The 53,766-nt window shown below is 42.9% G+C and carries 53 protein-coding genes (1 of these 53 cut by a window edge); 26 read left to right on the forward strand and 27 right to left on the reverse strand.

Going from position 1 to position 53,766, the window contains the following annotated elements; all coding sequences use genetic code 11:
• Positions 1-391: the 3' portion of a type I methionyl aminopeptidase gene (gene map / locus N6H18_RS18355; protein WP_262309740.1), read on the forward strand. It extends 374 nt beyond the left edge of the window; only the last 391 of its 765 coding nucleotides appear in the window; the start codon falls outside the window, past its left edge; it ends in the stop codon at positions 389-391.
• Between the two features lie 234 nt (positions 392-625).
• Here map and N6H18_RS18360 read toward each other — a convergent pair whose 3' ends face one another.
• Both N6H18_RS18360 and N6H18_RS18365 read right to left on the reverse strand, forming a co-directional pair.
• Complete coding sequence (locus tag N6H18_RS18360) at positions 626-1,087, reverse strand: RidA family protein (protein WP_262309741.1); 462 nt, start codon at positions 1,085-1,087, stop codon at positions 626-628.
• Between the two features lie 225 nt (positions 1,088-1,312).
• Positions 1,313-2,200, reverse strand: coding sequence for a LysR substrate-binding domain-containing protein (locus tag N6H18_RS18365; protein ID WP_262309742.1), 888 nt, complete (start codon positions 2,198-2,200; stop codon positions 1,313-1,315).
• A 136-nt stretch (positions 2,201-2,336) separates the two neighbouring features.
• On the opposite strand from N6H18_RS18365, the gene N6H18_RS18370 reads away from it, so the two are divergent.
• Complete coding sequence (locus N6H18_RS18370; RefSeq protein ID WP_262309743.1) at positions 2,337-2,960, forward strand: HPP family protein; 624 nt, start codon at positions 2,337-2,339, stop codon at positions 2,958-2,960.
• Positions 2,961-2,987: 27 nt separating this feature from the next.
• Here the strand turns inward: N6H18_RS18370 and N6H18_RS18375 are convergent, their stop codons facing one another.
• The 3 genes from N6H18_RS18375 to N6H18_RS18385 all read right to left on the reverse strand — a co-directional run bounded on the left by N6H18_RS18375 (position 2,988) and on the right by N6H18_RS18385 (position 8,129).
• On the reverse strand, positions 2,988-4,124 hold the full coding sequence (locus tag N6H18_RS18375) for a T9SS type A sorting domain-containing protein (RefSeq protein ID WP_262309744.1): 1,137 nt from the start codon (positions 4,122-4,124) through the stop codon (positions 2,988-2,990).
• A 253-nt stretch (positions 4,125-4,377) separates the two neighbouring features.
• Positions 4,378-5,271 (reverse strand): DMT family transporter, encoded by an 894-nt coding sequence (locus N6H18_RS18380; protein ID WP_262309745.1) that lies wholly within the window; start codon positions 5,269-5,271, stop codon positions 4,378-4,380.
• Between the two features lie 68 nt (positions 5,272-5,339).
• Positions 5,340-8,129 carry a FlgD immunoglobulin-like domain containing protein gene (locus N6H18_RS18385; protein WP_262309746.1) on the reverse strand — a complete coding sequence of 930 codons (2,790 nt, stop codon included), beginning with the start codon at positions 8,127-8,129 and terminating at the stop codon, positions 5,340-5,342.
• Positions 8,130-8,288: 159 nt separating this feature from the next.
• On the opposite strand from N6H18_RS18385, the gene N6H18_RS18390 reads away from it, so the two are divergent.
• The 4 genes from N6H18_RS18390 (at position 8,289) to N6H18_RS18405 (ending at position 12,683) form a co-directional block, all read left to right on the forward strand.
• Positions 8,289-9,224 (forward strand): glycerophosphodiester phosphodiesterase, encoded by a 936-nt coding sequence (locus N6H18_RS18390; protein WP_262309747.1) that lies wholly within the window; start codon positions 8,289-8,291, stop codon positions 9,222-9,224.
• A gap of 4 nt (positions 9,225-9,228) precedes the next feature.
• Entirely contained in the window at positions 9,229-9,729 is a 501-nt protein-coding gene (locus tag N6H18_RS18395) for a hypothetical protein (RefSeq protein ID WP_262309748.1), read from the forward strand.
• A 766-nt stretch (positions 9,730-10,495) separates the two neighbouring features.
• Positions 10,496-11,746, forward strand: coding sequence for a beta-ketoacyl-ACP synthase II (gene fabF, locus N6H18_RS18400; RefSeq protein WP_262309749.1), 1,251 nt, complete (start codon positions 10,496-10,498; stop codon positions 11,744-11,746).
• 136 nt (positions 11,747-11,882) lie between these two features.
• The gene (locus N6H18_RS18405) at positions 11,883-12,683 is read left to right on the forward strand and encodes a phosphopeptide-binding protein (RefSeq protein WP_262309750.1); all 801 of its coding nucleotides are present in this window, start codon (positions 11,883-11,885) and stop codon (positions 12,681-12,683) included.
• A gap of 115 nt (positions 12,684-12,798) precedes the next feature.
• Here the strand turns inward: N6H18_RS18405 and N6H18_RS18410 are convergent, their stop codons facing one another.
• The 5 genes from N6H18_RS18410 to N6H18_RS18430 all read right to left on the reverse strand — a co-directional run bounded on the left by N6H18_RS18410 (position 12,799) and on the right by N6H18_RS18430 (position 17,044).
• Positions 12,799-13,602, reverse strand: a complete 804-nt coding sequence (locus tag N6H18_RS18410) for a ThuA domain-containing protein (RefSeq protein WP_262309751.1) — start codon at positions 13,600-13,602, stop codon at positions 12,799-12,801.
• Positions 13,603-13,814: 212 nt separating this feature from the next.
• Positions 13,815-14,105: a hypothetical protein gene (locus tag N6H18_RS18415; protein WP_262309752.1), complete on the reverse strand. Its 291-nt coding sequence runs from the start codon at positions 14,103-14,105 to the stop codon at positions 13,815-13,817.
• A 149-nt stretch (positions 14,106-14,254) separates the two neighbouring features.
• Complete coding sequence (locus tag N6H18_RS18420) at positions 14,255-15,301, reverse strand: serine hydrolase domain-containing protein (protein WP_262309753.1); 1,047 nt, start codon at positions 15,299-15,301, stop codon at positions 14,255-14,257.
• 92 nt (positions 15,302-15,393) lie between these two features.
• The gene (locus N6H18_RS18425) at positions 15,394-16,437 is read right to left on the reverse strand and encodes an acyltransferase family protein (protein ID WP_262309754.1); all 1,044 of its coding nucleotides are present in this window, start codon (positions 16,435-16,437) and stop codon (positions 15,394-15,396) included.
• A gap of 10 nt (positions 16,438-16,447) precedes the next feature.
• Positions 16,448-17,044 (reverse strand): ankyrin repeat domain-containing protein, encoded by a 597-nt coding sequence (locus N6H18_RS18430; protein ID WP_262309755.1) that lies wholly within the window; start codon positions 17,042-17,044, stop codon positions 16,448-16,450.
• A gap of 234 nt (positions 17,045-17,278) precedes the next feature.
• On the opposite strand from N6H18_RS18430, the gene N6H18_RS18435 reads away from it, so the two are divergent.
• The 3 genes from N6H18_RS18435 (at position 17,279) to N6H18_RS18445 (ending at position 20,116) form a co-directional block, all read left to right on the forward strand.
• Positions 17,279-19,348: a helix-turn-helix domain-containing protein gene (locus N6H18_RS18435; protein ID WP_262309756.1), complete on the forward strand. Its 2,070-nt coding sequence runs from the start codon at positions 17,279-17,281 to the stop codon at positions 19,346-19,348.
• A 117-nt stretch (positions 19,349-19,465) separates the two neighbouring features.
• Complete coding sequence (locus tag N6H18_RS18440; RefSeq protein ID WP_262309757.1) at positions 19,466-19,717, forward strand: hypothetical protein; 252 nt, start codon at positions 19,466-19,468, stop codon at positions 19,715-19,717.
• A gap of 36 nt (positions 19,718-19,753) precedes the next feature.
• Complete coding sequence (locus N6H18_RS18445; RefSeq protein WP_262309758.1) at positions 19,754-20,116, forward strand: hypothetical protein; 363 nt, start codon at positions 19,754-19,756, stop codon at positions 20,114-20,116.
• Between the two features lie 524 nt (positions 20,117-20,640).
• Here the strand turns inward: N6H18_RS18445 and N6H18_RS18450 are convergent.
• From N6H18_RS18450 to N6H18_RS18470, 5 genes are all read right to left on the reverse strand, one after another.
• Entirely contained in the window at positions 20,641-21,507 is an 867-nt protein-coding gene (locus tag N6H18_RS18450; RefSeq protein ID WP_262309759.1) for a toll/interleukin-1 receptor domain-containing protein, read from the reverse strand.
• Between the two features lie 315 nt (positions 21,508-21,822).
• A complete protein-coding gene (locus tag N6H18_RS18455) occupies positions 21,823-22,173 on the reverse strand; it encodes a HepT-like ribonuclease domain-containing protein (RefSeq protein WP_262309760.1) in 351 nt (116 codons plus the stop codon).
• Positions 22,166-22,465 (reverse strand): nucleotidyltransferase family protein, encoded by a 300-nt coding sequence (locus N6H18_RS18460; RefSeq protein WP_262309761.1) that lies wholly within the window; start codon positions 22,463-22,465, stop codon positions 22,166-22,168. The genes N6H18_RS18455 and N6H18_RS18460 overlap by 8 nt, the downstream gene beginning before the upstream one ends.
• Positions 22,466-22,558: 93 nt before the next feature.
• Positions 22,559-23,209: a response regulator gene (locus tag N6H18_RS18465; RefSeq protein ID WP_262309762.1), complete on the reverse strand. Its 651-nt coding sequence runs from the start codon at positions 23,207-23,209 to the stop codon at positions 22,559-22,561.
• A 6-nt stretch (positions 23,210-23,215) separates the two neighbouring features.
• Positions 23,216-24,211 carry a sensor histidine kinase gene (locus N6H18_RS18470; RefSeq protein WP_262309763.1) on the reverse strand — a complete coding sequence of 332 codons (996 nt, stop codon included), beginning with the start codon at positions 24,209-24,211 and terminating at the stop codon, positions 23,216-23,218.
• Between the two features lie 197 nt (positions 24,212-24,408).
• On the opposite strand from N6H18_RS18470, the gene ppk2 reads away from it, so the two are divergent.
• Positions 24,409-25,158: a polyphosphate kinase 2 gene (gene ppk2, locus N6H18_RS18475; RefSeq protein ID WP_262309764.1), complete on the forward strand. Its 750-nt coding sequence runs from the start codon at positions 24,409-24,411 to the stop codon at positions 25,156-25,158.
• Here the strand turns inward: ppk2 and N6H18_RS18480 are convergent.
• Positions 25,155-25,619 carry a DUF2062 domain-containing protein gene (locus N6H18_RS18480; RefSeq protein WP_262309765.1) on the reverse strand — a complete coding sequence of 155 codons (465 nt, stop codon included), beginning with the start codon at positions 25,617-25,619 and terminating at the stop codon, positions 25,155-25,157. The two genes, ppk2 and N6H18_RS18480, sit on opposite strands and share 4 nt — an antisense overlap.
• A 165-nt stretch (positions 25,620-25,784) precedes the next feature.
• On the opposite strand from N6H18_RS18480, the gene N6H18_RS18485 reads away from it, so the two are divergent.
• Both N6H18_RS18485 and N6H18_RS18490 read left to right on the forward strand, forming a co-directional pair.
• Positions 25,785-26,645 (forward strand): universal stress protein, encoded by an 861-nt coding sequence (locus tag N6H18_RS18485; RefSeq protein ID WP_262309766.1) that lies wholly within the window; start codon positions 25,785-25,787, stop codon positions 26,643-26,645.
• Between the two features lie 86 nt (positions 26,646-26,731).
• Entirely contained in the window at positions 26,732-27,379 is a 648-nt protein-coding gene (locus tag N6H18_RS18490; protein ID WP_262309767.1) for a hypothetical protein, read from the forward strand.
• A 74-nt stretch (positions 27,380-27,453) separates the two neighbouring features.
• On the opposite strand, the gene N6H18_RS18495 is transcribed toward N6H18_RS18490, so the two are convergent.
• From N6H18_RS18495 to N6H18_RS18505, 3 genes are all read right to left on the reverse strand, one after another.
• The gene (locus N6H18_RS18495) at positions 27,454-28,074 is read right to left on the reverse strand and encodes a porin family protein (RefSeq protein ID WP_262309768.1); all 621 of its coding nucleotides are present in this window, start codon (positions 28,072-28,074) and stop codon (positions 27,454-27,456) included.
• Positions 28,075-28,165: 91 nt separating this feature from the next.
• Positions 28,166-28,687, reverse strand: a complete 522-nt coding sequence (locus tag N6H18_RS18500) for a PorT family protein (RefSeq protein WP_262309769.1) — start codon at positions 28,685-28,687, stop codon at positions 28,166-28,168.
• An 88-nt stretch (positions 28,688-28,775) separates the two neighbouring features.
• On the reverse strand, positions 28,776-29,732 hold the full coding sequence (locus N6H18_RS18505; protein ID WP_262309770.1) for a lipid A deacylase LpxR family protein: 957 nt from the start codon (positions 29,730-29,732) through the stop codon (positions 28,776-28,778).
• Positions 29,733-29,809: 77 nt separating this feature from the next.
• Between N6H18_RS18505 and N6H18_RS18510 the strand changes: the two genes are divergently transcribed.
• The 4 genes from N6H18_RS18510 to N6H18_RS18525 are packed head-to-tail and all read left to right on the forward strand — an operon-like array spanning position 29,810 to position 33,904.
• Entirely contained in the window at positions 29,810-30,946 is a 1,137-nt protein-coding gene (locus tag N6H18_RS18510; RefSeq protein ID WP_262309771.1) for an aminotransferase class I/II-fold pyridoxal phosphate-dependent enzyme, read from the forward strand.
• A complete protein-coding gene (gene bioD, locus N6H18_RS18515) occupies positions 30,943-31,554 on the forward strand; it encodes a dethiobiotin synthase (protein ID WP_262309772.1) in 612 nt (203 codons plus the stop codon). Before N6H18_RS18510 ends, bioD begins: the two co-directional genes overlap by 4 nt.
• Positions 31,551-32,843 (forward strand): adenosylmethionine--8-amino-7-oxononanoate transaminase, encoded by a 1,293-nt coding sequence (gene bioA / locus N6H18_RS18520; RefSeq protein WP_262309773.1) that lies wholly within the window; start codon positions 31,551-31,553, stop codon positions 32,841-32,843. Before bioD ends, bioA begins: the two co-directional genes overlap by 4 nt.
• Positions 32,840-33,904 (forward strand): endonuclease/exonuclease/phosphatase family protein, encoded by a 1,065-nt coding sequence (locus N6H18_RS18525; protein WP_262309774.1) that lies wholly within the window; start codon positions 32,840-32,842, stop codon positions 33,902-33,904. Before bioA ends, N6H18_RS18525 begins: the two co-directional genes overlap by 4 nt.
• Positions 33,905-33,921: 17 nt before the next feature.
• Here N6H18_RS18525 and N6H18_RS18530 read toward each other — a convergent pair whose 3' ends face one another.
• Positions 33,922-34,392, reverse strand: coding sequence for a hypothetical protein (locus N6H18_RS18530; protein WP_262309775.1), 471 nt, complete (start codon positions 34,390-34,392; stop codon positions 33,922-33,924).
• A 239-nt stretch (positions 34,393-34,631) separates the two neighbouring features.
• Here N6H18_RS18530 and N6H18_RS18535 point away from each other — a divergent pair, with 239 nt between their 5' ends.
• The 8 genes from N6H18_RS18535 (at position 34,632) to N6H18_RS18570 (ending at position 43,387) form a co-directional block, all read left to right on the forward strand.
• Positions 34,632-36,986, forward strand: coding sequence for a TonB-dependent receptor (locus tag N6H18_RS18535; protein WP_262309776.1), 2,355 nt, complete (start codon positions 34,632-34,634; stop codon positions 36,984-36,986).
• Positions 36,987-37,000: 14 nt separating this feature from the next.
• Positions 37,001-38,236 (forward strand): DUF4374 domain-containing protein, encoded by a 1,236-nt coding sequence (locus N6H18_RS18540; protein WP_262309777.1) that lies wholly within the window; start codon positions 37,001-37,003, stop codon positions 38,234-38,236.
• 69 nt (positions 38,237-38,305) lie between these two features.
• Positions 38,306-39,025, forward strand: coding sequence for a DUF4198 domain-containing protein (locus tag N6H18_RS18545; protein ID WP_262309778.1), 720 nt, complete (start codon positions 38,306-38,308; stop codon positions 39,023-39,025).
• A 22-nt stretch (positions 39,026-39,047) separates the two neighbouring features.
• The gene (locus N6H18_RS18550; protein WP_262309779.1) at positions 39,048-39,380 is read left to right on the forward strand and encodes a hypothetical protein; all 333 of its coding nucleotides are present in this window, start codon (positions 39,048-39,050) and stop codon (positions 39,378-39,380) included.
• A gap of 3 nt (positions 39,381-39,383) precedes the next feature.
• Positions 39,384-39,683 (forward strand): hypothetical protein, encoded by a 300-nt coding sequence (locus N6H18_RS18555; protein ID WP_262309780.1) that lies wholly within the window; start codon positions 39,384-39,386, stop codon positions 39,681-39,683.
• A gap of 4 nt (positions 39,684-39,687) precedes the next feature.
• A complete protein-coding gene (locus tag N6H18_RS18560) occupies positions 39,688-41,247 on the forward strand; it encodes a PepSY-associated TM helix domain-containing protein (RefSeq protein WP_262309781.1) in 1,560 nt (519 codons plus the stop codon).
• A 130-nt stretch (positions 41,248-41,377) separates the two neighbouring features.
• Positions 41,378-42,706 carry a signal recognition particle protein gene (ffh, locus tag N6H18_RS18565; RefSeq protein ID WP_262309782.1) on the forward strand — a complete coding sequence of 443 codons (1,329 nt, stop codon included), beginning with the start codon at positions 41,378-41,380 and terminating at the stop codon, positions 42,704-42,706.
• Complete coding sequence (locus N6H18_RS18570; RefSeq protein ID WP_262309783.1) at positions 42,707-43,387, forward strand: class I SAM-dependent methyltransferase; 681 nt, start codon at positions 42,707-42,709, stop codon at positions 43,385-43,387.
• 73 nt (positions 43,388-43,460) lie between these two features.
• Here N6H18_RS18570 and N6H18_RS18575 read toward each other — a convergent pair whose 3' ends face one another.
• The 6 genes from N6H18_RS18575 to N6H18_RS18600 form a co-directional block, all read right to left on the reverse strand.
• Entirely contained in the window at positions 43,461-44,792 is a 1,332-nt protein-coding gene (locus N6H18_RS18575) for an MATE family efflux transporter (RefSeq protein ID WP_262309784.1), read from the reverse strand.
• A 281-nt stretch (positions 44,793-45,073) separates the two neighbouring features.
• Positions 45,074-45,847: a hypothetical protein gene (locus N6H18_RS18580; protein ID WP_262309785.1), complete on the reverse strand. Its 774-nt coding sequence runs from the start codon at positions 45,845-45,847 to the stop codon at positions 45,074-45,076.
• 206 nt (positions 45,848-46,053) lie between these two features.
• Positions 46,054-48,039 carry an FGGY family carbohydrate kinase gene (locus N6H18_RS18585; RefSeq protein ID WP_262309786.1) on the reverse strand — a complete coding sequence of 662 codons (1,986 nt, stop codon included), beginning with the start codon at positions 48,037-48,039 and terminating at the stop codon, positions 46,054-46,056.
• A gap of 186 nt (positions 48,040-48,225) precedes the next feature.
• Positions 48,226-49,122 carry an EamA family transporter gene (locus N6H18_RS18590; RefSeq protein WP_262309787.1) on the reverse strand — a complete coding sequence of 299 codons (897 nt, stop codon included), beginning with the start codon at positions 49,120-49,122 and terminating at the stop codon, positions 48,226-48,228.
• Between the two features lie 142 nt (positions 49,123-49,264).
• Entirely contained in the window at positions 49,265-49,432 is a 168-nt protein-coding gene (locus tag N6H18_RS18595; protein ID WP_262309788.1) for a hypothetical protein, read from the reverse strand.
• A 50-nt stretch (positions 49,433-49,482) separates the two neighbouring features.
• Positions 49,483-50,793, reverse strand: coding sequence for an ammonium transporter (locus N6H18_RS18600; protein ID WP_262309789.1), 1,311 nt, complete (start codon positions 50,791-50,793; stop codon positions 49,483-49,485).
• 598 nt (positions 50,794-51,391) lie between these two features.
• Between N6H18_RS18600 and N6H18_RS18605 the strand changes: the two genes are divergently transcribed.
• The gene (locus N6H18_RS18605; protein ID WP_262309790.1) at positions 51,392-51,787 is read left to right on the forward strand and encodes a hypothetical protein; all 396 of its coding nucleotides are present in this window, start codon (positions 51,392-51,394) and stop codon (positions 51,785-51,787) included.
• Entirely contained in the window at positions 51,777-53,315 is a 1,539-nt protein-coding gene (locus N6H18_RS18610; RefSeq protein WP_262309791.1) for a flavin-containing monooxygenase, read from the forward strand. The genes N6H18_RS18605 and N6H18_RS18610 overlap by 11 nt, the downstream gene beginning before the upstream one ends.
• A 49-nt stretch (positions 53,316-53,364) precedes the next feature.
• Here the strand turns inward: N6H18_RS18610 and N6H18_RS18615 are convergent, their stop codons facing one another.
• On the reverse strand, positions 53,365-53,739 hold the full coding sequence (locus tag N6H18_RS18615; RefSeq protein ID WP_262309792.1) for a VOC family protein: 375 nt from the start codon (positions 53,737-53,739) through the stop codon (positions 53,365-53,367).
• Positions 53,740-53,766: the final 27 nt, after the last annotated feature.

A 53,766-nucleotide genomic window follows, 5' to 3' on the forward strand; every position in this document is an offset into this window, starting at 1 on the left:
GTCCAAAAAAATCCTATTCAATGCCATCAACCGTATAAAAGATGGAGCCAAAATTTCCGAAATTGGTAGGCACATCGAATTAGAGGCTAACAAACACGGATTCAAAGTCATCAAAAACCTGGCTGGTCATGGAGTAGGCAAGAGTCTACACGAAAAACCAGAGAACATTCTCAACTACAGAGACAAAAACAACAAAGAGAAGTTTAGAAAAAATTCTGTTGTAGCCATAGAGACCTTCATCTCTACCAAGTCCAGCGAAGCAGTGGAACAACCGGATGGTTGGACATTGGTGGGCAACAGAGGTGGATTTGTCGCCCAGCACGAGCACACGATCATGGTGACCGAGAATCAACCCATCATACTCACAGAATCCAACGATATTTGGAAATAGCTGCGCTAAACCAAACAACGCGGAATTGTATTGTCAATTCGGCTCGATCGCTATGATCCTGTCCTAATTATTGGGGTATGATCACCATCCTTTTTCTGATACCATTTGTTCTTGTTAAGTTCAGATGCGATTTCAGTTGTTGTCATGGGTTGCTCATGTTGCAATGAGAAGTTTTTCTATGGCTGCATGTAAGGTCATGATGCAAGTAGGATATGCACTATACAAGTAGTTTTTTTATTCTTTTTCTATTGTGAAGGATGCTGTCAAACCAACACTAAAATTTCTAGGAAGCTTCTCTACTCCAAAAATGGCTCTTGAATGTTCACCTTTCTTTTCTAAGACTTTTACAAATAAGTCAGATGCCCCGTTCACAACTTGGGGTGAATCATCCCAATTTTCGCCTGACTGGAAATAAGCATCAATATGATTCAATCCAACAATTTTCTCAAATCCAACCTTTTTGTCAATCTGAGCCAAAACATTCAAGGCACAAAGTTCCATTGCTTTATATCCATCATCAGTATTAAGAGCATCTCCTAAACGTCCTTGATAGAGATATTTTTCATTATGGATTGGAAACTGGATTGCTATATATGCGATACTCTCTCGAATATTTACTGAAACATAACTTCCTCCCGGACTTGATACATTGGGTAATTTATATCCGTATTTGTCTAAGTTCTCTTTAGGTGTCATTGTCTCTTTTAATTACCCACAACATTTGAGCATGCGGAGCTTTTTTGTCCGCACACTTGCCTTATGGCATCATCAAAAGTAAGAGGTTTTTTCATTCAATTTCTTAAAAAGAGCTGAGACAGAATAATATTTCGTTACATAACTCCTGCAAAATATCATCCCTTGCGACCTCTGCACAAAGATGTAACTGGGCTGCACAAACCTCGCTGGCCTCTGTATATCACGCTATTCATTTTGGCACTCCTCAAACATGGATATGAAATCCTTGAAGTGCTTTTTGCTGCTGTCAGCATTGCGAATCACAATGAATATGCTGCGCTGCAACCCATTCATACTGATAGGTTTGAAAACCAAATCCTTCTGATTCTCAAAGGACTTGATAGCCCATTTGGGAATACACATCACGCCCATGTCAGCCTTGACCATCTCCAATGCCACTTCGGTAAGTGGGATGTCGGATATCCTACTTGGAAGGATATTGTTAGGTTTCAGAAAATGCTCATAGACAGATACTGTATCCAATGGATAGGAATGAATCAACAGGTGCAAGTCTGCAAAATCCGCCGCTTCAATATATGCCTTCTCGCTGAGTTGGTTTTCCTTGTGCATCAGCATGCATACCTCATCATGAAAGACCTCATAGCAGGACAAGGCTTGATTAGAAGACTTGGTCGTCACCAGTGCCAGGTCTATGTCGTAGGACAGCAATTTGGGGATCGGCTGATGTGTGGCATCATAGACAAACTCCACCTCAATATTGGGGTAGAGCAGGGACATGTCTTGAAGAAACGAGGGAAACAGCAAATAGAAAGAATAACACTCCGAACTAACTCTGATTTTGCCGCCAGAGTCATGTTTGATGTTTTTGATTTGATTGAGCTTTTCATCTATAGAGGCCAAGACATTGTTGGCAAGTTGATAGAGCTCCACCCCCTCCTCCGTCAGATCCCATTGATTTCTTTTCCGTGCAAAAATTTTGAACCCCAAACGCTCCTCAAATTCCTTTAGCTGATGACTGAGCGCTGACTGTGTCAAAAAAAGCTTTGCGGATGAATTAGCGATATTTCCTTCGTCCGCGATGGTTTTGACAAGTCTTAAGTGTTTTAACTCCATGTGCAAAACTACGTAATCGCATTCAACTGCTATTTGAAAAAATTCCATGCTCAAGTCAAAATTTAATCAACTAACAAACTACGTAGTAGGTCTGCTTACAACTTGCTTTGCACTTTGATTTTCATTGCACAACAACATGACTGGAAATAAGCAACACAGGAATATTAGAATCGTCCGTTATATTTTATACCGCGAGACTTTGGTAGATTTTAAAGAACATTTTTGGTCCTTTATCGGATCTTTTTTCGGGATAGGTGTGATAGGATATATCCAAAACAGCTACCTCAGTATTTCGGACAATATTTTCTTGATTGGCTCATTCGGAGCATCCAGTGTCTTGATTTATGGTGCGATTCAGAGTCCATTGGCACAGCCTCGCAACTTGATTGGAGGGCATTTGGTATCTGCTGTTACAGGCGTGACGATCAGTTATCTCTTGCCTCATTCTGTACTGGTCGCTGCACCATTGGCCGTATCACTATCCATCGTGTTGATGCAAATCACCAAGACACTACACCCACCAGGTGGAGCTACTGCCCTGATTGCAGTGATTGGATCTGAGAGCGTCAAAAGTCTCGGGTTTTGGTATGTACTGTATCCGGTGTTTTCTGGAGCCTTGATATTGCTACTGGTGGCACTGGTGGTCAACAACATGACCTCCAAACGCCAATACCCTACCAGCAAGCGACATACTCGCTTGATCAAAAGCAATCTTCCTTTGTCCAAACTGTTGAAGAAAAGGACTCAAAAATCTGTATGACTGCAGCTCAAGGTAAACTGTGCTGCATCAATTAACAACAAACTTCTTGGTTATAAGCTCGCCTTGTTCAGTCTGTGTTTTGACTAGGTAAACTCCATGAGCCAAATACCTGACATCCAATTGGTAGCTTGTCGAATTGACTGAACTAGATTGGATGAAATAGACTCTACCTCCATTCAAGGAAATAATTTGTATCTCTTGGATATTAAATGCATGATCAGCAACCAAATGAATTTGGCCATCTGTCACAACAGATGGATACAAACTAAACTCCTCTGAGGCAGAACCTCCATAGGTTGACAGTCTGACTTGATCGAAGTATTCAAACTCTCCATCAAAATCCACTTGCTTCAATCGATAATAGCTAGTTGAAGACTGGACAGTAAAATCGTGGTAGATGTATTCGATTTTGGTATTAGAGTTACCATGCCCAGCCACTCTAGCTATCTCATAATAATCTATCCCATCATCCGAACGCTCCACAGAGAAATAATCATTGAATATCTCGGTCGTAGTAGCCCAAGTCAGCGAGGCAGATTTTGAGCTTTGACTCCAACTTGCATTGAAATAGAGCAAATCAACTGGGAGAGTTCCAGCACCACCTCCGGCAACATACTCTTCTATTGTAGTAAATCCATCTGTACTCAAATCGTCTATAACATTGATAGCTGGCCCAGGACTTCCATTACTAGTCATACCTGTTGTTGTCCCATCTGTATAGACACTCCCTGCACCTGTAAAGAATCCATTATTACCTTCAGTAGAAATACTTCCTTTAACAACTAAAATTCCGCCAGCTTCGATATTAGCACCTGCATTGTTTTTGCCCATTTGGAGATTACCAAAAATGATCAAAACATTGTTTGGACCAATATTAATACCCGCGCCATTTTTACCTGAATTAAATAATACATCCCCCTGTACTATAAGAGTATCATTGACGGTCAGTATTCTGTTATTTGTATTCGAAAAAGAAATGCTTTGGTCAGAAATCACATAAGAGTTGATAGTAACATTTCCAAGGTTCGTATATCCAGGAGCAGTACCTCCATTCCAAGTAGCACCTGTTGCCCAATTGCCATCAGCCACTGAGGTCTGTGCAGAAGCATCCAATGCTACCAGATAAAATAAAATCACGAAAAAACAGTATATTATACTTTTCATAGGTTGTATAGATTTAAGACTACTTGTCGAGTCTGTCTTTATTCTAAATAAACTTTGGGGGCTGATTACTCAAGATTAGATGAGCAAAGTAAAGTGGAATTGTCGTCAGAATTGACTCAATTCCCTAGATTCTCTAAAAATTGGGCTTTTACACTTAGAGGCCAATAGGTAAAACAATTAATTATCACAAATTTTCCGTGACCTAGCCCTAGCGATAGTAGGAATAACTCCTAAAGGTGGATTTAAACGATAATTAAGCGGTTTTGATCCCCTTCCTCTTTCTCAAGGCAAAGAGATTGCCCAACACGATCAAGACTACGCCTCCAAAAGCAAACCAGGTCAATTGGTAATCTTCGAAGAGTGTAGAGAGGAAAATAGAAATGATGGGAATAACCACCAAGGCATAAGCAGCCTTGTCTGCGCCGATTCTCCCCACCAATGTCAGGTAAAAACCAAAGGCAGTAATCGACCCAAATATAGACAAGTACAGCAAAGACAATATGTAGGATTGCGTCCACTCAAAGGTAAACTCCTTGCCCAAAATCATCGCCAAGAGTGCCATCAACCCTGCACCATAGACCATCCCAAATGCATTGGCCTGAACCACGGGAATACCCGCAGCAGAGTTGCGTGCAGAAGCAAGATTGCCCAAGGAGGCCAACACGACTGACAACATCGCTATCCCAGAGCCCAACAGGATTTGTTCTGAATAGGCCATGAAGAAAAATTCCTTGCTGAAGATCAATGTCGTCCCTGTCAAACCCAAAATAGCACCGATCATTACTCCTTTGTTGATCCTTTTTCCCATCAGAAAATAACCCAATATCGAATTAGAAAAGACAATGGTTGAAAAAGCAACCGCCATCAATCCACTAGGGATATACTCCTCTGCTTTGTATGCCATCCAATAGTTGATCCCAAACAAAAAAGCACCCTGCAAAGCCATGAAGAAATGTTGCCTTGGGGTAAACCTCATCGGTACCTTTCTGATCAAACAATACAGCATCATGAGCGTACCCGCCACCAGGTAACGGTAAACTACAGAAATGAGCGGATCGACCTTGCCCAATTGAAAAGTAATGACGAACCAAGTAGAACCCCAAATCAATGCGGGGATAGCGTACAAGAGAAAATTAGATGGAGGCATGTATAATTTTTAGATCAAGGAAAGAAAGCTTATACGCAGACTCGACAAAAAGCAGATGAAAGTTCTGACTAATTCTTCAGATAAATTATTTTTCCAGACTTAAACTTGCCAGCGTAGTAAACTCGATAGAGATACAGCCCATCATCTAGTGGCACTCCCCCTGCATTCCTGCCATCCCAAACCACCGACACGGTTCCATCAAACTGCTCGTTATTGAGCAATGTCCGGATCAATTGTCCAGAGGGACTGAGAATCTCCACAACCACACGACCCTCTACTGGGATCTCCAGTTCGATTCTGACCTCATCCGCAAACGGATTGGGATAGGCATTGACCAACTGAAATTTTTCAACAGCGGTCTCTTGTGGCATCTTTTGCAGTTGGCCTTCTATATGAGTTACAAATACACCATTGCCATGCGTCGCTACGATCAGCTTGCCATCCGATGGTCTGTAATCTGTCATTCTGATCAGTGAGTTTCCTATGGTTTCATCGGCTTCTTTCGTCCATATTGTCTCAGCGCCATTCAATTCAGTAGCACTATATAACCCCACACTGGTAGAGATGAAATAAATAAAACTCCCATCTGCCATAGGTACAATTTGACTCCATCGGACACTAGGACCTCCTCCACTCCCATCAGGATTTTCCTCTAAGTTGCCACTGATATCCACGACAGTTTCGCCACCATCAGCTGTATAAAATAAACTCGGAAAATGATAATTAGAGTACGAGAAAATGACACGATCTGCATTTGTCGGGTCTATGGCTACATTGGACACATATCCGCTGACTGACTGCCCCTCATCGTTGGTAATAGTTTGTTTGAATAGCTGGGTTGTTTGTGCACTGTCTGTATTGGCGTAGATTGTCTTGTGCACGGATCCAGAAGTCATCCCGAAGTAGAGTACATTGGCAGGGTAGGTTGATACTGCCAATGTAGATATGGCAAGTGTAAATTGCTTAGTACTGTTGACTTCACTCCAATTCACCGAAGTAGGTTGCTGTATTCCAGCGGGGATTTGAGATAAATTGTCATTGCGCCAGATGACATCTCCTCCTGCCATATACATCCTGTTGTAGTTGTTGGGATCTAAGACGAACGGATTGACAAACAAATAGCCTTCTCCTCCTACTGGGTCTACCTCAGCAAAGGAAACCAACTGATGTTCATCATTGAGTGAAAGGCGAAAGGTTGTCCCCTCTTGGAAAGAGGCATACCAAAAACGATCGTCTGGCGTGGTAGATACATACGACCCATCCCCTCCTAGCAACTCTATCCAAGGCGCAGTGGGGTTGCCAAGTATTTTGAGATAGGTACCATTGTCTTGCATCCCTCCTAGTGCTTTGAAGCTACCTTCCTGCTTGCTCAATGCGATCGTATAAAACTGCGAAGTGATAAATCCATCATTCCTTTCATCCCATTGTGGAAGAGTCGCCATGTTGTTGGCAGTAAACCGCACACCGCCATCATTGGTGCTAAACATACTGTTGGGATCAGAAGGGAGGAAAACGATCTCGTGCTGATCAGGATGATGATTAGGGTACTTGGATGCGGTACCTGACTCAGGATCATACCCTCCTATCCATGCAGAATGATCGCTAGACCTAAAACCATCCGTTGATCGGTAGAGATTTGTCCCTCCGATGAAAACGATATTTTCATCGGAAGGATGTACCTTGACCAATAGATTGTAGGAATCCTGAGAATTGAGAGCTGGAAGCGTGTCATTCTTGCCTGGTAGATTCATCGAACGGTCAATCCATGTTTTGCCCTCACGTACTTTCAACGACAAGTCTATTCCATCAGTCAAAAAGTACAAGATGTCCTCATTGCTCGGTGCATAAGACATCACGGTACGGTTATAATTCAAATCAAAGTTGAAAGGCGTGATTTCTTCCCAAGCCACTTCTCCAGGCTCCAATACGAAAAAACCAGCATGATCTTGCTTGTGTCCCAAGGCAGTGAAAGTACTGAGCGTTGCATAGATTTTTCCCGAAGGGGTCTTCATCAAGTTGGTATAAAAAGGCGCTCCAGAATCATTCAAATCTTCGATGGGTGGATCGAGCGTATCAGGATGTAGCAAATCAGGGCCCAACACTACTTCCCAAGTGAGACCATCATCAGCTGACTTGACAATACACCCATAGAGCGCAGCGTAGATCACCCCCTGATCATCTACTACGATGCTCCATACATAGTTGAACGGGCTCTCAAAATCCGCTGGCCGACCGTTGGCAGTAGAAGGTATCACATCCCATGACAAACCACCATCGAGCGAACGGTAAATCCCATCACCACGATAGGGTGCACCCCCAGAGGTCGACGAATTGCCTCTCAGCTCTCCAGTACCATAGTACCAGACATGGTGAAATCCTGCTCGCTGATCCTGTGTCACACAAGTAGCATTGTTGAGTGTGGAAGGGTGACTGGTACGAGTCCAGTTGTTTCCTTTGTCCACAGAGCGATACATTCCTCCTGATACGCCACCAGCTATCAAGACATTTTCGTCATCCACATCCATGGCAAAAGCACGGGTTCTACCTCCTACATTATGAGGGCCACCCGATTCCCAATCCTGTGCCAGAGCTCGGGCGTTTGGTGCATAGCGCTGATTGAGAGCTCTCGCAAAGCTTACTTCTTGTTGATGGATCAATTCGGGTATGCGCTGTGTTGCAGGATCGACCAATTGCATGATCTCAAATTCTAATCTTTTGTTAGGATTCTCTTTGGTCCCAATCGCGCTAGGCGCATCGGCAATGCGTGAAATCTCTCGCGATGCAGGTTGTTCGCAAGCAGACAACCATGCGATACTGGTTATAAGTATGACAAAGGATTTTAGTAGGTGATTAATCATTGGCAGCAATTTGATTCTATCGCTCAATTTTTGAGCTTGGGCAAATTAATAAAAGCTAGTGAATCGATCAGGTTCTCAACAAGGCAATAAAGCATTTTTTAAGTTACATTACTTGTTGTAATTTTAAGCCCAAATAGTACAATCTACTTCTGAGAAGATATGAATAGTCGCAACTTTATCTGGTATGCCATCCCCATGATGTTATTTTTAGCTTTGATGTGGTTGTTTGAACCATGGTTTTATCAACGCTATGTAGTCAGTGATGACATTGAAGACATCAAAAAAAGAAATTTCGTTATCGTAGGTCACAAAGGAGCTTCTGGTGTAGCCCCAGAAAACACGCTTGCGGCTTTCCAAAAGGCAATCGACATGGGGGCCGACATGGTAGAGATCGATGTGCACTACACCAAAGATGGTGAAGTGGTAGTATTCCACGATGAAGACGTAGATCGTACTACCAACGGCACTGGAAAAGTCCACAAATTCACCCTTGCAGAACTCAAGGAACTCGACGCAGGATCATGGTTTGGCGATCATGAACAATACCGAGGTGAAAAAATCCCCACTTTGGCAGAAACACTTGATTTGATCCACGGCAAGGTAGAATGTGTGATTGACATCAAATCCAAAGGACACGAATACTATGATGGCTTTGCAGAAAGAGTCGTAGAAATCATCAATGAAAAAGGTGCAAAAGATTGGACTGTCGTACAAGCATATGACGAGAGCTATCTCGAAGAAGCCCTCGAAACTGACTCTACCATCCGTATGAAAAAAATCATGATGGGTGAAGACGAGACGCACCTCTTGGCCTTTTATATCAACGCCAAGACTTTTACCGATCACCGTGGCAAACATGAGTTTTTTGGCACACTCAATCCTCATTTTACCTCGCTATCACAGCGCAGGTTGTTTAGATTCAAGGCACGTGGATACAAAGTATTCACCTATGTAGTCAACGAACGTGATGATATGATCAAAATGCTCAACATGGGGGTAGATGGCATCATCACTGATTTCCCTGACCGAATGGTAGAGATCCGCAAGGAACTAGAGGCCATAGACAGAGAAAAAGCAGCAGAAGAGGAGGGCTAAACATTTGGCGATTCGATTCAAAAACGGTGAGGAGTACTACAACAAGATTTACACCCTGTTCAATCTCAGTGTAGCAGTGACTTTGCTGCCATTTGGTTATTTGGTATTAGAAAAGCACAGTGGATCGTTGGTCAGTATGCCTTTGGATTCTTGGTTGCTGTGGAGTATATCTTTGCCCTCGCTGGCAGCACTTGGCTACTTGGTATATTGGTCTCACCAATCCTTCATCGCAGACAAAGCATCTGCCAAGACCCAACCCAATCTCAGAGCTAAGCTTCAGGCATTTCACACGTTACTATTGAAGCGATTCCTTACCTACACAGGCATCAGTGGTGCTTGTACGCTACTGCTATTCATCACAGGCAGTGGTTTGTTTATCATGGCTTATGTGGTCACCATGATCTTGCTCTCACTGAGCAGACCTACGCTCAACTTGATCATCGAAGCACTCGATCTCGCCGAAGAAGAGGAAAAGATACTTATAGACAAATTGGATATACAATGAATATCCATGATCGATGATCGATAGACCATCGATGAAAACAAGTAGCTAGCTTTGTCAAATATAAGTCCATGCATCACAGTCGATGGATCATTGAAGAGGACAGATATTTGGATATACACACTTGTTTCAAGGTAGCCAAATCCATAACCCAATTTGTACTAATCCAAGGTGTAGAGCAGGTGACTTCAGAATTTACCCCCTTCTACTTCACGATGATCCTTTCAGTTCAAATTGGACTGATGAGTATTGACAAAAACCACGCATATGAGTCGTATAGCGCCTTTTTAATCCCTTTTTCAAACACCTGTGTTTGATCGATGAATCACCTGTGTTTGGTCGTCCAAACACCTGTGTTCAGACGACCAAACACAGGTGTTCATTTGAAGCAAGACGTGACATGCTTTGTTTCATCTACTTTTCGACCTTAAACCTGAGCCTTTTTCCCTCAGAAACACCTACTCATTCACCTCGCTATATTTGTACTATTCAAATAATTTGATTCTCATTACACGGGAGAGTAGGCTCATAATGTAATAGGAGACCTAACTATTCAGACAGACCGGAATCCAGCCAACAATAACTTTAATCATATAGATCCATCCTACCGTCGGCATGACAAGACCTTAACTAAACGGCATTGAACCATGGACTATCGACCATAGACTATCGTCTATTAAACCATTGACTGATATCAAAAGTGTCACTATGTTTGCGCCTTCGTTTTTTTTAAAAGAAGCAGTATCTATAGATCATAATTCATCAAAGCATGTCAGAGAGAAGAGTAGTTGTAACAGGTATGGGAGCCATCACTCCTATCGGAAATGATGTCAAAACCTTTTGGGACAATGCCGTCAAAGGCGTAAGTGGCGCATGCCGAATCACCCATTTCAATCCCGAAAAATTCAAAACCCAATTCGCTTGTGAGGTCAAAGGCTTTGACCCTACGCTCCGACTCGACCGCAACGAAATCAAACGAACCGACCTCTACTCACAATATGGTATGGATGCGGCGGTTCAGGCCATCGAAGATTCTGGGTTTGATTTTCAATCCATGGATCCGTTTGACATAGGTGTGATATGGGGAACGGGTCAAGGTGGTCTAGAGACGCTGGAGAAAGAAGTTCAGAATTATACAGCCAATGGGTTCGAGCCTCGTTTCAATCCCTTCCTCATCCCCAAAATGCTCGGCAACATGGCTGGCGGAATGATTGCTCTCAAGTATGGTTTCATGGGCATCAATTTCTCTACCGTATCTGCCTGTGCGACCTCCAACACCTCGATCATGGACGCCATGAACTACATCAAACTTGGCAAGGCAAAGATCATCATCACAGGAGGATCAGAAGCTCCTATCACTGAAGCATCCATTGGGGGCTTCAGCGCTATGAAGGCACTCTCTACTCGCAACGACTCCCCCGAAACTGCATCAAGACCCTACGATCCAGATCGTGATGGTTTCGTCATGGGTGAAGGTGGCGGCGCACTTGTACTCGAAGAATACGAACATGCCAAGGCCCGTGGTGCCCAGATCTATGCAGAGCTCGTCGGATCATCTATGACCAATGATGCCTACCACATGACTGCTACGCACCCAGAAGGACTAGGTGCCTACCAAGCCATGAAGCTGGCGCTGGACGAAGGAAAGATCAATCCTTCGGATGTAGACTACATCAACACCCACTCTACCTCTACTCCTGTAGGTGACATCAGCGAGCCACAGGCGATCCGTCGATTGATGGATGGCAAAGACAACAGAGCCTCTATCAGTGGGACCAAGTCTATGACTGGACACTTGCTAGGGGCAGCAGGAGTGGTAGAAGCGATCCTCTCCATCCAAAGCATCCGTCACAATGTGATCCCTCCTACGATCAACACCGAATCAATCGATCCTGCTATCGGGGATGACCTGAATATCGTGATCAAAGAGGCCAAAGAAAAAGAAGTGAAGATTGCCATGAGTAACACCTTCGGATTTGGAGGACACAATGGTATCGCTGTATTCAAGGCCTTTAGCTAAAAAAGTGCTTTCTATTTTGCACTTGTAGCCCGTCGTACTCACCGAGAAGGAGCACAACGGGCTATTTCACTATATCTTTCCTTGCATTCGTTCGTAAAAGTATAGCAGTACATTTTTTTCATTAAAAACAACCGCTATGAAATCCACCATGCAAAACTTTGCAATAGCCGCAGCTATTGCTACAGCAACAATATCCTGTGACATGAGCAAAAAAGAAGCGACCTCAACTCATGAACTCACAGAAAAAATCGAAGTAGAACAACCCATCACACTGACCCAAGCTCCTCCGTCCATTGAATTTCCAGACGCTTTGCTTTCCAAGAAAGATGTGAAAATCACCAAACAAGACACCAGTTACTTGGTAGATTATAGTTTCGATGTGCAAAACTTTGAACTCGGATCACAAACCACAGGTGCTGCCAACAGAGGTATTGCCAACTCGGACAAGGGACAGCATATTCACTTCATCGTCAACGACGGCCCCTATTCGGCACACTATGTGCCTGGTGCAGCTGACAGTCTCAAAGCTGGCAACTATGTAGTCTTGGCCTTTCTATCCAGATCCTATCACGAGAGTGTCAAGGACGAAAACGCCTATCATGTAGAAAATCTCAAGGTAGGTGATGTCGAAACGGAGGCTGTCGATCTGGATGCTCCCCATCTTTTTTACAGCAGACCCAAGGGCACCTACTCAGGTACTGACACCAAGAAGTTGATGCTGGATTTTTACCTGATCAACACCGAATTGTCACCTACTGGCAACAAAGTCAAAGCCACAATCAATGGCGCGGAATTTATGATAGACCAATGGGCTCCCTACTACATAGAAGGACTCGACAAGGGTGAGGTAACTATATCTCTCGAACTAATAGATGCCACAGGTCAGAAAATAGAAGGACCTTTCAATAGCGTCACACGGACTGTCACGCTAAAATAGGCCTAGCGATCAAAAAAAGTGCAGCCCAAAAAGTCTTTTGAGCTGCACTTTCCAATTACACTTCTATCCTATTGCCATTCTTCTCGCATGAGCCATCCCACATAGCGATCAGCGATCAACGTTTGACATTTTTCTTTTTGCCAGCAGGTTCCTCTACTGCCATGATGCCTTTGCCAGTAGCAGCGTAGAATACTCCGCCATAAATATGCTCTAAGAACAATGGGTCAGAATAAGTTTTGGGCAAGTGCCCCAAGGCTGTATAAAATGCACGACCACCATCAAACTCGTGGTACCAAGAGATCGGATGAAAATCTGGCATTCCCTCAGATTTGTTATCTTTCCATTCCACCTTAGCGTTATAGGTAGACTCATCCACAGACACGAGGTATTTGAGACCCTCTACCTTCTCTTCACCAAACTCGTACCACTCATCTGTCCACCATCGTACATCTGGCATCAGTTGCATCCCAGGAAAGTTACGATCCTCTACTTTGATTAGTGCCGTCTGATTGGCTGGATGAATTTTAAACATTCTTCCGACCAATTGCGTGTACCACGACCACTCATACTCGGTATCGGATGCAGAATGAATCCCCACATAGCCCTTACCTGATTGGATGAATTTCTCAAAGGCTGCTTGCTGTTCGTCATTGAGTACATCTCCAGTAGTATTGAGAAAAATAACCACATCGTACTTGGCCAATGCCTTTTCGTTGAACACCATGCGTTCGTTTTCTGTCCAATACAGACTAAAATCATGTCGATCCGCTAGCCAGCGCATCGCGGTGACACCTTCATGAATGGACTCATGGTGCCAACCTACTGTTTTGGTAAAAAGCAACGCCTTGAACTGCTGTGCAGTACTCGCAAAAGCCATCAAACAACTGAGTGCCGACAGGAACAATGTTTTTCTAATCATAATTATGGTCTTTCAATTTGAATGCTATTCGACCCTAATGTCGAATTTTATAAAGGCAAAATAAATAAAAATATCAAGCCTGCTTCACCCAAACTTCTTTAATAATGATGTGTGGTCGATATCAATCAACTAGGTCACAATTCTATTGCGACTCTATCTTTTGGTATTTATGAGCAACATAATTGCGTCCGATCGATACCAATAGAGGCTTATTATCTAAGGGGATCCGAAGGTAATTGATCATCTGCTATATTAGGTTTAAATCCACTTCTTGATCTAACATAAATCTTAGAATTCCCAGTTTCAGTATCCCAAACTATTACTCTTAATGCATCACTATGTACTGCACACATCATGTATTTCCCTATTTTATTTGTTTGTTGTTGTTCAAACAATTCAGGAGTCGGTTCAGCATTTAAAGAGATAACTGAAAATACAAAAAGACTGGCAGCAACTATTACCATTGATATACCAGTACATACATTTAAAAATTGATTCTTCATGGTTTTTATATTTAGGGTTTAAAGCATGGATTCATAAACAGACATCAGTTTGAAGTTATTAAAACTCAGCTAAACAAACCATGTCGGAGACCTGACCGTCTGGCAGACACTCCTGATCATCCAAAGTTTCAAGTAAAAAAAAATTGACCTCATGAAGAAGCTTCTGTCCTTTTCACGATTTTCACAATGCGGCTGTAGATGATCTCTGATAAATTCCAAGTGGTCCCACCTGCTGTATTTACAAACTGAACAACGACCGCATCAATATCTTTGTGATACCTGGCAATACTTGAGTATCCTGGCAATAATCCTGTGTGCCCATATTCATAAATAGATGAATAAATAGCTTGTTCATTCTCATTTAGCAAAGAGCCATCGTTCAGTGCCCGCAAGAAAATCCCCACATCCTCTGCTGTAGCTACCATAGAGCCGGCAGGGTTTACAAAATCATTAGACTTTATATCGTCATCATACCCTACATAATACCCACTCATAACATCTTCTAAATCCACTTCACTTAGCAAACTATACGTATTGTCCAGCTTTAGCGGGACCAAAATCTCCCTCTTGATATATTGGTGATGACTATACCTCAATGTTTTATCAAGGATTTCGCCTATCAACAAATAATTGGTATTTGAATAGCTATATTTTTTATCAGGTTCAAAATCAGCGGGCATATCCAGTACTAAATCGAGCGATTCTTTGTTGTTTTTGGAGTAGTCATTTTCCCAAAAACCAGGAGAGTCTGTGTAGTTGGGAATACCGCTCCGATGCTGCACCATCATTCTCAGGGTGATTCTATCCGCATTTGCTATCCTACCAGCAAGTTTGGGTAAGTAATCAGCGAGGGTTTTATCCAAATCCAAACGTCCGTCATGAACCAGTTTGGTCGTAGCAACAGCCACATATAGCTTGGTGATACTCGCTATCTTGAATAAGGCCTCTGGATAGGCTGGTATTTTGTTTTTTCGGTCGTGCCATCCAGCGGCATAAAACTCCGGCGGTTTCCCTGCTTGATCCACGTAAACTATCATGCCGTCAAACCCATAATCAATGGCTTCATGGAGCTGCTCCTGAACTGTATCTGGCAGGGGCATGATCCAAGTCTTTACCAAAATCCACGGCACGAACCACAGGGAGCCAATGCTTGCAAGAATAAAAGTCATTTTGAGTATTTTCTTTGTCTGTTTCATGGTCATGATGTTCTATTTTCTCAGCAGATGCTCTGACGCCAATGCTTTAAAGCTAAGTATTTCCAAACAGTGGATTTGAAGATATACAGTCATCACTTCAACCCAAAAAGAGTTCTCACCCATTTCACCCTCCTCACCACATACTCATAAGTCACAAAGCATCCGATAAAAGTAAACACAATGACCAGCATAAGCTTGAGCAATGGTGCAATCTCTAAAGGGAATATAAACCAAGAGGCCAAGTAAAGAAAAACCATATGAGTAATGTAAATCGGATACGCTGCTTGACTTAAATAAGTCAAGGTACTGCTTGGTTTATTGAGGTATTTGTACCCAAAACCAAAGACTGTAAATATCCAGAGATTAGATTCTATAGCCTTCAAATAGTAGGGTGCATTGAATTGCCCTTCTGTGAGTCTGAAAATATACAATGTCGCAGCAATGGCGAATAACAACCATCTCCATTTTGTGACATTGTCCCAAAAGGCTTGCCCACTGTACACGCATAAAAAGCCTGTTAGAAAAGCAACCATCCCCAGCCAGAAGCCATGGGTATTCATGGCGTAAAATTCAAAACTCTCAGGATTGACGAGCTCCGCCTCTGCAATAAAAGGAAGCATCAATATCAACAAACCAGCTGGATGCCCCAGCCATTTTTTCAGGAATTGATGAAACTTGCCTTCGGGATGTCTTTTCAGATAAAAGAACAGTGGAAAGAACAGCAATACGTAAGCGTATATATTGCCCAAGAACCAAAGATGGCCTGGACTGGATACGTAATCCATGTTCTGATTGTAGTAGTTCTGCCACAAAAACACATGTAGCGGTACAATTGCTATCATCCCGAAAACGTAAGGGACCAAGATGCGTTTAGATCGCTCAAGTAGTAATGATTTCCAGTCTCGTCTTTGAATGGCAAAATACACGCCCATACCAGAGACAAAGAATAGCAGCGGAATACGCCATACATTGAGCATGGCCATGGGTGTCCAAATCCATGTCAGATTTTCGTCATTTTGGATGAATTGTATGAATACCCCCCAAGGCTGAAAGCCAATCGCTATGTGATAGATAAGTAACAAACCTATAGCGATGACTCTCAGCCAATCAATATCATATCTCCTGTTGTGCAACATGGTCAATTGATTATTTGCTGTATGACGCAATCAACTCAGCGATCACAGGGCGAGCCTCTTCCAATTTCTGATAGTCCAGTTTTAATCCGAAAGGCCCAAGGTCTTTGCTCAATTGATCATAGATCGGTTTCATGTCTGCAAAAGGAGCGGAAACTGACTCTAGGGCCGTAGCGTTGTAACTGTTTCTAACAGTCACATCCGCTTTATTTTTGAGCAGTGCTTTCACTATATCCGTGCGCCCGAAGAAAGCTGCAGTATGTAAAGGAGTCGATCCATCCGCACTCCTTTCATTCAAATTGGCGCCTCCTTCGATGAGCAATACAGCTACCTCCGTTTTACCAAATGTCGCGGCAATGTGCAAGGGTGTAGAACCATATGCGTCCTTTTGATTGAGGTCTGTCTTGGCTGCCATGTGTCCTTTGATCGCTTCGACATTGCCTAAAAATGCAGCCTCTTGGATAGTGGTGCTTGGCGCTTCTATTTTAGTTTCCTTCGTAGATTCTTCTTGTGACTGATTCGCCTGATGACAAGAAGCTGTTCCTAATAGGATGGTAGCCAGACTTAAGACAAAGCATTTTTGCACTGTTTTCAATTGTAAAGATTTCATCGTTTGTGTGTTTAGTATTTACTATTTGTTTTGATAATACAAAGCTCACTAGAAGGTGACTGCACTACTAAACAACCATGCTGCAAGTGATATGAGCTATGCACTATCTGTAGAAACTATGACGATGGACTATAAACTATGACGCAAAAGGCTGAAATGGGCTTGTTGTGAGTGATATTTTAATTGACGAATATTGCATACCTAATGAATCCTATGTCAAATTTTCAAAGTCCCATGAGCGCCTTTCTTCAAAAAGTTGTGGCTGTAATAGAAGGTAATCTAGCAGATGAAAATTTTGGCGTAAGCGAACTATCTGAGCAAATCAATATGAGCAGATCCAATCTACTCAGGAAGGTGAAACAGGAAACAGGAGAATCTGTCAGCATATTGATTAGAAACGTAAGGCTGCACAACGCCAAGCATCTGCTGAAGGATGACGCCCTGACGATATCTGAAATCGCCTATCAAGTGGGATTTAGTAGTACCTCCTATTTCACGAAATGCTTCAGAGAACTGTATGGCTACACACCAGGTGAGGAAGGCAACAGAGCAAAACAAGAAGAAACACAAGAAGTTGTTGAAAACAGCAGATCACCTCAACATAAGAAGAGCAAAATTACAGCGCTGGTTATAGCAGTGGCGGCCCTAGTGGCTGCAATCTTGTGGCTGCTACCCAATGATGAGCAGGAGATTGCAGCTAAACCAATTAAATCCATTGCAGTCCTTCCCTTCAAGAATGACAGTGCCGACACCACCAACATTTACTTCATGAATGGCCTGATGGAGGCCATACTGGACAACTTCCAAAAGATTGAGGCGATCAAGGTCACCAGCAGAACCACTGTAGAGAAATATCGCAATGTGGATATCACAATCCCTGAACTATCCAAGGAACTCAATGTGAGCTATTTCATAGAGGGCAGCGGTCAGAAGATTGGCGATGAAATTCTTTTGACGATACAGTTGATTGAGGCACCCAGCGACAAACACCTGTGGTCAAAAAGATATAAGCGCCAGCTGAAAGATGTATTTGACCTGCAAAGTGAGGTAGCCAAAAGCATCGCGAGTGAGATCAATGCCATCATTACTCCGGAGGAACAAAAGCGCATTGAAAAGATCCCAACCCACAATCTGGTGGCTTATGACTATTATTTGAAAGGATTGGCTCTGCTGAATGATAAGACGGGTACGGGTTTGGCAGAGGGTGTGGAACAATTTAAGAAGGCGATACAGGAAGATGGACAATTTGCCAATGCCTACGCCTATGTGGCCATCTCCTACTACTACCTCGATATTTTTATGGCTGAGCCTAAGTACACAGAGGAACTAAAGAACTATGCAGACAAAGCCATGATGATAGATGCCGAAGCAGGAGAAAGTCTCATTGCCAGGTCCTTGTATTATATGCAGATCCGTGATTTCACCAAAGCGGTAGAGTCGTTTGAGGAAGTATTAGAATACTATCCAAATACTGCGTGGATTCACAATTTCCTATCCAACATCTATGGCGTGATACTGCCCGATACCGAAAAATACCTGACACACGCCCTGCAAGGTATTCCGGCAGCAGTAGAGGGTACAGACTCTGTCACTGCCAGCTTTACATATTTGCATCTGAGCAATGCACTGGCACAGACAGGTTTTATCAGAGAATCTGAGACCTATGTTCAAAAGTCATTGGCTTACAATCCTGACAATGTGTATTCGCAGTGCCTGTATGTATATATCAAGCAGGCTCAAAATTTTGATTTGAAACGTGCAGAGTTATCGTTGAAGGAAATTTTGAAACAGGACACGACCAGTATATTCGTCATAGAAGAGATAGCCAAGGTGTGCTATACTTCGGGAGCGTATGAGGAAGCATGGGTGTATTACGACAAGATGCTAAACATTAAGAGAGCCCTGCACCTTGACATATTTCAAAATGAGGATGCTAGTATAGGCTTTGTGTTGGAGCAGCTTGGGAGAAAGGAAGAAGCGAAGAAATTTTATGAAAGTTTCCTTGCCTATACAGAGAAGGACCAGTCACTCTACAAAGACATTTTGTATTCCAACTACTATGCGGTTACTGGCAACATAGATCAGGCCATCAAGCACCTCAAGGCTTTTTCTGAACAGGACAACTATCAATACTGGATAGTGCTGTTCATGGACAAAGACCCTATTACTCTACTCATGAAAGGTCATCCCGATTATGAAAGCACCATTCAGAAAATCAATGACAAATTCTGGGCAAATAACAAGAAGATCAGAAAGATGCTCGAAGAGGAAAATATTATCCAGCCAATGAAGAGGGATTTGTAATGGTAGTTTCCATACAGATAAGTTGCTAAAGATTCATTTTCATCTACTTACACTTTTGTGTTATCCATAAAATTAATAATTTAGGTATTATCAATTTTATCAACCAATAAACCAATCATGGAAATAATCAACCTGCCACAAATCAACTTGGCACAACTACAAACCCTCAGCGAAAGCGTAATCAAAATCACCAAACCCCTCCCAGAGCTAGCTCCTGAGGTACAGGCCGTACAGGAAACTTTCAAGACCTTCGAAAAGGGCATGATCAAAAGCTCCTCCACGTCCAACAAAAAAACACTTGACCGATCGAGAGACCTGATCAACACGGGTTTCTTCAAAAGCGTGGATGCTGAGGAGCAGTTCCCCTAAGAAGATGCCGCCACCAAAAGCACCCTCGCTCAGGTAGTGGCGATCACTGACAAGTATGGTTTGGAGCTGAGTCGCCTGCCTTATGATGAGCAGACCGCCCAGACGGACAATATGATCGCCCAACTAGAAGCGATCGACCTGAGTCTGCTGCCAGCGGTACAACGCTGGATTGCGCTGATCAAAACGGCCAACGACAACTTCAAAGTCACGGTCGTCACCTACCTCAAAGGACAAACCGAAGACAGCGATACGGCTGCAGCCTCCATAGCAGCCATTCCTTTGGGGGATGCACTCAAAGCACTCTTCACCATTCATTTTGCGCATGCGCAGGTCAGCAAAACCGATACACTGGTGAATGCTTACAAAGAATTGACCTTCTTGGTCAACTCCTACAGGTAATAGCCCTAGATATGATCATAGCGATAGAGACCCAGTGTCTTTATCGCTTTTTTTTTGCTCGTTTCATATCTGCGACAGCTCTCCTAGGACTCAGATAGCATGAAAAAACATTTTTTCACCATTCCTAGCTCGCAGGAAGCATGAAAAAACTTTTTTTCGCCATTCCTAGCTCACAGGAGACGTGAAAAAACTTTTTTTTGCCATTCCTAGATCGCAGGAGACGTGAAAAAACTTTTTTTCGCCATTCCTAGCACGCAGGAGGAGTGAAAAAACTTTTTTTCGGCCTTTTTGGGGTGAAAGTGGGGAAGTTGTGCGGGTGGGGGCTATAGAAATGCGAATACTATCAAATACGACATCATGGCTTTCTATAACCAGTAAAATTTCCTCGACGATATTGATATAAATTCTAACGTCCAACTATCATCCGTAAGCTGGACTTTTTAAATATCTATAAAAGTATCTCATTGCACCAGCCTTTACAAATAGCTCAGTTAGCTTATGGATGATAGTGTCTGTTAGTTGCTTTAAGAGTCCTCTGCTTTTTTCTTGATTATAACTTTTCTCTTAGGAACCACTGGTTTAAGATCACTCATAATTCGGCGAATTTCAGAAAGTCTTTGATGCAAAGAATTTAGTTCATTTTTACTTAGCGAGTCACGACTTTCGCCAATTATATAATCTATTGGTTTCATTAATAATTCAACCGCTTCATCTAGATGGTAATATCCATTAATTAGAGCTTCATTGGCAATCTTGAATGTTCCTTCAATGAGGTCTCTTAGTGCATCTGGATGAATAAATCCATCCCTTCTTCTTTTTCTCTCAATTGAAATTTCTCTAGACAGATAAAGAATTTCTTCAAGCATTTCTCTTTCGGATCTTAAATCTGTGTCGTTTCCTTGATCCAAACCCTTTGATAGTAAGTCTTTAATTTCTTTGTCTAGTTTAGGCCACCACATTTCGAAAACACCATCAAGAATATCAGATGCAAGAGAATGCTCACCAAGTTCACTATTTATCATCTTAACCACTTTTTTCATCTCTACTTTAGAAAATTTAGCAGCTTGAAATTGTATTAGTGGCCCTTGTATATCAGCTGGGTCTATTCCGAAAAGCAATGGACATACTTTAGATTGTTCCAAATTCTTAGAAAGTGCCCCTGCTTCAAACATGATCCAAGGACTTAGTAAATTCTCTCGAGTGAGACATATAATTCCAACTTTTGAATCATCAAGTTCCTTTGCAATTTCTGTTCCCCATCTTGTTCCCTTAGTGATGTCATCCGGCGTATAATAAGGTTTGACTGCTTGTATTACTCCTGGAATCCATTGTCTGAATGACTCGGCTATTTTCTTGGATAAATCTCCTGACCAACTGATAAATACTTTCATAATTTCTTTGTTATGCACTATTGCAACTAACAATTGTGTACGCGGAACTTTTGTCCGAATACTTGCCCTATGGCATCATTAAAGCTAAGGGATTTTATTTTATTCATTCCACTACAACTACACGACTACCAATCAGTTGTTTGTTATTGATTTCCTCAAGAATACTCCTTTCAATCAAGACAACAAACATCCGCCTACTGAAAAGATCTCCTAGCGATGAAATATACCAAGATTTAGGGATGGGATTTAACCACTTATGATATTACTCTGGTTTCAAGTGAAAAAACGGGTGTTATACATCACGTTGGCATTTCGTTATTCATTTTCACTCAGCAGTTTTTCAATTTCTACTTTTAGTTTAGGAAGATGGCTTATAATTATGGCCCAAATGTTTTCATCTGATATACTGTCATAAGCATGAATCACTTGGTTTCTAAGACTGACTATGGCTTTGGCATCCGAAATTAAAGTTTCAAAAGTGCTGTCGCTTTTAAGAATCCTATTTACTGCTTCTCCAATGATTTCTAGGTCTCTTTCAACTGCTCTTTTTAACATGATGTTTTTCTGATATTCAAGAAAATCCTTTTCCTTTCCATCAAAATAAGATTCAATTTCTGAGATAGCAAACCTAATGTCATAGAGCCATTTTAAAATCCGCTCATCCATAAATTAGCTCTTTACTTTTGTTAATAGACTTAATTAGCACAGGGTTTTTCAGGGTTTGTTCCTCTACTAAATCAATTTCTCTATCAAATAGATTTTTTAAGCTCTCTTTTAAAACCATGTAATTCTCGAAATATTTAGCTAAATCAAATTTTTTGAATTTCACTAAAAAATCTATATCACTTTCAGGTGAAAAATTATCATTGGTGGCAGACCCGAAAAGGTATAACTTTTCTACACTATGATTTTTGCATAATGCTCTTATTTCATTGATATATTGATTAGTTACCAGCATAATACAAAGGTAGTAAAAATCCCACTTGCCTTAGCTAATGCAGAATCTAGTAACGAGATTACTTGGAGTAACCTCCTTGCCGGTGGTTATTCATCACCCCAGCAACCCCTTCTGAATCGCATACTTGACCAAGCCAGCGGTATTTTTGGCACCTAGCTTATCTAGGAGATTTCTCCGATGGGTATCTACGGTGCGGATGCTGATGAAGAGCTTTTCGGCAATCTCTGGGTTGGAGTATTCTTCGGCTATGAGCTTGAGCACCTCGATTTCTCGATCGGTGAGCGGTGTACCTTCGGGCTTTTTGCCGTGGGCTGCCGTCGGGTTGGTCAGGTGCTCTAGCAGCTTGGACGACACCTGACTACTGAAGTAGGTATTGCCATTGGCAACCGTGTGAATGGCATTGATCATTTCTTCCTTTCCCGCGTTTTTGAGGATATAGCCAATCGCACCTGCTTCCATCATTTTCACGATGTAGTTCTTGTCTCCATGCATGGACAGTGCCAGCACTCTGATCTTGGGATAGTCTCTTTTGATCTCTGCGGTCATCTGGATGCCGTTGGTCTCTCCCATATCTATATCCATCAGGAGCACATCCACTGGTTGTGCTTTGAGTATCCCCATAATCCCTTCTCTATCACCTACATCACCTACGATGTGCATTTTGGCTTCCTTGCCGAGCAGCTCGACGAGTCCTTCACGAAACATCTTGTGGTCATCAGCGATGAGTATATTGATCTGTTGCATATTATTTTAGCTTAGCGGGATTTCGATGAGAGCTGTCATGCCCTTGTCTGGGTGTGAATCTATGGTGACCTGACCAGCCAATGCCTTGGTTCTGTTTTCGATATTCATAAACCCCAATCCATGACTGATTTCATTGGGGTCAAAACCTCTGCCATCGTCCTCATACAATAGCCGTATTCCTTCCTCTCTTTTGATGAGTTGCAAGGTGATTTTTTTGGCATGAGCATATTTCAAGGTATTGTTGATCAGTTCCTGACTGATTCTATATAGCCCCAGTTCTGTCACTTCATCGAGCCTACTTTCTAGTCCAGAGTTTAAGTAATCTACGGTTACGCTTTTGGTTTCATCTATCTTGTCACAGAGGGTGTCCAGTGCCTCTACCAACCCAAAATCCGACAGCACCCGAGGCATCAGGTTGTGTGAGATGGATCGCAGGTCGTCGGCAGCCTCATCGATCATTTCGTATGATTGCCTAAATTTCTCCGCGAGCTCGTGATTGATACTTTCTAAATCCCCTTCGATATTGGCTAGCTTCATTTTGACAGTGGACAGTGTAGGACCTATGCCGTCGTGTATCTCTCTGGCGAGACGTTTTCGCTCCAATTCTTGTCCTTCTAGCAACGAACTGAGTGCGATGTGTTTAGAAGCTGTGATGGAAGTAAAATCGGCAATGGTGATGACCATCCCTTCTTGCACTCTCCTACCACGAAATGTGAGATACTTTTCATGAAAGTGAATCTCCTCTAAATCAAAGTCTTCCAATCCGACATCAAGACAAAATTCTATTTTTCTCTTCAAGTCGGGCAATTCTCTGCACAAATGCAGCACCTCTGTATCGAGCAACTCCCCTGTCCGTGCTGAGATGTCAAGAAAATCCAGTGCCAGTGCATTGGTCAGGGTGATTTTTCCTCTCATGTCCATGGCGATGATTCCATAAGGAACCCCCTCCATGATCGAAAGCAACAAACCCTGTTTTTCTTCCATTCCTTTATTCAAACTCATGTTTCTTCACCTGACCAAAGGCAGGTACTGCGACGACCAACCTTCCCTGCAAGTTAATGCGCCTCCGACAATTGATTAGCATCGGGAGTCAAATCGATTGAATCAATTTATGAGACATTCTAATTTTTTATTAAGACAGCTGTGCAATTTTGGTCACCTCTATTTATTATCGCAAGATCTTCAGCAAAATCATCCTAATGGAACTCTATAACATCGAAAACAACCAAGAATACCTCAACCTCCAAGTTGAATTGATCGCCATGCAGCGCTGGGTTCAAGACACGGGTCAGCGTGTAGCCATTTTGTTTGAGGGCAGAGACACTGCGGGCAAAGGGGGCGCCATCATGAGGTTTGTACGGTACTTGAATCCGCGAGGGTACAGAATCGTCGCATTGCCCAAACCGACCGAAATGGAAAAAGGGCAGTGGTATTTTCAGCGCTACATACAACAACTACCCAATAGAGGTGAAATCGTACTCTTTGACCGCAGCTGGTACAACCGTGCGGTGGTAGAGCCAGTGATGAATTTTTGCTCCAGCGAACAATACGAAGTATTCATGAAAAATGTGGTCACCGTTGAGAAAATGCTGGTAGAAGATGGGATTCACATCTTCAAACTGTGGTTCTCCATCGACGAACAAGAACAGAAGAAGCGACTGGAAGAGCGCATCACCGATCCCCTCAAAAAATGGAAATTGAGTACGGTAGACATGGAGGCACAGCTCAAATGGAATACCTACACCCATTACAAAATGGAGATGTTTGCGCAGACTAGCTGGCAAGGTGCTCCATGGATCATCCTAAAAGGAAATGACAAAGAAAATGCTCGACTGGAAGGAATCAGACATGTATTGACCTCTCTCAACTATCCTGACAAGGGTCAAACTGGGGAGCGCTTGTCTCCTGACGGAAACATCGTCACGCATGCAGAAATTCGCAGAGATTAATCTCTGGTGGCATTGGCTCTCCTTTTTTCTCTGACCTTTTTCAAAACCCACAGAGCGAAGTAATAACTCAATACCGAAAAAGGGATTGATACGATTAGGTTTCCGATCAAAAATCGTCTGGTGTACTGTAGTGCTTCATTCCAAAATTCGATTTGGAATAACACCACTGGCATCTCTCCAAAAATAACATCTCCGATCAGCAGACTGAGCCAATAGAAAGGAATCACTGTCCAGATATTCCAGATTGCCATCGCTATAAACACCATGGCTTTGTTGATCCGCTTGAATACCAACACCAGCAACAATCCAATAAAAAAGCTAAATCCTGGCGTGGGCAATATGGACACAAAGGTCCCCAACGCATAGCCCATGGCTAAGGAGTGGTCCGAGTTTTTGGACTGCAATACTTCTACAAAATGTCGCTTGATTTTGAAGCGAAACCGATCCCAATACTTTGCCACTACAGTTGGTTACTAATACGACTTTGTGATTATTAGACGAATCTAATCCTGTTTGGTCACTAACCAAAGATTCCCCTGTGACCAAACCATGAAGTTTCGTCTAAAAAGCGGGAATCTATCTTGCTCAGCAGAGGTTTCATACCGTACCACTTGAAGTGAATGATTATGTCTACGTTTAAAAAAATATTGGTGCCCTTTGATGACAACATCAAGTCTATCGAGGCATTGGGCTATGCAGCCATGTTTGCCACAGGCATTGGTGCCAAAATCATCGCTTTGCATATCGCAGACCCCAAGCACTACCACAGCAAAAAAGAGTTCAGAAAAGAACTCAACAGCATCGTGCATGATCAATTGCTACCCAAGCTCAATGAAATCCACAAAATCTACCCAGATATCCGAAAAATTGACCTTCAAATCCTGGGACAAGAGAAGTCCTTGCCTCAGCACATCGTAGATTTTGCGGCACAAAACGACATTGATTTCATCATCCTCAGGAGCCACGGTGACCCTGACCAAAACGACTGGGAGCTACACTTCAAAAAAACCAACGCCTACAAAGTGGTACTGGAGGCTTCATGTCCAGTCGTCACCTTCACCAACTTTCCTCAAAAAATGCAAATGAAAAACATCCTCGTGGCGATGGATATTGGAGAGGATAGTTCGTACAAGGTTCCACTTGCGACTGCCCTTGCGCAGCAATTTGGCAGCACCTTGCATCTGCTCTCAGCATCCGAACACTACGATGATTTGGACGGGCTGGATGAACAGCTGAATGAGCTATCCCTAGGATTGAAAAACAAAGGCATAGATGTCATCAAAAACGAGGTAGAAAACTGTACTCTCCCTGCCGCCATCTTAAAACACACCCAAAACGAAAATTTTGATCTCGTGATGATCATGAGTAGGCCCAGATTCAGGTGGTCAGACTTGTGGATATCACCCAAAGCCAAACGCATCATTTCGCATTCCCACGTGCCTGTCCTGAGTATTCGATCAAACAGCCCAGGTGAGATAGGACTGTAGAGCATCGACTGCCCGCGATTAACAACTGAGCATAAAATGTGACCAAAACAACACCCTTCGTCTGAAGAGTATAACAATTTTTAAAAATGAAAAAATCGATTGCATACATGCCTTTGTCTTTGGCATTTTCTTTAGTAATCCTAGTTGGATGTGGAAGTAAAAATGAGACAACTACCGATCCAGTTGTGGCTGAGTTTTTGGAGCCAGACTCCTATTTTGAGAAAGCCATCGTCTCCTTTGATCAAGGTGATTCTCTGCTTGCCGTAGCGCAGATCGACTCAGCCATTGCCTTCATTGCATCTGTAGAGGTGAAAAGCGACACAGTACATACTGACATCATCGAATTCTCCATCTCTGATTTGACAGGTCTCTCTCAAAGAATCATCAGCGGAACGATCACCTCATCGGATCAGATGAAGGACACATTCTCTGATATCGACAGGTCGTTGGGTATGTACCACTTGCACGTGATCGAGGCTTGGATCTTGAACGAAACCAACGATCAAGAGAGTATAGAAAGGATGCATAGAGCACTCACTCGCACCTCCTATGCACTCGCTCATGCGGACTTGCGTCTGACAGACGACGAGTTACAAGAATTGAGCAAGGCGAAAGCTGACGTTCAAGCAGCTGAAAAAGCAACCTTGCCACTGTGGAAAAGAATCAAAGCAACGATCGAAGTATTCAACCAGCGAATGGACGACAATTCCAATTCATTGGACGGTACACTATAAGAACTTGGGTGGTTTAGGTAAATGAAGAAAGCCTCTCGATTGGGAGGCTTTCCTGTTTTTTACGAGGGCTGCCTTTATCGACCTAGCAGAGCATACCCAATAGATACCTGAAACATGGCGTTTTTCATTGATTCCACACCGCTGGCAGAATTATCATCCATCATCTCTGTAAAGCCTTTGACATACCTCACATTGACATTTAGGTTGAATGGCAAATCTACTCCTGCACCTGCCGCAATCGAGAAATCCCCCGACTTGGTATCATTCTTCAAATCTTCTACCGATCCATTGGCATCCAATTCATTTTTGATCACAAAGCCAAACTGAGGACCTACGTGCACATTGAACATTTTCAAGAAATTGAACCTCAACAATACTGGCACTTGAAGGTAATTGGAATTTATTGCGCCTTTGGCTCCATTGACATCAATATCTGCACCTTGCACAGAGTAGTATGCCTCAGGCTGCAATGCCAATGGTCCCAATGCGATCACGGCATAAGCACCAAAGTGATAACCTGTACGGGTGTCAGCAACATCTTTGACCGAACCTCCATTGCTCGCTGCATCTATAGAAGCTGAGTTGAAATTCAATCCTGCTTTGACGCCCAATTCGATTTGTGCTGAAGCATCTACAGATACCAAGGTGAGTATCATACATGCTGCCATGCAACCTAGTCTTATTCTGTTTTTCATGTCTATGATTTTTAAATGGATAATACTTTTTGGACGATCAATCGCCCAACCAATATTACTAAAATCATCTACATTTATTGTGCAGAGCCTCTCAATAAATATCAAATCCTATGGACAATTGGAATTGGCTACTGTGCAATGCAGCGTCATCAATCGGATGTAAATACCTGAAAGACAAATCAAAACCACTGGGCAAACACATCCCTACACCCACCAATCCAGCAAAAGTATATGGATTATCAATAGGCAGTTTTTCTTTGCTGCTATTCATCACTGAGAGCATCCTATTGCCCTGGGCACCTGCCTGCACATAAAACGGTTTGAGAGGGTAGTATTTGACCAAGACTGGTACCTGTATCTCAGTCAACTGACATTTCTCTTCCAGATGCGTTTGAGCTTGGAGAGCGTAGAGTCCCTCCAGTTGCATGCTGACTTTTTTGGTCAGGTCATACTTGGCAAAAACTCCCACATGGTAATTGTGAGAAATATCACTCAAGTTCAAATTAAACTCTTGGAGGTTGATTCCTCCTTTCACCCCTACATTTGACTTTTGCGCATACAGCTCAGCAGCTAGTAGCAAAAGTACCACGATCACAATCCCCCCCTTTATCATCAAATCAACTTTCCAGTTCTAATATTCACTTTCCTATCCGCTGATTTACAAATAGGATGCCATAAATATTATTGAACAGGACAGGATGCTAAAACCTCCTCGATATCACCAGAGAACCGTATTTGTGAAACCTCCCACCTTGAACCTCTCTGCTCATGTAAGACCAGAGTGCCTGAAAATCCATTCGATCTGTACTCATCATCACCCCAACCCCTTGCATGATGACCCAAGGAACGGACTCTTTGACGAAAGGAGAAGGAGTGCCCAACCAATTGCCTTCAATAGTGACATTGTGAAAGACACTTTTTAGATTGGTCTTGCTGACGAAAAAAATCTCTTTGTAATGTTTTGACCCAGTGGGTCTAGTCCCCAACCTACTGTTTGTGATAGTACTTTGGTAGATAGGCAGACACCTGCCCAGTCTTATGGTCAGTCCCAATGAGGAGTAGTTTTGAACCGTACCCAGTCGTAGATCCATCCCTCCAATCACAGAAAAGTGTTCAGACGCCACCAATTCCTTGGCAATGGAAGAATACAAATGCGCATATGGCGTATTGTTGATCTGATAATCGTCCCAGCCTCTGGGTCTCACCCATCCAAATAGATTGTGTAGATAAGTCTGGATTCTGTCAAGATGTGTACCAGATCCCAACCAGCCCAGATCCAGCCCCAAAGTCAGGGAATTGTTCTTCCAAAAACTGGTATATCCACCCGTCAAATACGATACTCCTGCATAGGGTCGATCAATTTGTAGAACTGTATCTCCCTTGAGGTTGTATGGATTGTAAATTTTAGAGACAAGTGAGAAATCAATGAGCGATAAGTGGTGATCTTTTAGGTCCAAAAGATTGGACCAATGAGAAGTTGATCGGGGCAATCTACGGTAGTCAATGAAGAGACCATTGGTATAGTAGCGATCTCCAGCATCAAAAAACAAGAGGTCATTGTCAAACTGAAAAGCTACCTCATGACGCTGCAAGGAATCACTCTGTCCAAAAACTTCATTAAATACGATGAGGATGAAAAAAAGAAAATAGTACTTCAAGGCAATTCCAAATCAGCTAAAAATATAGGTAGCAAGTTTCGTAAATATAAATTCAAAACTGTAGTAAAATTGCATCAATGAAACTGGATTTCATCAAAAAGCTAAAAGAGAGAGAAGATAATGGCAACCTACGCCGGCTCAGCTACTCTACCCTGCCTCTCATTGATTTCGTATCAAACGACTACCTGAGTCTCAGCAGATCTGAAGACCTCTTCCAGCAAATCAACAGCTACTCCTATCAAAATATCATCCACAAAAATGGTTCGGCTGGTTCACGCTTACTAGCTGGCAATTCACAACCTATTGAGGAACTGGAAAATAAGCTAGCGGGAATTTTCAAAGCGGAAGCTGCACTGCTTTTCAACTCAGGCTATGTGGCCAATCTCGCACTCATCTCTAGCCTCCCTCAGCGCAGTGATACCATCATCTATGACAGTCTATCCCATGTCTGCATCAAAGAAGGCGCACAATTGAGCCCTGCCAAAAGCTTTTCTTTTCGACACAATGACGCTACAGATCTGGAGAGAAAACTCAAAAATGCGCAGGGTCAAAAATTTGTCGTGATCGAATCCATCTACTCGATGGACGGAGATCAAGCTTGCTTCGAAGAGATCATAAGTGTAGCCCAGAAGTACGAGGCACAATTGCTAGTGGACGAAGCACATGGCACTGGACTGTTTGGTTCGGGAGGAAATGGATTGGTCTGTGCATTAGGGATCGAACAAAAATTCCTTGCCCGAGTTTATACTTTTGGCAAGGCTATGGGCGTACACGGTGCCTGTATCGTAGGATCACAAGATTTGATCGATTACCTCACCAATTTTGCTCGCTCATTTATTTATACAACCGCACTGCCTATTCACAGCATCTTTTCCATTGATGCAGCATTTGACTATCTCTCACAAAACATCCATTTGCAAAGCGATAGTCAGGAAATTATTCAGTTTTTCAACCAATACTACTTGGATAAAATCGGTCAAAACGACGATTGCTACAAACTACAAAGTCAAACGCCCATACAGCCCATTGTCATCCCAGGCAATCAAAAAGTCAAAAACATCTCCATGCTCCTACAGCAGTCCGGGTTTGATGTCCGAGCCATTTTGTCCCCTACTGTAGCAGCAGGTACCGAACGTCTGCGTGTTTGCATCCATACCCATAATTCAAAGACAGAAATCAAAAACTTGATCGATTGTCTATCTTCGCAACTATGAATCAATCCAAGAGATACTTCGTCACAGGAATAGATACCGACTCTGGCAAAACAGTCATCAGTGCCATCTTGACCCAAAAACTGAAAGCTGACTATTGGAAACCCGTACAAGCGGGACAACCGACAGACAGTGACAGCATCCGTACACTGATCTCTCCTGATCTCACCATCCATCCAGAAGGTGCACTGCTCAATCTACCCATGTCACCACACGCAGCAGCAAAGGCCGAAAACATCTATCTAACCAGGGCACAGTTTGCCGTACCTCACTCGGATCGCACGATGGTTATAGAGGGTGCTGGCGGCATCATGGTTCCTATCAACGACCAAGATTTGGTGATTGATCTGGCTATGGATTTTGATGCTGAGGTGATTTTGGTTTCTAGAAACTACCTCGGCAGTATCAACCATACCTTGCTATCCATTGCTTATTTGCGTTCACGGAATTTCAAAATTGCCGGTATCATTTTCAATGACGAGACCAATACTGAATCAGAACGTTTCATTTTGAACTACAGTCAATTGCCCTGCTTGGGCAGAATCCCACGTTTGGATCAAATCACCCCACAATTAATCGATCAACTCGGAGACCACATCACACTACCATGACTACTGCAGAACTCCATCAAAAAGACAAAGAACTCATTTGGCATCCCTTCGCTCCCCTCATCAGTCCCTTTGAGTATATCCCCTTGGCATCCGCCAAAGGTATGTATCTGTACACGACCGATGGAGAAAAAATCATCGACACAGTATCCTCCTGGTGGGTCAACATACACGGTCACTCCGATGAAAGACTAGCCAAAGCACTCTACGATCAGGCATTAAAGATGGAGCATGCCATCTTTGCAGGATTTACTCACGAACCCGCCGTGCGCCTGGCTGAGAATCTGATGACGGTGCTTCCTGACAGTTTCTCCAAAGTTTTCTTCTCTGACAATGGCAGCACTGCCATCGAGGTAGCTTTGAAGATGGCTTTTCAATACTGGCACAACCTAGGAGAAAAGAAGAAGACAAAAGTAATAGCGATCGATGGAGCCTACCACGGAGATACCTTTGGCGCCATGTCTGTGGGCGAACGTGGCGGGTTTACCGCACCCTTCTTTCCTTTCTTATTCGATGTAGACTTCATTGATTTTCCGACTCAAGACAATATCGAAGAGGTCATGCAGCGTTTCGAAGCATTGGTATCGGATGAGCAGTGCAGCACATTCATATTCGAACCCTTGGTGCAAGGTGCTGGAGGCATGCGCATGTACTCTCCTGCAATACTGGATCAACTCATCGAAATCGCACAACGTCATGGAGTGATTTGCATAGCGGATGAGGTAATGACAGGATTTGGCCGAACAGGTAAAAATCTAGCTACAGATCACGTCACCCACAAACCTGACCTAATCTGCCTATCCAAAGGCATCACTGGTGGTACCATGCCACTAGGAATCACCGCCTGCAATCAGAAGATTGAAGAAGCCTTTCTGAGCGACTCCTATGCTAAGGCACTGCTGCATGGCCACTCTTACACGGGCAATCCACTGGCTTGTGCTGTAGCCAATGCCAGCTTTGAAATCTTCACCAGTCAAGTGTGTAGAGACAACATCGCGAGAGTAACAGGTAAACATAAAAGCTTTGCAGAAAAACTAAAAGAAAATCCAAATGTGGAGAACGTCCGAACGCAAGGGACTATTGTAGCATTTGATCTCAAAGGGTTCGGGGAAACCAGCTACGAAAGTGAGGCTCGGAAGAAAATTTACCCCTACTTTTTAGAAAAAGGGATTCTAATCCGTCCATTGGGTAATGTGATCTACTTGATGCCCCCCTACATCATCAGTGATGAAGAATTGGATATAGTTTATCAAGAATTACTCAACTTTTTGAATCAATTGCATCAAAAATGAGTCGATGGTCAATCAGGAAAATTCAAGTCCATACCTTACTGAGCTTACTCAGTGTAGCAAGTATATTGGCTTACGCATCCGTATTGATCCCTCCGCAATTTTTTTGGTTGATCCCCTTGATGAGTTATGGCATTCCTGTGTTGATCGCTATCAATTTCATCCTTGTAATCCCTCTGCTATTTACCAAACGTAAAAGGGTACTTTATCCATTGGCATGTTTGATTTTGGGCTTGCCTTTCATCTTGGATACTTATCGTTTCTCCCATCAGGAAAGTACTCTGGCTTATGATTTTTCGGTCCTGAGTTACAATGTCAAATTGTTTAGAGAGTACAAGGTCTACAACAAATTCTCTAAGGAATTAATCGAAACAGCCGTCAAAGACACCTCAGATTTCAAATGCTTTCAAGAGTTTAGTTACAACAATCGCTGGTCCGCACTAGATGTCCCTCAAAAAATGAAGGAAGAAGGCTACTATGCCTATATCTATACTCCAGAAATGCGGGATGCAGACCACAACCCTGGCATGGCTCTATTCTCCAAACACAAAATCATAGACAAGGGAATGGTTTGGGAAAACCCATACTCAATCAATGGGGTAATGTATATAGATGTAAAAATGGATCAAGACACCATCAGGCTCTACAACGTGCACCTCGCATCCATGGAGCTCCAGCTCGGTCAATACAAGCAATCAGACCACTATCTCACCAAAATAAAAGACCTGTTTCAGCGACTCAAAAATGGTGCAATCAACCGTTCCAATCAAATCGAACAGTTGATTCTCCATACGCAAAATTGCCCCTACCCTTATCTGATTGCGGGTGACTTCAATGATACTCCATACAGCTACAACTACCACACGCTGAGCCGATATTATAGCAATGTCTTTGAAAAAGTGGGCCAAGGTTTTGGTTTCAGCTTCAACAGCACGTTGTTCTTTCTGCGGATCGATCACCACTTCACTAACCCTGAAATAGAGCCAGTGAGTTTTGAAGTGGACCGCAGTATAAAGACCTCAGACCATTTCCCCACCAGAGGCCTATACCGCATCAATCATTAGTGTCGTGATAGGAGTCATCAGTCTACTCTCACCATGTAGACCCGAGCATCATCGGAGATAACCTCACCGTCTTCCATGACAATCAATATATCGTCCTCCATCATCCAATATTCATTTTCGCTGCTCTTGAATGAATCCGTATCACTGATGATGAGTTGTCCTTTGTCGTTGATTTTCCATTGTCCCATCTCTACCTCTGGATCAGAGCCAAAAGCCGTAGCTGTAATCTTGCACTTCCCGTTGTCTAGAAACTGGAACTGAATATCCAGTTCATCGATGATACCACTCACGAACGAGCCTGTGGCCTGCATGATGACACGTGCCAGAGCGTTGTCTTCGTCATCCATCTCTTCTTCTAAAAAATCGTCTCCCAGATCAATTTTCAATTGCCATGTCCCAGCCAAATCCTTGGCTCTTACTTTTTTTGGTTGGGCCTCAGCCATAAACATGGTCATCACCAAGATCAAAATCGCAAATATGCTTTTCATATATATTGAGTTTAAAATTACAATTTCATGTACTATGTATTGCAAGGTACATAACAAACTACAATACTGAAAGAACTTGAACAAGGTTGCAGAAAATGAATCATTTCAGTTCAGTAAACTCCATCAACGCCGGAATCACTCTTTCAGATTTATTAAAATTCACTAGATGTAGTGATTGCATCCTACCTGCGTCGCTACCTACATTTGCACATTATTCATAACAAGTCTAAATAAAAACAATGCTCAAAATATTCGCTACAATCATCCTACCGCATATTATTTGCTTTGCCAGTATGGCACAGTCAATCAGCGGCATCATCACGGATGAGCAGGGCGAGGCATTGCCAGGTGCAACCATTCAATTGATGGGAGGAACCAAAGGTGCTGCTACAGACATGGGTGGTAGATTTTTGATCCAAGAACTGACCAAAGGCAAACATCGACTTAAAATATCCGCCATAGGGTATGATTCTCAGGTTGTCGAACTAGACACTCGAACCCAAGAAACACAGACACTCAATATAAAGCTTCTAGAAAGTATAACCAGTCTCAACGAAATAACCATTACTGGAAAATCAGAAGCTACCCTCGTTCGTGAGCAGGCCTATGCAGTATCAGTAGTAGAGGCCAAAACCTTTAAGAATGCCAGCACAGATGTCAATCAGATACTAAACCGAGTTTCTGGAATCAACATTAGGCAAAGTGGCGGTATGGGATCAAGTTTCAACTTGTCATTAAATGGTTTGTCCGGCAACCGTGTACGGACTTTTATCAATGGCATACCGATGGATTATTTCGGTTCTTCATTGAGTCTCAACAACTTCCCGGCCAACCTTGTCAGTACCATTGAGATATACAAAGGAGCCGTACCGATCCATTTGTCATCCGATGCACTCGGGGGAGCCATCAACATCATCACGGATACACGCCCTATCACTTACTTGGATGCTTCCTACTCCTTTGGTTCATTCAACACGCATACTGGTGCGCTCAACGGCCAGTGGCATGACAAGAAATCTGGGTTGACCTTGCGAGTAAAATCATTTTACAACCACTCTGACAATGACTACCCTATCGATGTACAAATCCTCAACACAGAAACAGGAAAACTAGATGATGAATACACCGAGGTGAAACGCTTTCATGATGCGTACGATTCCAAAATGGCATGGATCGAAGTAGGTATCATGAATAAATCCTATGCAGACGAGCTCATGGTAGGTGCTGTAGTATCTGATAACTACAAAGAATTGCAGCAGAATCCCTATGCCACTGGAACCTCCGCATACCCTGTCGGAGAGGCTACTGCTCAATCCGACATCAAAATTATCAACCTCTCTTATCGCAAAAAGAACCTACTTGTCGAAAACCTCAACACCAGAGCTTATGCGGTTTACTTAGATTCCAATGAAGAATATCTGGACATCAGTGCCAATCAATACGACTGGTTCGGTGACTACAAACCAGATGTACACCCCACCACTGGAGAACTAGGGAGAAAAACACACTTTTACCTCAACAGAAAGAATTTTTTGGCGAATGCCAATGCTGAGTACGCCATCACTGCGCAGCACAACCTATCTATCAACTACTCGATCAATCGTCTTGAGTTGCAAGGACATGACGATTACCAACCGCAAAACAACACACAGTTTAGCAACCCAAACTTGACCAACAAGCAAGTAATTGGTCTGGGATACACCAACAATGCCCTATCTGACCGTCTGAAGACAACGGTTTTTGGCAAGAGTTATCATTATTTGCTCCAAAGCAATGTAGCTGAGTACGATGGAGAAGACACCGAACTCTTCGAAACCAAAGAACAAAAAATAGGTTATGGATTGGCTTCTACGTTCTTTCTCAAAACAAACATCCAATTGAAGGTCTCTTATGAAAAAGCCTACCGCTTTCCCGAGTCTTATGAGATGTATGGCGATGGGCTCAACGTCATCCCTAATCCTGAATTGATCCCTGAGTCGAGCAACAACTTCAATGTAGGCATGAGATTCAACTCGATCTCCGAGCGCAGCAATCAATACATGATAGAAGTCAATGGTTTTGTACGAGACAGCAGAGACTATATACGCTTCGAACCAAGACTCAACCGCAGTACGTATGTCAACGACAAAAGTGTATTAGCCAAAGGCATTGACCTAGCAGCTCGGTATGCAATTGCCAGTCAGTTCACCATAGGTCTGGGCGGCACCTACCTCGACCTACGAAACAATGACAAGTCTAGCTCCTTGTATGGAGACCGTCTCCCTAACGAACCTTTCCTGTTTGGCAATTTGATCTTGTCTTATCAAAAGGCTAACCTATTCATGAAGTCGGATCAATTGTCTATCACCAACACCAATAGATATGTTCATGACTTTTATCTCAAATGGCCCAGCCTAGCTGCTCAAGGCAAATCGACCATCCAATCTCGATTTACCAATGATTTGCAACTGACCTACAGCTTACAAGAGGGGCGATACAACCTGTCGTTCCTAGTATCCAACATCATGGATGCCAAAGTCTACGACAATTTCAACCAACAAAATCCAGGTAGAGCCTTCAATCTCAAACTACGGTACTTCATTAGTAAAAATTAATTATAAAACAAATCATGAAAAAGCAGTTTATACACATAGCAGTAGGGATTTTGACCGCTGCATTTACACTTACCTCTTGTCAAGAAGACGAAGGTGGTTCTACTCAATCACAGTTTTTAGTAGGAATAGAAGCTGAATCAGATACTGACGTGATCGTCGGAGCGGATGACTTCTCGACTGGCATCATCTCACCATTGGGACAAGGTGTCGAACAACCTGCTTGGATGTCATTTTATCAAATAGGCAATACATTTGTCGCTACTGGCTACTCTAGTGACAACATGGTGACTGGATACAGAATGGTAGATGGTGTTTTGACAGATGTAGGTTCGCTCATCACAGAGCTAAACATCTATGGAATGGTAGAAATAGATGAAAACACTGCACTCGGAGTAGGCATCACCCGAGCTGGCTATGAGGACAGAATATTCTACACGATAGATTTGACCAGTATGTCCATTTCTAAGAGGACTTATACCAAGATCGACGAGCGCCAAGAAGAAGGTTTGGTAGCTTGGCCAACTGGTATGGTTGTACAAGGAGATAAACTCTATGTTGCATACTACCTCATGGGTGCGGGCGAAAAAGAAGGAGTTCCTGCATTTGCTACTCCTAATTCTAATCAAGCACGTGTAGCAGTATATTCATATCCAGAAATGGAATTTGAGAAAATCATGACAGATGATCGTACCTCTGATATAGGACTCTATGCTGGACTAAACTCTATCATGGAGACCGAAAACGGAGACATTTACTCCTTCTCAACATCAGGACTGGCTTCTTATTTCAACCCTGTACCAACCAACCCATCAGGATTCCTAAGAATAAAAGAGGGGGAAACCGAATTTGACGATAGTTACTTTTTCAATTTCGAAGAGGCAAGTGGCGGATTCAAAATCACACAAGCCTTCTATGCAGGAAAAGACAAAATGATTGTCAGAATGATCAAAGAAGATGTAACCAATCCTGATTATTTCGGAGCTAGCTTCGGTCCTTATCCAGAACCAGAAACTGCCATATGCTACATGGCAATTGCCGACTTAGAAACTAAAACCGTCACTCAACTAGATATACCAGCACATGGCGGTGGATGGGGCATGGCCAACCTGGTGCATGACGGCAAAGCGTATGTCAACATCAGTACTTCGGTGGATGCATACATCTACGAAATAGATCCATCAGCAGCCACTGCACTCAAAGGAGCTCAAATTGACGGCAACTATGCTAAAGCATTTGCTGCAATCAAATAAGACTATTCATCAATCATTGAAGAGCGTGTCCAAGCCTGAGTTTGGACACGCTATCACAATTTTACCAATATGAGAAAAATTATTACAAGCATAGCCATACTATTGGCGGTCACATCGAGCAGCATGGCGCACTACATGTGGGTAGAGACTAGCTCTGCGGGTAGCATCAACCAAGCACAAGACATACGTGTGTACTTCGGAGAATACACCTACGGTCTGGAGGAAAAAGTTGGAGATGAAGCATTCACCAAAGTCCAAGACTTTAGCCTTTGGGTTGTAAGTCCTAGTGGAAAAAAAACCACACTTAAAACAAAGGAACAAGAGACATACTACTTAGCCTCATTTGTACCCAAAGAAAACGGTACTTACACCGTCATACTCGACAACAACAACATCGGAGTAATAGACTATACGCAATATGATTTTGGAATCTTTAAGACTCATTATCACTCCGTTGCACAAATTCAGGTCGGTGAAACCTCTGGAGAAACCATCGCCCAAAACGAAGAAGGAATCACTGTCAAAAGACTGGCGGCTGACGGAAAGGAAGTGAAACTACAGGTTTTGTACAAAAATGCCCCTTTGGCAAAAAATGAATTGCAAGTATTCGTAGCAGATCAATGGTCCAAAACACTGCATACCGACGAAAATGGCATGGTCAGTTTCGACCGCCCTTGGGAGACCAAATACATCATCGAGACAACCAAAAAAGAAGAAGTGCCTGGTCAATACAAAGGCAAGGATTATCAATTTATCTGGCACTGCGCGACGGTCTGCATCCTTCCATAACTACCACAATAAACACAACAAAATGGTGACTCTAAATTTGATCCTCATCTGGCTCAGCTTTTATCTCTTCTATTTGACTTCCAAAAAGGCGCAAATCGCTCGCTCTTTACCCATAGAAAAATGGATGCACAATCACGCACCCATTGCAAAAGTAATAGGCACTGTTTTGTTGTTTCTATCCCTCTCTGTATCCATCTCCCTCTGGGGAGTAGGGTCTGGTAGTTTGTTCTTTTTCATCATATTGATGACTTTGGGCAGTCTGGTGACCATCATCAGTCCACTGCGTGTCCTCAACTACGTATCCATTTCAGCCATTTCCATTTTGTCATTCGTTTTAGAAATCATATTACCATAGCACATGCCCGCTAATCGCAAATATCTCACCACCTCCACCCACCAGCGTATCGCCAAAATCTCTGCCGCCATCATCGGAGGTTATCTGCTCAGCACAGTCATCCATTTGGCACTTGCCAGCTGGCTCGACAAAGCAACAGTACTGATCACCTCCACTTTTAGTGGATTTATTCTTTGGGTAGTTTTGATGATTTTGGCCTTTTTGAGCCGAAACGGATGGAAAACTTGGGGAATATACCTCTTGATGACAGCTGTATTTGCAGGCATTACTTACCTAGGTACTACATACAATTCGACAATATAATCTCATGGACAAAAGGTCATACAATATTCTTTTTCACCTCCACACAGTCAGTGGCATTGTCATCAGCGTGGTGCTTTTTGTCATTTTCTTTGCAGGTTCTTTTTCGTTTTTCCGCGATGACATTGTCAATTGGGAACGCAACCATACAGTCAATCCGACCGAAAACATAGAAATGGACTATGATGCTGCTTTCGATTCACTTGAATCGAAATACAATCTCTACAGCCGCGACCTTTCCATTAGCAAACATTACGTAGAGCGCCGCATAGGCATAAATTTGAGTGTCCCTAAAGACACAATCTTAAATACAGACCAAGGTCGTCAGTTCTTCTACCTTGATACTGAAAACTATGAAACTTCGGACTATGTAGCTTCTTATTCCTTGGGAGAATTTCTATACAGGTTACATTTTTTGGCACAAATCCCTTATCCAGCTGGGTATTATCTTTCTGGCTTTACTGCTTTGTTTTTTCTGTTTGCGATTATCACTGGGATTCTCATTCATTGGGACAAGATCGTCTCCAACTTCTACCTGTTCAGGCCTTGGTCCAAACTAAAAACACTATGGACAGATGCCCATACAGCATTGGGTACCATTGGGTTGCCTTTCCAGTTTGTCTATGCCGTAACGGGAGCCTTCTTTATGATCAAAGCCCTCTTGATCGCTCCGAGTGTTTTTGCATTGTACAATGGAGATCAAGGTCAATTGTATGATGATTTAGGCTATGGAGAGCCTACATTTCTCCTAGAGAATCAAACCAACACCGCAGCCTACAGCCTCAACGATTTGATAGAAAAGACCAGAACAGACTGGCCTGATTTTGATGTCAATCATGTCCATGTATTCAACTACGGAGATGCCAACATGCATGTATCCATAGAGGGAGAAATGAATCGCAACAGCAAATTCACAGGTTTAGGCAAGCGAATATACAAAATCTCCTCGGGCGAAATAGTTGATGAAAAAAGCCCCCTAACCAAAAGTAGCTATCTGGATGGCGTCAAAAACGCTCTATACAGACTACACTATGGTGACTATGGTGGTTATGCACTCAAGACTGTTTCCTTTGTTTTGGGAATCATCTCTTGCTTTGTCATCATCTCAGGCATTATGATTTGGCTCGTCGCTCGTGACAAAAAGAACATTCCCGAAAAACGCAGACGGTTCAACCGCAGCGTGGCACTCATCTATATGGCAATATGTCTGAGTATGTACCCAGTCACAGCAGCTTCATTCATCGCAGTAAAAGTATTTAGTCCAGCAAGTCAAGAGTTCATCTATCAGTTCTATTTCATCACATGGCTATTCTTGACTATCCTTTTCATCCTCAAAAGAGACATGGCCTTCATAAGCAAATACACTTTACTTTCAGGTAGTATTATTGGACTTCTGATTCCGATAGCCAATGGTGTGATGACTGGTAACTGGATTTGGATATCGCTAGTACGTGGCAATCTGCAACTGCTGGTCATCGATACGTTTTGGATTCTAGTATCCACTACCACGCTGCTCATTTATTTTAAAATCCGCAACAAGGAAAAAAGCAGCGAAGCAAACATCTGATTCATCGATAATGATCTCAGAAGATATTTCAGTCAATTAGCGACAACAAAATAGGTTTTTCCAAAACCTATCATTAGACTTTTGCTGTCCTAATGATTAGCTTTGCCGATATTTTAATTCGTACTCGATTATGTTTGATAATTTAAGCGGCAAGCTAGACAAGGCATTTAAGACATTAAAAGGACAAGGCAAGATCACCGAGATCAATGTAGCCACTACAGTCAAAGAAATTAGACGTGCACTCATTGATGCCGATGTTAACTTCAAAGTAGCCAAAAACGTAACCGATACAATTAGAGAAAAGGCATTGGGTCAAAATGTATTGACCGCCATTTCCCCAGGTCAATTGTTGACCAAAATAGTCTCTGATGAGTTGACACTACTCATGGGAGGAGCCAAGGTGGACATCAGTCTACAGGGCGATCCCAATATTATTTTGATCTCTGGTCTACAAGGTTCGGGTAAAACTACCTTTACTGGAAAACTAGCCAACCACCTCAAAAGCAAGAGAAATGTCCTATTGGTCGCCTGCGACATCTACCGTCCTGCCGCGATCGACCAGTTGAAAGTCCTTGGAGAGCAAATCGGAGTGGATGTATATGCTGAGCCAGACAACAAAGACGCACTAAAGATTGCCAAAAACGCAATCAAGTACGCAAAGGAAAATAACAAAAAGACCGTCATCGTCGATACCGCTGGTCGTCTCGCAGTAGACGAGCAAATGATGCAAGAGATTGAATCTTTAAAGAAATTCTTGAATCCTGCAGAAACGCTCTTCGTCGTAGATGCCATGACTGGACAAGATGCTGTCAACACTGCCAAGACCTTCAACGAACGATTGAATTTCGATGGGGTAGTCTTGACTAAAATGGATGGTGACACCCGTGGTGGAGCTGCCCTATCGATCCGAAATGTGGTCGAAAAACCTATCAAATTCATTTCTCACGGAGAGAAAATGGAGGCATTGGATATCTTCTATCCAGAAAGAATGGCCAGCAGAATCCTCGGTATGGGGGATGTCGTCTCGTTGGTAGAAAAAGCACAGCAGAACTTTGACGAAGAAGAAGCCAAAAGAATCCAGAAGAAGATTCGCAAAAACAATTTCGGATTTGACGATTTCCTTTCTCAACTAGAGCAAATCAAAAAAATGGGTAACCTCAAGGACCTTATGGGTATGATCCCAGGTGTCGGCAAGGCTATCAAAGACATAGACATTGACGATGATTCTTTGAAACCTATCGAAGCAATCATCAAGTCCATGACCATCCAAGAAAGAGAAGAGCCAGACTTGATCAACGGCAGCAGAAAGAAGAGAATTGCCAATGGTAGTGGTACCTCAATCCAAGAGGTCAACCAACTGCTCAAGCAATTTGACCAAATGCGTAAAATGATGAAAACCATGAACAAAATGGGAGGAGCCAAACGCATGATGTCTGGCATGAACATGTTCGGCAAGTAAGTGAAAGATCTGCATGGCCAAGCCATATTGGATTATTACAAGAAGGAGGAATCATCTCTCCTTTTGCTACACAACTCGTATGGAGAGCCCGAAGAAATGCCTGTGGAGGTATTCTTCAGAGAACCTGAGGATTTTAGCGAATTAGAGAACTGTGCCATAGCACACTGCTACCGAAAAGTACTCGATCTCGGTGCGGGTGCAGGAGCACATTCCCTACTACTACAGGCTTTGGACTTTGAAGTGACGGCACTGGACAACTCTCCAGGCTGTGTGGAAACCATGCGCCAGTCAGGCATCCAGCACATCGTAGACACAGACTACCGCATACACAAAGCACAGTACGAAACGGTGCTTTTGCTCATGAACGGGCTAGGCATAGCAGGCAAACTATCAGAAGTCAAATCGCTCCTACTACACTGCAAATCTCTATTGGTAGAAGGTGGCAATATCATTTTGGACTCCTCAGATATTAGTTACCTCTACGAAGAAGGACTGGAAATGCCCAAAGACTATTACGGGGAGATTCGCTACCGCTATGAGTACAAAGGTGAAATGGGCGAATGGTTCGATTGGGTATATGTGGATCAAAATACGCTAACGCAAATTGTGCATGATTGTGGAATGGAAATCGAGATATTGATGACTGATGAAAATGATCAGTACTTGGCTAAGATTTTTTAATAGATTTTAGAATCAAAACAGGTTAGAAAGCACAAAACACATTCAACTTTCTTACTTTGAACTACTGTACCAATCAAGCAAGCAGCCTTTTGGTCAGTTTTCTAAATCTGGCAACATGCGCTACTGCCGCCAATGTCAATCCAACAGACAATCCAAACCATACTCCATATGCGTCCCATCCCAACACAAAGCCAGCTACATATCCCAAGGGAATAGCCACTCCCCAATAACTGATCAAGGTCACCAATGTAGGAACTTTCACATCCCCTAGCCCTCTCAACGCACCCAAGCCTACGCTCTGCACACCATCAGAAATCTGATAAAATGCCACGATGATCAGCAACGAAGATGCCAATGTGATCACCTCCACCTCATCCACATACAATGAGGGCAAATAGTATCTGGTCAACACGAAAAACAACGAAAAAAAGATCATCAGTGCCGTGACCATGATAAAACAAGTCATTCCAGCGGTTCGAAGATTCAAGTAATCTTTTCGTCCGAGTTGATTACCAACCCGGATCGAAGCAGCAGCGGAGATTCCTGTTGCAATCATGTAAGTGACCCCTGACAGATTCACAGCAATCTGGTGAGATGCTAGAGGAATAGCTCCGAGCCACCCGACCATGATAGCTGACGCACTAAAAGCACCTATCTCAAAAATGAATTGTAAGCCTGAAGGAACCCCAATTCTCAATATGTCTTTAAAAACCTGCCATTTGATCACGATGGACGCATATATGCCACGGTATCTTTTGAATCTATGGTACCACAAAAAGAATCCACCCATAGCAATGGCCATCATGATGCGAGAAATCAAGGTCGCAATCCCTGCACCTAGCACCCCCATGGGTTCAAAACCCCAATGACCAAATATCAAGAGATAATTCAATCCTATGTTGACCAAATTTCCTCCCACAGAGATAATCATGGCTTGGCGTGTCATTGACAATCCCTCCGCAAATTGTCTGAAAGTTTGGAACAACATCAAGGGCAGCAGGCTCAATGCCATCATCAAAAAGAAAGGTACTGCATCAATCAATACTTTTTCGTCCTGTCCCAAATACGGAAAGATATAGACTGCCAACAGGCACAACAAGGTCAAGATTACACCCAGAGCGGTATTGAGCAGAAAACCATGTTTGAGATAGCGAGTAGACAAAACCTTGTCATTGGCTCCATCTGCTGCAGCAACCAGTGGCGTCATCCCAAATGACACCCCAATCCCAAACAACATGAACAGGGTAAATACACTGACAGCCAACGATACAGATGCCAATTGTACAGCACCCAGACGTCCTACCATGACACTGTCCGCTACTGCCACCATGATGTGTCCCAGTTGGCTCAGCATGACAGGATAGGCCAGAGAGATGTTTTTTTGATAGTGTTCTTTGAGTGTCAAAGCTGATGTAAATAAGCGGACTCAAAACTACTTAGAATTTATGAAGATTCACTCAGCCTACGGGCCTCCTTCTATATACCTGATTTCGATTTTTAAAGAAGGTTCATGATCCATAAAGGGACAAAATTAAAATGACCTTTGATAAAAAAGGCAGGAGAACCCTTCTCAAGGGTTCTCCTGCCAGATCATAGACAAAACGAATGGTAAACTAACCCCTTCAATAAAGCCCTTGAAGGATTGTTCAAAATTGAACTCAGGTCATAAAGAACACTTAGACCAGACTAGTAGCCTATATATACCGTAGTACTCTGCCCATCATATGAAGCCGTCCATTCTCCTGTGTACTTCTCCAATTTACCATTACTGAGGTGTTCATAAATTGTATAGTTCGATCCCCAGCAATTGTCATAGCTCATGTCTTTAGGACTTTTCACGGGATTGGTGCTGTACCCTACATTGTGCGTGCCCATCAAATCAAGTCCACCCACCAATTCTTCACCCGTACCAAAGTTTATTCTTCCTGAGAAAGTCTTACCAGAATAAAACTTATAGGTAATCTCCCCTATTGGATAGTAAAGACTTCCTCCATCTGAACCTCCATCATCATCATCGTCATCATCACCAGAATTATCCCCTCCATTGTCAGGATCATCTGTCGCAGGATCATCATCACCTAGCAACGTAGCATATGAGTTTCGCATATCCCATACCACATAATCACCGTCCTGAACGGTAATGGCTGCATGCTCGTGATTACAATTCTCATCTCCCGGACTCAACAACAAATCTATACTCACTGCATCATTGTTGAGCTCTCGCTCAAAAAAATCGGTCTCTCCTGCTTCCAATGTAGAACCGATCCAATAATCGATTGGTGATCCTGAATAAGAATCATAAACAGCAATACTAAAATCATTGTCACAGTACGAAGAGCCATTTGTGATCGTAAAATAGATGGTCTGAGCATCAGAACTATCATCATCTGAGGATCCCAGTTCTTCCAAACAGCTAAAAAGAACAATAGATAATAAAAAGAGTAAGAATTTTTGTTTCATGATATGTTTGTTGATTAAAAGAACCTACATGAAGAGCATTTCTTCGTGTTAACATTATTCAACAAAAGTACGGTTGCTCACAAAAACTTGAAATACTCATTAGTAGGTAATCTGCAGGGTATTAAGACAGTCTCAGGTTGTTGAAAATTAGCAATGAATGCCGTAGTCTGAGGCTCTTAATTCCCTGTGCGACCCAGCCCAATGGACTATACCCTATCCAAAAACTCTTCGAGATCCAATTCTTTGTTGATTTGCAGTTTTTTGCGAAGACGGTAGCGACGGGTCTCTACTCCTCTGACTGACAAATTGAGTTGATTGGCAATCTCCTTGGTGGAGAGTTTCATTTTCAGCAGCATACAAAGTTTGGCTTCTGAGACAGAGAGTTTAGGAAAGTCACTCTTGAGTTTCTTGAAGAAATCCGAATGCAAAAGATCAAATTGACCTTCGAAACTCTCCCAGTCCTTGTCACTATCTGTCTTGCTTTCGATCTTGGCAATCAATCGTTGCAACACTTTTTTTTGATCCTCCACAGACAAATCTGCTGACAACCCCTTCAGAGAATCCTTGATCTCTAGCAAAAATTCATCTTTGTTGTACAACTGCATGGACACAGCAGTCAGTTCCTTATTTTTCTCCGTGATAGTTGCTTTGAGTGCCTCATTTTTCGAACGCAAAACTTCGGGTCGGTTGGCATAGGATGGCATATCAAATAGCGCCTTGTCCAAATGAGACAGCCACAGATTGTAGGCTTGGCTGCAGCGCGAGTGATTCAGTCTCGGCTCATAGATAATACTCGGTTTCACATGTGAGAGGGCCTCTTCGAGTGAGGTGTACACACCATTGGCTACTCCTGCAGCTCGCGCAGCACCGATCACTCCTGTGGTATCTACCACTTCAATATGGCAGTCCAATAGCGTCGCTATGGTCATAGAAAATATCTCCGACTGAAACATGTTGTCACTGGTGACACGCAAAATATCTACCTCCAACCCCATCTCTTTGAGCAGATTCATTCCATAGACGAACGAAAACGCCACCCCTTCAAGAGCCGCTCTGTAGAGATGTCCTCTGGAGTGTCTGCTAAACTCCAGATTCATGATATGCGAATTGATACTTTTCTCATCTAGCATTCGTTCTGCACCATTGCCAAATGGCAAAACACACAGTTCGTCAGAACCAATGGGTACGGTAGATGCCATACGCTCCATGTCCTCATAATGGCGCCCACTGAGTGCAATTTGGCTTTTCATCCAACCATATTGTGTCCCCGCTCCGTTGAGACAGAGCAGTACTCCGATTCGATCATAGTTGTCTTCATAGTTGATATGTGCAAAAGAATTGACCCGAGAGCGAACATCATACTTGGGTCTATCAACTATCCCATAGACCACTCCCGACTCTGCACTGGTCGCTGCAATCTCCCCTGGGTTCAATACATTGAGTGAAAGAGCATTGTTGGGTTGGTCTCCAGCTCGATAGGTCACAGGAATACCCGTTACCAACCCACTCATCTCGGCGGCTTCTGCTGTCACAGTCCCTTGCAAAGAAAAAGTAGGTACAATCTCAGGAATCAAATCTTCACTGATCTCATAATAATCCATAACCTGATGAGCGATTTTCTTCCTTTTAAAATCCCATAAAATCGCCTCAGACAAACCCGATATGGTAGTCTGTACCTCTCCCGTAAATTTCATGGCTATGTAGTCACCGGGCAACATGATCTTGTCGATACGATCATAAATCTCTGGTTCGTTGTCCTTGACCCATCTCAGCTTTGAGGCCGTGAAATTGCCTGGCGAATTGAGGAAATTTTCTAAGCACTCTTTCTCTCCCAAATCCTTGAAGGCCTTTTTACCAATCGTAACAGCACGACTGTCACTCCAAATGATCGAAGGTCTAAGCACTTTTTTGTTTTCATCAACAAGTACAAGACCGTGCATCTGATAGGCAATCCCAATTCCCGCAATTTCCCGTGGATTTAGGTTGTTGATGGCAAGTAAACTTCGAGTGGCAGTGCACAAATCCTGCCACCACGATTCGGGATGCTGCTCTGCCCAACCGCTGTGTTTAGACAAAATCGTAGAATCATGCTCTGGGTACTGTACCACATCGACCACCAGGTTGTCTTCTGAATGTATCAGTGCCACTTTGATCGTTGTACTGCCGATTTCATACCCTAATAGATACTTCATGCTATGTCTCAATGTGTGATGACGGAGTTAAAAGAGTAAAGCCTGCAACCTGTCTCTCAACAAACCGGTCAGCCCTCCAAACTACGCCAAAGTTACGTCACTTCAGCAGGCTAGCCTAACGATTTCTGCAATAACCTAGGAGAAGATTAGCCTATTTTCGACATACCGACCTTGCCGTTCAATCCATCAACTACCCACCATAATAAGCACGATCCCTATGATGATTCCTAGCAGAATCAATGATTTGTGTAAGATGTTTTTCTCCTTGAACAAAATGGCTCCTGCCGCAAAGGAGATAATGACACTGCTTCGTCGCAAAAGTGAAAGAATGGATACCAAAGAATCCTCAAAGGTCAATGCATAGAAATAAGCAAAATCACCCAACACCAACACGATTCCTATAAATGGAATAGTATATTTCCAACGAAATGGCGTGTACTTTTCTCTTTTGGGATACCAAAAAATCAACAAGACCAAAGCCATAATCGGGACTTGATAGAATGAAAAGTAAGCCTGAATCGCCAAGCGATTGTAGTTTGCGATCAGAAACTTGTCATAGAGTGTACTCACAGTACCTATCAGGGTTGCCAACAAGATGAACCAAACCCATTTGTTGGTTTTGAAATTGACGCCTTCTTTGTTGCCAGCAATGGAGAAGAAATAAAAGAAAATCAAAGCCACCATCATCCCTATCCATTGGAATTGATTGAGTGTCTCACCATAGATCATGATAGCACCCATCAATGTCCAAATCGGTCCAGTAGAACGGATAGGCGACACGATACTAATCGGCAGGTTCTTCAGTGCCAGGAAAGACAAGATCCATGAAGACACCACTATCAGCACCTTGATTACTATCAACAAATGAACATGTAAATCCACTGGAGGGATGTAGAAATGGTCGTACTGATCAAACCCATCGACCGTGTAGGACATGATCCATGGTGGCACGAAAAGCAAGGCGGAAAATACCGTAGAAAAAAACAATACAGGCAAAACCGCATTGTCATTGAGAGACACCTTCTTCAGTATATCATATACCCCCAGTGCCAGCAAAGAAAGTACACCCAGTATTACCCACATATCAGACCGCTTATCATGAGGGACAAAACTAGACCAATCGAATATACCATGCTAAAAAGAGTAAGGATATTACCCAATCGTACTTCGCATTCAAAACACAAAATACAAGGCTCTTGCTGCCCTGCATTTTGTGTGATGGCAATTATCTATGAAGATGCTTATTGATATCCTTAATAGCCGTCAGCGTAGGAATCATATTTCCTTCTATATCCAAAAACTGTATTTTCTTTTGTGAAACCAATTGTACTCGATCTATGGGTTTAATTTCTCTGTATTTTTCAACACTGATCAGGTTATACCCTGACTTCATTTTGATTGATATTTGGTGAACTGTCATCTCGTAATTTTTCTCGTTTCTACTTATTTCATCAACTCAAGCAATTCTTCTTCGCTCATTTCTATCTCTTCCTCTGTTTCCTCGCCCATATTGGCTTCACCACCTATGATGATACCATATTTTTCCTCCTCAGGAGAAACACGTAGACCAATGGTTTTTTTCAATAACATAAACATGAGGAAAGACACCGATGTGGTAAAAACAAAGGCAACCAATACACCAAATGCTTGTACACCTAACTGAGTCAATCGAGTTGTTTCTGGTGAGATCTCTCCAAAAATCGCTACACATAGTGTCCCCCACACACCACAAAAGCCATGTACAGGGATAGCCCCTACGGGATCATCTAGTTTAAGTTTGTGTAGGATCAGGTCGAAAGCATAATTGTGTACCAGGCCTGCAGTCAGACCAACAGCCAAAGCACCCAAATGGTCTACATTGGCACAGCAAGCAGTAATGGCTACCAGCCCCCCAATGATTCCTCCAAGAAACTTAGGGTACAGATCCTTTCGATCTTGAAACCAATAACAATGAAAAAATGCTACCAACCCAGCTGCTGCTCCAGCGATGTTGGTGTTGAGGATGATTTCACCAACTGCTCCATCGAGTGCCAATTGGCTGCCACCATTGAACCCCCACCATCCGAGCCATAAAATCAAGAGCCCCAACACGCTGTAGGCATAGTTGGCTGGTTTAAACTCTAACGGATTCCCATCCTTGTCAAACCTGCCTAACCGAGGACCTATGACCCATATCCCAACCAATCCTACCCAAGCACCTATCGAGTGTACAACCGTTGATCCTGCAAAATCAATAAAACCTAAATCTGCCAACCAAGCAGGATTGTCTGCATAGAACAAATTGCCCCATACCCAATGACCATAAACTGGATAAATCACCACAGCTACAATGGCCGAGGCGGTCATGTAGGGAATGAATCCCGTTCGCTCAGACATAGCTCCTGAGACGATGGTCAGGGCTGTAGTTGCAAAGGCGATTTGAAATAGAAAAAAGATCGTACCTAGATCTGATCCTGCTGGATTGTCTTGTACACCAATCCCAAAAAACAAATCAGTTCCAATAAAACCATAAGTGGACTTGCCAAACATAATTCCAAAACCGAAAAACAGGAAAATAAGACTGCCAATAATCCAATCGATGAGATTCTTGATCGCCACTGCATTGCCATGCTCGGCTCGAACCATTCCTACTTCGAATGCCTTAAATCCTGCTTGCATGAAAAACACCAACGCTGCGGACAACAACACCCAGACGTGATCGATATTAAAGGTTACCGTGGGGGGAGCTTCAGGCATGGCCCAAACCTCAGACATTGTTGCACACGATATCAGCAACAATGTTGACATAATTTTTCTCTTCATAAATGATAATAATGAGTGATTCTACCTACTACTAATTGCGAATATTACTAATAAGATGGGTTTAGAGAAACGATCAGAACACAAATAACCCATAATAGAAAAAGAGTCATAAATAGACCTGTCATTGCACCATAAAAACAGTATTACACAACGGTATCTCTATATCTTCTATAAGACTTCTGGCTTTCTGACATCTTATCCTACATAGGTAGGAATAAAAACATTGAACATCCCAATCAAAACTAGATGGTTAAAACACTGCTTTGGAGATTTGAATTGTACAGTTCGATTTACACCTATCGTTGCATTCCATTTATCAAATGATCGAACAAAAAGCAGCTATTTATTCAGACTACATCATAAAGATTCGTTCCATCATTATCACTTGCCAATCTTCCCCTCTGTACATATATTATAGTGTGATCCTAGAAAATATTAATACGCCTTAAAACCTGTCAATTCATAAGCTCATCTTGCTTTATTTTCACAAAAAAACTTATCTTGACGAAAATTCAACAGTTATTGAAAGAACAATAAAGACTTATTAATTATGTACAAAATTGAACAAAAGGATTTTGGGTACTACCTCACATTTAGTGGCTTTATCAAAAAAGAAGAAATGGAAGAGTGGTACAAAGAATCTCTAGCCTTGCTAGAAAAGGCTCCTGCTCATTTCGGTGTATTTGCAGACCTGAGAGACATGAAACCATTGCCTGCAGAAAGTCAGAGTGTCATGGAAGAAGGCCAAAAGAACTACAAACAAAAAGGGATGGTGAGATCTGTCGTGGTATTGAACAGTGCGATCCCTACCATGCAATTCAAAAGAATTGCAAAAACCACGGGAATCTACCAATGGGAACGATACATTGATGCTTCGAGTAACAAAGACTGGGAGGCAACTGGAATAGCTTGGATCAAGGACGAAATAGATCCAGATGCCAAATAATACAATAAAGAGTCAGCATATTGCCATTATAGGGGCCGGTGTGTCGGGTATCTCGGCAGCCAGAGTTTGGCAAAAATGCGGCTATTCAGTCACAATATTTGAGGCCTCCGACCAGATCGGAGGCCAATGGAACATGACCTACCCGGGCGTTCGGTTGCAAAACACCGCCCCTCAATACCAGTTCACCGATTTTCCCTGGCCGTTTACTCCTGATCGTCACCCTACTGGGGAGCAGGTCTTGAAATACCTGCATGCTGCCGTCGCAGCATTTGGTCTTGAGGTCAAGCTCAACCACAAAGTGACCCAAATGGTCAAACAGGATATCGGTTGGCAATTGACTTTTGAAAACGGAGCGCAAGGAGATTTTGCCTATGTCATGATAGCGACAGGCCAATACCCAGGAGGAGACAAGAAACACAAGCCTCGTTTTGAAAATATCGACTCGTATCAAGGAGAGGTTGTCACCAACATCAATTCCAAAGAAGTCTTCAAGGGCAAGCATGTGGCCGTCGTAGGATTTGGCAAGACGGCTCTGGACTTTGCAGCATGGAGCGGTGCAGTAGCCCAAAGCACGCAACACATCTTTAGGACACCGAGGTGGACTATCCCTGATCATTTACTAGGAATAGATTACACCCGACCCTTTTTCTCACGCTTTGGCAGTGACATGATGCCTTCTTGGTGTCACAGTTCTTTGATCCAAAATTTGCTACACAAGAAACTGCCCTTTGTCGTTAAGTCTTTTTGGGGCTTTATAGCTACGCTCTTTCAGTACCAGCATCGAAAAGATGCAAAGCTAGGTACACTTGACCCAAGCGTATTGGATCTGGTTTTCCCTCCCAAATCTCAGTTTGTTCCAGATTTGAGAAGTGCCTCGGCAGTAGCTCCGAATCACTACTATGAATACGTCGCACACCAGCGCATCATCCCTTACCGAGGGGAGGTTGCTTCATTTTTTGAGCACGGAATCATCTTATCCGATGGTCAAAAAATAGAAGCCGACATGGTATGTATCTGTTGTGGCAATGAGGCACCTACCTACGCATTCTTGCCAGAAGCGTACGCACAGCACCTCCGAGTACATGGTGGCCCGTCACTGTATCGACACCAGATAGACCCTCGGATTCCTGACCTGGGATTTGCAGGGTACAACCACGGGTTTATGCACATCGCACTATGTGAGATGGGTACGCTGTGGCAAATAGCTGCACATCAAAAAGACCTCCAGTTGCCTTCGGAGACAGAAATGCTCGCCTCTGCCCAGCGGGTTTCGCAGTGGAAGATAACACACTCCTCCTACGAGTCTACGTTCAACATCGCCGTAAGCACGAGGTATCAGCAGCATCTAGATATTCTGCTTCAAGACTTGGGCATCTCTCAATGGAGAAAGCTCCCCAATGTACCCGCCGAAATATTCGCGCGCTACGACCCTACCGACTACAAAGGAGTCATAGAAGAGTACCTGGCAAAAAGTGCAAAGAGAAAAGCCAAAGGCCAAGTCAAACAAGTCATGCCAGTCGATGCATAGTATAGTAATAGAGGGGACAGGGAAATTTACTCAGTAAATACTGTCCTCATCAATTGCTTTCTCGCTTTTGCAGGTTAAATACCGTGCCTGCTGGGTCCTGAATCCAATGCATATTTTCAGGAAGCTCTTCTAGTTCGTCACAAGTTTCCACACCCTTTGATACCAGATAGTTGGTCGCTACTTCTACATCTGGAACCGTCAGTTGCAGCCAAGTTTCTGAATGTGTATAGTTGTCCACACAGTCCAACCATATTGTGTTGTTTCCGAACTTTACTTCATGTGTTTTTGAAACGGTTGGATTGTCGATGGGTATTTCTTTGACCTCCAACTTCAGAATGTCCCTGTAAAAAGCTACGGTTTTGTCATACTTACTTTTAGGGATTTTAATTGCAATGTTGATTCCTGCTTCAAATTTTGCATTCATACTTATCCAATTTTTTTCAGATTAACG

This window comes from Reichenbachiella agarivorans, assembly GCF_025502585.1.
GTDB classification, from domain to species: Bacteria; Bacteroidota; Bacteroidia; order Cytophagales; family Cyclobacteriaceae; genus Reichenbachiella; species Reichenbachiella agarivorans.

Coding starts and splice junctions, on each gene's coding strand:
- ppk2 (WP_262309764.1), top strand. CDS start 24,409: ATGGAACTCTATAACATCGAAAACAACCAAGAATACCTCAACCTCCAA.
- N6H18_RS18590 (WP_262309787.1), bottom strand. CDS start 49,122: ATGTGGGTAATACTGGGTGTACTTTCTTTGCTGGCACTGGGGGTATAT.
- bioA (WP_262309773.1), top strand. CDS start 31,551: ATGACTACTGCAGAACTCCATCAAAAAGACAAAGAACTCATTTGGCAT.
- N6H18_RS18370 (WP_262309743.1), top strand. CDS start 2,337: ATGACTGGAAATAAGCAACACAGGAATATTAGAATCGTCCGTTATATT.
- N6H18_RS18545 (WP_262309778.1), top strand. CDS start 38,306: ATGAGAAAAATTATTACAAGCATAGCCATACTATTGGCGGTCACATCG.
- N6H18_RS18435 (WP_262309756.1), top strand. CDS start 17,279: ATGAGCGCCTTTCTTCAAAAAGTTGTGGCTGTAATAGAAGGTAATCTA.
- N6H18_RS18610 (WP_262309791.1), top strand. CDS start 51,777: ATGCCAAATAATACAATAAAGAGTCAGCATATTGCCATTATAGGGGCC.
- N6H18_RS18365 (WP_262309742.1), bottom strand. CDS start 2,200: ATGGAGTTAAAACACTTAAGACTTGTCAAAACCATCGCGGACGAAGGA.
- N6H18_RS18465 (WP_262309762.1), bottom strand. CDS start 23,209: ATGCAACAGATCAATATACTCATCGCTGATGACCACAAGATGTTTCGT.
- N6H18_RS18600 (WP_262309789.1), bottom strand. CDS start 50,793: ATGTCTGAGGTTTGGGCCATGCCTGAAGCTCCCCCCACGGTAACCTTT.
- N6H18_RS18380 (WP_262309745.1), bottom strand. CDS start 5,271: ATGCCTCCATCTAATTTTCTCTTGTACGCTATCCCCGCATTGATTTGG.
- N6H18_RS18420 (WP_262309753.1), bottom strand. CDS start 15,301: ATGAAACAGACAAAGAAAATACTCAAAATGACTTTTATTCTTGCAAGC.
- N6H18_RS18410 (WP_262309751.1), bottom strand. CDS start 13,602: ATGATTAGAAAAACATTGTTCCTGTCGGCACTCAGTTGTTTGATGGCT.
- N6H18_RS18430 (WP_262309755.1), bottom strand. CDS start 17,044: ATGAAATCTTTACAATTGAAAACAGTGCAAAAATGCTTTGTCTTAAGT.
- bioD (WP_262309772.1), top strand. CDS start 30,943: ATGAATCAATCCAAGAGATACTTCGTCACAGGAATAGATACCGACTCT.
- fabF (WP_262309749.1), top strand. CDS start 10,496: ATGTCAGAGAGAAGAGTAGTTGTAACAGGTATGGGAGCCATCACTCCT.
- N6H18_RS18360 (WP_262309741.1), bottom strand. CDS start 1,087: ATGACACCTAAAGAGAACTTAGACAAATACGGATATAAATTACCCAAT.
- N6H18_RS18485 (WP_262309766.1), top strand. CDS start 25,785: ATGTCTACGTTTAAAAAAATATTGGTGCCCTTTGATGACAACATCAAG.
- N6H18_RS18440 (WP_262309757.1), top strand. CDS start 19,466: ATGGAAATAATCAACCTGCCACAAATCAACTTGGCACAACTACAAACC.
- N6H18_RS18580 (WP_262309785.1), bottom strand. CDS start 45,847: ATGAAACAAAAATTCTTACTCTTTTTATTATCTATTGTTCTTTTTAGC.
- N6H18_RS18555 (WP_262309780.1), top strand. CDS start 39,384: ATGCCCGCTAATCGCAAATATCTCACCACCTCCACCCACCAGCGTATC.
- N6H18_RS18495 (WP_262309768.1), bottom strand. CDS start 28,074: ATGAAAAACAGAATAAGACTAGGTTGCATGGCAGCATGTATGATACTC.
- N6H18_RS18525 (WP_262309774.1), top strand. CDS start 32,840: ATGAGTCGATGGTCAATCAGGAAAATTCAAGTCCATACCTTACTGAGC.
- N6H18_RS18530 (WP_262309775.1), bottom strand. CDS start 34,392: ATGAAAAGCATATTTGCGATTTTGATCTTGGTGATGACCATGTTTATG.
- N6H18_RS18535 (WP_262309776.1), top strand. CDS start 34,632: ATGCTCAAAATATTCGCTACAATCATCCTACCGCATATTATTTGCTTT.
- N6H18_RS18585 (WP_262309786.1), bottom strand. CDS start 48,039: ATGAAGTATCTATTAGGGTATGAAATCGGCAGTACAACGATCAAAGTG.
- N6H18_RS18415 (WP_262309752.1), bottom strand. CDS start 14,105: ATGAAGAATCAATTTTTAAATGTATGTACTGGTATATCAATGGTAATA.
- N6H18_RS18425 (WP_262309754.1), bottom strand. CDS start 16,437: ATGTTGCACAACAGGAGATATGATATTGATTGGCTGAGAGTCATCGCT.
- N6H18_RS18390 (WP_262309747.1), top strand. CDS start 8,289: ATGAATAGTCGCAACTTTATCTGGTATGCCATCCCCATGATGTTATTT.
- ffh (WP_262309782.1), top strand. CDS start 41,378: ATGTTTGATAATTTAAGCGGCAAGCTAGACAAGGCATTTAAGACATTA.
- N6H18_RS18595 (WP_262309788.1), bottom strand. CDS start 49,432: ATGAAGTCAGGGTATAACCTGATCAGTGTTGAAAAATACAGAGAAATT.
- N6H18_RS18490 (WP_262309767.1), top strand. CDS start 26,732: ATGAAAAAATCGATTGCATACATGCCTTTGTCTTTGGCATTTTCTTTA.
- N6H18_RS18460 (WP_262309761.1), bottom strand. CDS start 22,465: ATGCTGGTAACTAATCAATATATCAATGAAATAAGAGCATTATGCAAA.
- N6H18_RS18385 (WP_262309746.1), bottom strand. CDS start 8,129: ATGATTAATCACCTACTAAAATCCTTTGTCATACTTATAACCAGTATC.
- N6H18_RS18550 (WP_262309779.1), top strand. CDS start 39,048: ATGGTGACTCTAAATTTGATCCTCATCTGGCTCAGCTTTTATCTCTTC.
- N6H18_RS18375 (WP_262309744.1), bottom strand. CDS start 4,124: ATGAAAAGTATAATATACTGTTTTTTCGTGATTTTATTTTATCTGGTA.
- N6H18_RS18455 (WP_262309760.1), bottom strand. CDS start 22,173: ATGGATGAGCGGATTTTAAAATGGCTCTATGACATTAGGTTTGCTATC.
- N6H18_RS18405 (WP_262309750.1), top strand. CDS start 11,883: ATGAAATCCACCATGCAAAACTTTGCAATAGCCGCAGCTATTGCTACA.
- N6H18_RS18605 (WP_262309790.1), top strand. CDS start 51,392: ATGTACAAAATTGAACAAAAGGATTTTGGGTACTACCTCACATTTAGT.
- N6H18_RS18470 (WP_262309763.1), bottom strand. CDS start 24,211: ATGAGTTTGAATAAAGGAATGGAAGAAAAACAGGGTTTGTTGCTTTCG.
- N6H18_RS18450 (WP_262309759.1), bottom strand. CDS start 21,507: ATGAAAGTATTTATCAGTTGGTCAGGAGATTTATCCAAGAAAATAGCC.
- N6H18_RS18500 (WP_262309769.1), bottom strand. CDS start 28,687: ATGATAAAGGGGGGGATTGTGATCGTGGTACTTTTGCTACTAGCTGCT.
- N6H18_RS18510 (WP_262309771.1), top strand. CDS start 29,810: ATGAAACTGGATTTCATCAAAAAGCTAAAAGAGAGAGAAGATAATGGC.
- N6H18_RS18560 (WP_262309781.1), top strand. CDS start 39,688: ATGGACAAAAGGTCATACAATATTCTTTTTCACCTCCACACAGTCAGT.
- N6H18_RS18540 (WP_262309777.1), top strand. CDS start 37,001: ATGAAAAAGCAGTTTATACACATAGCAGTAGGGATTTTGACCGCTGCA.
- N6H18_RS18615 (WP_262309792.1), bottom strand. CDS start 53,739: ATGAATGCAAAATTTGAAGCAGGAATCAACATTGCAATTAAAATCCCT.